Origin of the sequence: Faecalibacterium sp. OM04-11BH, from assembly GCF_003482185.1 — a bacterium.
GTDB lineage: Bacteria > Bacillota > Clostridia > Oscillospirales > Ruminococcaceae > Faecalibacterium > Faecalibacterium tardum.
This window is the reverse complement of record NZ_QULS01000004.1, coordinates 109,854-165,883: the sequence shown is the minus strand read 5'-3', so window position 1 is coordinate 165,883 and position 56,030 is coordinate 109,854. Positions and strand designations below refer to the sequence as shown.

The following is a 56,030-nucleotide window of genomic DNA, read 5'->3' as shown; positions in this document are numbered from 1 at the left end:
GGGTCAGCAGGCTGTACTTTTCCTGAATGACGTCCAGCTGGCCGTAGCGGCAGTAGCCCCGGATGATGTCAGAGGTGACGTTGGAAGCACCGATGGCGCGGATCTTGCCCTGCTCCTTCAGCTTCATCATGGCTTCCATGGTCTCTTCCAGCGGGTACACGCCAAAATCCGGGCTCTGCCAGTGGGTGTACAGCACGTCCAGATGGTCGGTGTGCAGACGGCGCAGGCTGTCCTCCACGTCCTCGATGATGCTCTTGGCGGAAAGGTCGCGGTACACCTGTACCCCGTCCACAACCTTGTGCAGGATGGGAGACTCGTGCCGCCACTCCAGGCCGCATTTGGTGGAAAGCACCACCTTGTCGCGGTCGATGTGCTTCATGGCCTCGCCCACCACTTCCTCGCTGTGGTACAGCCCGTAGATGGGTGCAGTGTCGATCCACTGGATGCCCTGCTCCACGGCAGTCTGGATGGCCTTTACGGACAGTGCATCGTCGTTATCGCCCCACCATGCACCGCCGCCGATGGCCCATGTACCCATGCCCAGAAACGGCACGGCAATGCCGCTTTTGCCAATATTGATATTCTGCATATACTTTACCCTCCATGCCAGCAGTGTTCCCCGCAATGGGAACCCTCATTCCAATGTCTGGCATACTTTGTTGTGTTTTTTATTCTATAAAAAAGAACTGCGGAGCGCAGGTGCACTCCGCAGCGCTCTTTTATCAGATGTTGCCGAACTCGCTCAGCTGCAAGCTCTCGTTGTGGGTCTCGGCCCAGCGCACCGCCCAGTCGGAGGTGAACAGCAGCAGACGGTTGCCCTTCATGTCCTCCACAGCCTTGGTGTCGCTGGTCAGGTCAAGATCCCGCAGGTTGTAGGTGTCGGGGTCGTTCTGCACCCAGCGCAGCTGCTCAAAGGGCAGCTGCTGCATGCGGATCTCCACGTTGTACTCGGTGTTCAGACGGTACTCCAGCACTTCCAGCTGCAGCACGCCGACCACGCCGACCACCACTTCTTCCATGCCGCCGCCCACTTCGCGGAAGATCTGGATGGCGCCTTCCTGCGCGATCTGCTCCATACCCTTCACGAACTGCTTGCGCTTCATGGTGTCCTTCTGCTCAATGCGGGCAAAGTGCTCCGGGGAGAAGGTGGGGATGCCTGCGAACTGGACCTTCTTTTTGCCGGTGCACAGGGTGTCGCCGATGGAGAAGATGCCCGGGTCGAACAGGCCGATGATGTCGCCGGCGTAGGCCTCGTCCACGATGGCGCGGTCCTGCGCCATCAGCTGGGTGCCGGTGGCCAGCTTGATGTTCTTGCCCTCCTGCACATGGTAGGCTTCCATGCCGCGCTCGAACTTGCCGGAGCAGATGCGCATAAAGGCAATGCGGTCGCGGTGGGCCTTGTTCATGTTGGCCTGAATTTTAAAGATGAAAGCGGAGAACTCGTCCCGGCAGGGGTCCACCGGCTCGCCGGTCAGGCTGTCCACGCGTGCCAGCGGGGCAGAGGTGAGCCGCAGGAAGTTTTCAAGGAAGGGCTCCACGCCGAAGTTGGTCAATGCAGAGCCGAAGAACACGGGGCTCAGCTCACCGCGCAGCACCTTGTCCAGATCAAACTCCTCGGCAGCGCCGTCCAGCAGCTCGATCTCGTCCACCAGCTGCTGGTGCAGATAGGGGGTCAGCAGCTCGTCCAGTGCGGGGTCGCCCAGCTCGGCCTCGGTCTCGCTGACCTTCTTCACGCCGTTGGCGCGGCCATCGCTGGAGAAAGCCAGCACCTTGCGCGCGTTGCGGTCGAACACGCCTTTGAACTCCTTGCCGCAGCCGATGGGCCAGTTCATGGGGTAGGTCTTGATGCCCAGAATTTCCTCGATGTTCTCCATCAGCTCAAAGGGGTCGCGGGCTTCGCGGTCCATCTTGTTGATGAAGGTAAAAATGGGGATATGGCGCAGGGTGCACACCTTGAACAGCTTGATGGTCTGCGCCTCAACGCCCTTTGCGGCGTCGATGACCATGACGGCAGAGTCTGCCGCCATCAGGGTGCGGTAGGTATCCTCCGAGAAGTCCTGATGGCCGGGGGTATCCAGAATGTTCACGCACTTACCGGCATAGTTGAACTGCAGCACCGAAGAGGTGACCGAGATACCACGCTGCTTTTCAATGTCCATCCAGTCGGACACGGCGTGCTTGGCGCTCTGCTTGCCCTTGACGGAACCAGCCTGATTGATGGCTCCACCGTACAGCAGCAGCTTTTCGGTAAGGGTGGTCTTACCTGCGTCGGGGTGGCTGATGATGGCGAACGTCCTGCGGCGTTCGATCTCTTCACGATTTGTCATAGATCGTAGTTTCTCCTATAAAAATTGCCTTTGCAAGGCAGAGAATAAATGGCAGACAGGTGGTGTCTTACATGGGAGCCTCCATCCTGCTTTCTGAGAAAACCCTCTCCGGCCTGATGTCAGCCGTGACTGAGAGGGTTCTTGTTTTTACACATACGCACCTTATTCTATACGAAAACGCGTGATAATGCAAGGGTTTTCGTTATTTTTTCAGGATCAGGCAGGGCAGAGGGGCAGTTTCGGCCCAATTGGCAAAATCACACACCAGAACGGTGAAACTTTTCAGTGGAAGTGCCCGCAGAAAACGCAGCACCGCCTGTTTTTCGTCCGAGCCGATGACCGCCCCGCTGTACAGGATGGCGCTCACGATGCCGCCGGGGCGCACCGCCTGCAGCGCCGCCTGCAAGGCGGGGATGCTGCTCTGCGCGGTGGAGAATACCCCGTGGTCCGCCCCCGGCAGCCAGCCAAAGTTGAACATGACTGCATCAGCAGTGCCGGGCTGCACATACTGTAATAAGTCGGCGTGGCTGCCGCAGATAAGGCTGTACCGCTCGGCGGGCACATTTGCCTGTTCCAGCCGGGTGCGGGTGGAGCGGATGGCTTCGGGCTGCACGTCAAAAGCCAGCACCCGCCCGGCGGGGGCGGTCAGTCCGCACAGAAAGGCGGTGTCCCCGCCGTTGCCGCAGGTGGCATCCACGCACAGCTGCGGGTGCACCAGCCGGGCGGCTAAAAAGTCCTGCACAAATTTTACTGCCGTCAGGTCCGGGGTGCGGCGGCGCACCAGCTGCCCGCCCTCGGCGGCAAAGCCGAATTTGCCCCAGAAGGCAAGCTCGGCGGCGTTTTCCGGCAGCGGGGCGGTAAAAACTGTGGCAGCTTCCCGGTCATAGCCGCCAAAGCTGCGCAATACTTCTTTTAACAGGTAGGAGCCGTAGCCCTTGCGTCGCCACCGGGGCAGGATGCACAGGGCGGTAAGCTGTGCGCCCTTGGGGGCGGGGGAGAGGGTGCACTCTCCGATGCAGTCCTTTTCTTTATACAGGGCAAACCCCTGTTCGGTGCGGCGCAGTTCCATAAAAAGCTCCTCCTTGACGGGCCAATGTTCTTCCCTTACAATAGCAAGCGGCGGCGCGGCTGTCAAGGGCAGAAAAACAGGACCGCATTTCACATATTCTTCACGGCGCAAGCGATTGATTTTCACATTTGGCAGTTACAATAGGGACAGTTCAAAGGAACAGATGTCCCTGCGGACCGGCCTTTGAGGGAAGGATGTAGTAACATGGAAAACGAGAACAAGTGGGAATACGATTATTCCGCTTCCAATAACGAGACCGGCTACCCCAACGTGGGCAGCAGCGGCATGAACACGGCAAACCAGTACAACGAGCCGGAAGCGCAGCCTGCGCGCCCGGCCGATACCGCCCCGGCAGACGGCGGCAGCGTGCCGCCCACCCCGCCGGAGCAGCCGCAGTACAGCGCCCCGCAGCAGCCGGAAAAGCCCCGCCGCAAGAAGAAGTTCAATGGCAAAAAGCTGGCACGCAGCGCCGTGGCGCTGGTGCTGGCAGCAGCCATGGGCTTTGCGGGCGGCTTTGTGGGTGCAAAATACGGCGGCGGCAGCAAGGTGGTCATCCAGCAGGTGGAGCGCCCGGCCAGCTCTGACAGCAGCACCGACAGCACCGGCAATTCCATCAGCGCCACCAGCGGCACCGGTCTGAGCACTGCACAGGTAGCTGAGATGGTCAGCCCCAGCGTGGTGGTCATCACCACCGAGCAGGTGGTCTACTCCCAGTGGTCGTGGTACGGCCAGAGTCAGGTGGAGAGCGGCGCCGGCAGCGGCGTCATCATCAGCTCGGACGGCTATATCCTCACCTGCGCCCATGTGGTGAGCGGTGCTTCCAACATCACCGTGAGCATCGGCGACAAGGATTACCCCGCTACGCTGGTGGGCGAGGATACCACCAGTGATATCGCCGTGGTGAAGGTCGATGCTACCGGCCTGACCCCTGCCACCGTGGGTAACAGCGACAACCTGAAGGTGGGCGAAAGCGTCATGGCCGTGGGCAACCCCTTGGGTGAGCTGGGCGGCACCGTGACCAGCGGCATCGTCAGCGCCCTGAACCGCAGCGTCAGCATTCAGGGTTCCAGCTCTGTCAACACCATGTCCCTGATCCAGATGGATGCCTCCGTCAGCCCCGGCAACTCCGGCGGCGGCCTGTTCAACATGAACGGCGAGCTGGTGGGCATCGTCAACGCAAAGTCCTCCGACAGCGATGCCGAGGGTCTGGGCTTTGCCATCCCGGTGAATGACGCCGTCAAGGTGGCGCAGGAGCTGCTGGAAAACGGCTATGTGACCGGGCGTCCCTATCTGGGCATCAGCTACTATGCCGTGACCGACGCCCAGACCGCCGCCCAGCTGGGCGTGAACGCCTACGGTGTCTACATCGTGGAGGTAGTCAAGGGCGGCCCTGCCGACAAGGCGGGCTTGCAGGCCGGTGACCGCATCGTGAGCGTGGACGGCAGCGAGGTTGCCACCCAGAGCGACCTTGGCACCCTGATGCAGGACCACAAGGCCGGTGACACCATCGAGATCACCGTCGCGCGCGGCGGTCAGATGCAGACCGTTAACGTCACCCTTGGCGAAAAGGGCGCAGAGAATAACTGAAAATAGTAAAAAGGCGAGAGTCCTCCGTTTTTTCGGAAGGCTCTCGCTTTTTTGTTTGTACCGCGCTCTGCGGGGGCAGAGGCTGTTGCCGAGGGATGTTCTCTTTTGACACCAAAAGAGAACCGGAAAAGTGCATTGCGCTCCGCGGGGTGACTTTCTGCTTGTTTTCAGCGTGCAAAGACGCTCCGCTGGGCCAGAGGTAGGGAGGGGTGTTCCGATTCCCCCCTCCCTACCTCTGGACTCCACCCACCCCGCAACCCGTCGTCAAGGGCTGCACGCCCTTGACAATCCTAAAGAAGAAGTCGAAGCACAAAAAAGCTAGCGCTGCGCCAGTCGGCGCTATCGCTTTAACGCTTTTTTCGCTTCTCCATTAAAAGCCCCTCAGTCGCTGCGCGACAGCTCCCCCCGGGGGAGCGGCTGCGCTCACAAGCTTTGCGGTTTAGCCGGAAACTGTACCGCCATGCCAAAGGCTCCCTCTCCGAGGGAGCTGGTAAAACCGTCAGGTTTTGGCTGAGGGAGTTCGTTCCAAACCCCTCCCGTGAAAAAGTAAATCGGGAAAATCCGCAGATTTTCCCGATTTACAAATTACAAATAATTTTTCCGCTGAATATGCGCAGAGCAACGCGGCGCGCATTCAAATCGTCTTACACCGCACCAAAAACAGTTGCGCTGTACGGCGCAAGGGGGGCATTGCCGGTAAAAATGCGGCTTGGGCCGCGCCACAGGCTGGAAGAGGTGCCATCGCTCAGCAGTTTCCACCGCCCGGCGGGCAGGGGAACGGTGCAGGCGGTTTCGGTGGGGTTATAAAAGACGCACAAAGCGCTCCATGCTGCGCCGTCTCCCCAGACGGCGGGCAGCGTCCAGCCCACCAGCGGCTGCTCCAGTGCAAAGAACTGCAAAGCCTCCGGGGCGTGACGGTCGGTGCTGCCCAGCCGGGGAAAGGCTGCCCGCAGCGCCAGAAGCCCCCGGTAGTAGTCCACGAGGGCGTGGTACTGCTCGGCGCGGTTCCAGTCCAGACGGTTCAGGGTGGGGGAGGAGCGATAGCTGTTGCTCACGCCCTTTTTGGTGCGGGCGAACTCCTCACCTGCCTGCATGAAGGGCAGGCCGAAGCTGGTCAGGTAGATGCCCGCCGCCAGCCGGTTCTGTGCCAGCGCCACGGTGTCCCGGGCGGTGAACTCCGGCTTTTCGTACCGGACGCAGAGCAGCTTGTCCCACAGGGTAAAGTTGTCGTGGGCGGAAACATAGCTCACGATCTGGCTGGGCGCGTGGGGCGGCAGACGGTCGCTGCGGCACCATGCCGCCACCGCTGCGCCGATATCCCAGAAGCTGCCGGGCTTGCCCTCCACATAGCCCGGCTCCCGGGCATCGAAGCAGCCGCCCTTGATGGCGTCCCGGGTGTCGTCACAGAAGATGCCAACCCGCTCGTTGAGCATGGCGAGGTTGGCTTTGTTGGCTTCGTACCGGTGCAGCTGGCTGGCACCGCCCTGCCACGGCTCGCCGTACAGCAGGATGTCCCGCCCGCCGGGCAGGCTGTCCAGTGCGGCGCGCACCGCGTTGATGCTCTCGGCATCGTACAGGCCCATCAGGTCGAAGCGGAAGCCGTCGATGTGGTACTCCTTTGCCCAATAGAGGATGGAGTCGATGAGGTACCGCCGCGCCATGGGGCGCTCGCTGGCAAACTCGTTGCCGCAGCCGCTGCCGTTGGAGAAGCTGCCGTCCGGGTTTTGCCGGAAAAAGTAGTAGGGCACGGTGCTGTTCAAGGGATTCTCGGTGCGGTAGGTGTGGTTATACACCACGTCCATCACCACCCCGATGCCCGCTGCATGGAGCGCGGCGATCATCTCCCGGCACTCCCGGATGCGCACCTCGCCCCGGGTGGGGTCGGTGGAGTAGCTGCCCTCCGGCACATTGAAGTTGGTGGGGTCGTAGCCCCAGTTATACTGCCGCAGCAAAGGTTTTGCCTCGTCCACGCTGCCAAAGTCGAAAATGGGCATCAGCTGGACGTATTTTACCCCCAACCGCTTGAGGTAGTTCAGGCAAGTGGGGTGGATGCCATCGCCGTGCAGGGTAGTGCCCTGCTGGGTAAAGGCCATATATTTGCCCCGCCACGCCGGGCGTACCCCGCTGGCGGCATCCTGCGAGAAGTCCCGCACGCTCACCTCCCACACGGCGCGCTGCGCCGGGGGGATATTGGGGCGCACATCCCGCTCCCACCCGGAGGGCGCGGTGCGGGCAAGGTCTACGATCATGCTGCGGACGCCGTTCACCCCCGCCGCCCGGGCGTAGGGGTCGCCGGTCTCGCGGGTGACGCCGTCCACGGTGACGGCAAAGGTATAGTAGCGGCCGTGCTGCTCCCCGGGCAGCCAGACGCTCCACACCCCCTGCGCTCCGCGCACAAGGGACTCTGTGCCCAGCACGGCACCGCCGTCTCCCTTGTGGTATAAGGTCACAGTGACCGCCTCGGCGGTGGGTGCCCACAGCCGCAGACAGGTGCCGCCGGGGGTGTAGTCCGGGCCGAGGGGGCCGGTATAATAGTTTTCGCGGTGGAAGGGTACGTTTTCAAACAGTGTTTTCCACTGGGCAGGCGTTTTTGCAGCCATGGTCAGCTTCATTCCTTCTTATAAGATTCGTTATATTCAGTGTATCGGACAACAGGCTTTTTTTCAAGAGGGAATCAACTTTTACCATGGAAATCAATCTTCCTATGAAGCCGTCCCCTTGGGGAAGGTGGCATCGCCGTAGGCGATGACGGAAGGGGTACTTCCCCCGCCGCGCGGCTGTTTCCGCAGGAAACCAGCGCGGCAGCTGCCGTTCCCCGTCACGACCCCTCCCCGTGAAAATGGGATAGCGGAGCGTCCGCAGACGCTCCGCTATCCCGAAATAAAAAATATTCTTTCCGCTATTGATGCGCAGAGCAACGCGGAGCGCATTCAAAATCGTCTCACTCCAGATACATCCGCCGCAGCCGCATCAGGCGGGCGGGGGTCAGGCCGTATTCGGCTTCCAGATAATTCTCGGCGCTGCCGTAGTCCTGCCGGATGGTGCGCAGCACAAAGGGCGCAGTCTCCGGGTCTACCCCGGCGGAAGTCTGCCAGCGAATCCGCTGCGCCGGGTCGGCGGCGATCTCCGCCGCATGGTCAGCCATGGCCTTTTCGATCTCGGCGGCGCGGCAGAGGTTGGTGCGGGCATAATCTGTGCAGATGGTCTCGTCCGAAGCGCCCAGCGCCAGCAGGATCAGCATGGCGGCGACGCCGGTGCGGTCCTTGCCCGCCGTGCAGTGGAACAGGATGGGCGTCTCGCCGGCTTCCAGCGCCCGGAACAGCTCTTTGAACGCCTTGTTGCCGGTGAGCATCTGCCGGTATATCAGCTGGGTGAGGTTCGTCCCGGCGGGGGCGTTCTGCACCAGCCGCTGGATGTCGTTGGGCGAAAAATTGATCTCCTGCCCGGTGGCGTCCCGCAGGCCGCAGATCTGCACCAGCCGTGCGCCGTCCGGCACATAGTCCGGCAGCTTTGCGGCTTCTACGCCGCTGCGCAGGTCAAGGATGAGCCGCAGCCCCAGCCCGTCCAGCCGGGCGCGGTCGGCTTCGGTGGTCAGCCGCCCGGTGGGGAAGCCCCGGTAGATCTGCCCCCACTTTACGGTCTTGCCCTCGTCGGCGCGGTAACCGCCCAGCTCCCGGAAGTTGTTGCCGCCTGCAAAGGGCAGCTGGGTGCCCGGGGCGGGATGCTCCGGGGCGGCCTTGGCGGCGGCGCTGGAAAGCACCGGTGCGGTGTAGAAGGGCTTTGCGGGCCGACCCCGGCGGGGCGGCAGGCTGGCGGTGCTGCCCAGAACCTCCAGCAGGTAGCTGCGCAGCAGGTCGATGTAGGCAGAGCTGGTGTCCCGCCGCTGCACCAGCGACACGCACAGCGGGGGCATATCTTCCAGCAACACGTCCCGCACCCGGTCCAGCTCCCGGCGCGCGCCGGGCTCGTAGCGGGTCAGGCAGGTGCACAGCTGCTCCTGCACCAGATAGTAGGCCTGATAAAAGCTGGGGCCGATCTCGGCGTTGGGGGCAAAGCCTGCCCGGGCGCAGGCCGCCCACAGCGGGCTGAACAGATCCTGCCGCAGGCTGGGCAGCAGCACCCGCTGCCCACGCAGCTCCGCCAGAGGGATGCGTTCCTTTTCCCAGAAGGGGTGTCCCCGTGGCACCAGCAGGCAGGCGGGGTCTGCCCGCAGGGTGGTGCGCGCCAGCACCGGTGCGGCGCAGCCAAGGTCGATGACCAGACCCGCGTCCAACTCGCCCTGCTCTACCCCATCGGCCACGGCGTCGTTGTCCAGCAGGCGGAACCGCATCTCCACATGGGGATACTGCTGCCGGAACTTGTCCAGCTGGGTCTCCAGCCCGGGCAGATAGTCCGGTACCAGCGCCACGCTGATGCCGATGCGCACCGGCTGGGCAGACTGGATCTCTGCCCGCAGTGCGGCCTGCATCTGCTGGAACTGCTCCACCACCGGGGCGGCATGGCGCTGCAGGCTCATGCCCCGGTCGGTGAGCGCCAGCTTGTGGTGGGCACTGATGAACAGCGGCCCGCACATTTCGGCTTCCAGCGCAGAGATGCTCTGGCGCAGCGCCTGCCGCGACAGGAACAGCCGCTGTGCGGCGCGGGTATAATTCATTTCTTCGCACAGGGTCAAAAAGTAGTGCAGCTGGCGGATATCCATGGTCTCCTCCCGGGAAAGTTTGTTCTTGAAAAAAGAATACCGCTTTTTCGGCGGAATGTAAAGAGAAGGGCAGCAAAAAGCCGCTGCACGGCGGCAGCCGTGCAGCGGCTCAGAAGTTTGGAAGATCAGATCAGGCTCAGAGCCTCTTCGTCAGCCACCAGAATGAAGTCCGGGTGCATCTGCAGAATGCTTGCGGGCACCTCCGGGGTGACGGGGCCGAAGAAGGCCTTTTTGACGATCTCGGCCTTGCCGACGCCGTTGACCACCATCAGCACCTTGCGTGCCTGCATGATGGTGCGGATGCCCATGGTGTAAGCCTGCTTGGGCACCAGATCCACGTTGCCGTCAAAGAAGCGCTTGTTGGCTTCGATGGTCTCCTGGGCCAAGTCCACGCAGTGGGTGCCCAGATCAAAGGCATCGTGGGGCTCGTTGAAGCCGATGTGACCGTCATGACCGATGCCCAGCAGCTGCAGATCCACGCCGCCCACGCTGCGGATGACCTCATCATAGCGCTTGCACTCGGCCTCTGCGTCCATGTTGGTGCCGTCCGGCAGGTTGATGTGGGCGGGGTCGATGTTCACATGGTCGAACAGGTTGCGGTGCATAAAGCTCCAGTAGCTTTCCGGGTGCTCCTTGGGCAGGCCGCGGTACTCGTCCAGATTGACGGAGGTGACCTCAGAAAAATCCAGATCTCCCTCGTTGTAGCGCTCCACCAGCTTCTCATAAGTGCCAACGGGGGTGCCGCCGGTAGCCAGACCCAGCACGCAGTCGGGCTTCATGATGACCTGCGCAGAAATGATGTTTGCTGCCTTGCGGGACATATCAGCGTAGTCCTTTGTACGAATGATCTTCACGATAAACGACCTCTCTTCTTCATTTACTCTTTGTGGGCGGTGCACAGCGGCACACGCCCGCATCTGATTCAAGTTTATCACATTTGCCAACAGAAAGCCACAAAACGGCACAATTTTTCCGGTTTTCCGTTTCTTTTGGAAAAAGTGCCTTAAAAACCGGTTGAAGTATCGTTTTTTTGCACAAAGGGTGCGCGCAGGGGGTCAGTCCGCAAAGCCGGCCTTTTGCAGGGCGGTGAGCAGCAGCGGGATGAACACCAGCTGCGCTACGATGCCCGGCATGGCGGTAAACAGTGCCCCGGACAAAAACGCACTGAAGGGGAAGCTGCCGCCGGTCAGCCCGGCCAGCACAAAGCGCACGATGCCCCAGACGATGCGCCCGGACACCATGGCGGTCAGCAGCACGGCGTACAGCGCGGGCAGGCTGTGCTTTGCCCTGCGCCACAGCAGCCCGGACACCAGCCCGTAGGTGGCCAGCTCAAAGGCCATGGAGATGGCAACCGGGAACATGGGCGGCATCCCGAACAGCACCGAGCGCAGCAGCGGGGCGGCAAAGCCCACAGCCAGCCCCCACGGGCCGCCCAGCACAAAGCCGCACAGCAGCACCGGGAAGTGCATCGGGCAGAGCATATTGCCCACCTTGGGCACCTGACCGGTGAGCAGGGGCAGCACAAAGGCCAGCGCTAAAAACAGGGCAGCCGGCACCAGCTGCCGCACGGTCTGAGTGTTTTTGGTTTTCATAAGGGTTCCTCCTTTTGCCGCCACAATATAAAATAAAAAGGAGCCTGCCCCGGCATTCCATGCCAAAGGCAGACCCCTTCGTGGCGTCTGTTTCAAAAAAATATGCTTGCTGGGATAAGCGGCAGGCTGCTGCCCGCCCGTGCCCGGCTTCCTGCCGGAACGATGGTCAAAAGTATAACAAACCAGTTTGCCCCTGTCAAGCGGGGCGGGATGTCTGCAAAATAGACAAAAATCGGTCTATTCGCAAAAAAATTTCCCCGGGGCTGTACATTTTGCTGGAAGAAGCTTGACCTTTTTGCGCAGAATGGATAATATAAAATTGAAAAAAAGCGCGCTGCGGCAATCTTGACGCCGGGGCGCTGACGAGAGGCTTTTTTGAGCGCATGAATTCTGAGGTTCATACGGGAGGACCATCATGACAAATGCTGAAAAACTTACCCTGAAAAAGCACGCCTGCCACATCCGCATGGGCGTGATCGAAGGGACCCACAGTGCAGGCTGTGGTCATCCGGGCGGCAGTCTGAGCATCGCAGACGTGCTGTCTTATCTGTACTTTAAGGAATTGAACATCGACCCTGCCCAGCCCAAGATGGCGAACCGCGACCGTCTGGTGCTGTCCAAGGGTCATGCCGCCCCGGCGCTGTACGCAGCGCTGGCAGAGCGGGGCTTCTTCCCGGTGGAGGAGCTCAAGACCCTGCGCAAGATCGGCAGCCGCCTGCAGGGTCACCCCAACATGAACAGCGTGCCCGGCGTGGATATGTCCACCGGCAGTCTGGGTCAGGGCATCTCTGCCGCCTGCGGCATGGCGCTGGGCGCAAAGCACGCCGGCTCTGCCGTGAACGTTTACGCCATTCTGGGCGACGGCGAAGTGGAAGAGGGCGAATGCTGGGAGGCCTTTATGTTTGCCGCCCACTACGGCCTTTCTAACCTGTGCGTGATGCTGGACCGCAACCATCTGCAGATCGACGGCACCACCGAGACGGTCATGAACAGCGCCCCGCTGGAAGATAAGCTGCGCGCCTTCAACTTCAACGTGGTCACCATCAACGGCCACGACTTCGACCAGATCGAGAGCGCCGTGCAGGCCTTCCACGCCGAGACCGAAAAGCCCACCTGCATCATTCTGGATACGGTCAAGGGCACCGGCGTTTCCTATATGACCAATGCCGTTGCATGGCACGGCAAGGGCCCCAACGATGAAGAGTATCAGGTGGCCATGAACGAGCTGAACGCCGCCTATGCCGCGCTGGAACAGGAGGAGAACTGAGATGGCAGACGTGAAAAAGATCGCGACCCGCGACAGCTACGGCAACACCCTGAAGGAACTGGCCGCGGAAGGCCACGATGATCTGGTGGTGCTGGACGCCGATCTGGCCGCCGCTACCAAGACCGGTATGTTCCAGAAGGCATACCCGGATCGTCACTTTGACTGCGGCATCGCCGAGGAAAACATGGTAGGCGTGGCAGCAGGTCTGGCCGCTATGGGCTATGTGCCCTTTGTTTCCAGCTTTGCCATGTTCGCAGCCGGCCGCGCCTTTGAGCAGGTGCGCAACTCTGTGGGCTACCCTCACCTGAACGTGAAGATCGGCGCTACCCACGGCGGCATCTCCGTGGGCGAGGACGGCGCTTCCCACCAGTGCTGCGAGGACTTTGCTCTGATGCGCAGCATCCCCGGCATGACCGTCATCTGCCCTGCCGACGATATCGAGGCACGCGCCGCTGTGCGCGCCGCTTACGCCATGGAAGGCCCCGTCTACCTGCGCTTTGGCCGTCTGGCTGTGCCGGTGTTCCACGATGAGGCCAACTACCACTTTGAGCTGGGCAAGGGCGAGCAGCTGACCGAGGGCAACGATATTGCCATCATCGCCACCGGCCTGATGGTCAACGAAGCCCGCATGGCTGCCGAGCAGCTGGCTGCCGAGGGCATCCACGCCCGGGTCATCAACATCCACACCATCAAGCCCCTGGACGAGGAGATCGTCCTCAAGGCTGCCAAGGAGTGCGGCAAGGTCATCACTGCCGAGGAGCACAACGTCATCGGCGGTCTGGGCGAAGCCGTCTGCGCTGTCCTCAGCGAGAAGCTGCCCACTCCCGTGCGCCGCGTGGGCGTGCAGGACGTGTTCGGCTGCTCCGGCCCCGCATGGGATCTGCTGAAGAAATTCGGTCTGGACGCAGCCACCATCTGCAAGACCGCCCACGAGATGCTGGGCAAGTAAGCGCTCTTTTATAGCAATACGCGTTCAAATTTTAAGGCCGCCGCACAGTGTTTTGTGCGGCGGCCTTTTTTGAATGGTGTATCGTGGGGGAGGTAAGAAAATTCGCGTTTGCAAGCGCAGCGCAGCAATGAAAGCCCCAGTGGGGCTTTTAAGCGACGGAGCGGTCTTGCGCAGCAAGATGGAGGGGCTTTGCCCCGACAAGTTCCGCCACGATGCACAGAATGCAGACAATGCAAGGAAAAACACGGCTTTCCCGCCGGTGTGCAAAAAGTGTGCACTTACTCTGGGACAAATGAAAAATGATGATTTTTGATCCATGACTTGGTGGCGATTTGAGTGACCACAAAGGTAAATTTGATACACGGAAAGAAGAATGCCCACTCGTCTGAGGAGTTCTCAGGGGAGTGGGCAGTTTTGTATAATGGCATTTTGTATATGTCACTTGCCACTTTTAGCATAGAGGTTGCCATTTAGGGAAAGAAGTTTCTGCTTTTTTATATGGCAAGTTTCCGCACTTTCCGCATTACTTTCCACACTTTCCGTACAACTCCGTGGTGCTGTCTGCGGTCTCTGGCGGCTGCTTTTCTCCACAAAGCATGACCTTGGCAGAGAAAACGCCATTCTGATGGGTAAACGTGCTTGCCCCGCCGGTCTTTTCTGCAATATGGCGGACAGACTGGATGCCGATCCCGTTTTCCTTTCGCTTGGACGAGCGGAACACCCCGCTTTTTTCGTGAACTGCGCCGTCAAATGCGTTTTCCACTTCGACCAAAAGAAGCTGCTCGGCATGGACATACGCGGTGATCTCGATCTTCCGCCGGGCGGGTGCAGTGCGAAGGCTGGCTTCAAATGCATTTTCCAGAAGATTAGACAGCACCAGACACAGATCGATCTCGTCCACAGGAAGCACCTGTGGTAAGTCGAGTTTGGCACAAAAGGGAACACCCTCACGCTTTGCAAGGGCACAATAATAGCCGACAACACTGTCCGCTGCACGGTTTTCGCAGAAATTCATATCCAGATCCGGGATCCGGGAGACCGTTTTTGCAAGGTAAGCCTTCAGGTTATCCAGATCTCCTGCCTCGGCCAGTGCGGAGATCTGATTCAGCTGGTGGCGCATATCGTGCCGCGCCTGCCGGGCTTCTTCAATGGCGGCTTTCAGGCTTTCATAGCGCTGCTGCTGCATGGAAAGAAACTGATTTTCCTGCTGCAACCTTGCATTCCGGTTAAGGCTGTTTGCCATCAGCAGAAAGATTGCATTGAACATGAACATCAGAAACAAAAGCGCGATGCTTATAACGATGTAGACCTGCAAGACCCGCCCTGTCCGGAGCGTTATCTGGTAGCGCGGGGTTATAAAAAGGTTCAGCAGGATGAACACCAGCGGCAGTACCCAGAACACATACCACGTCTGCGCAAAATTGTCATCCTCCACCATCGCGCGTACTGCGTGGGTGGCGGGATAATAGGCTGCGGCAGTGATCAGCCAGCAGACCGCATTATAAAAGATGCAGGCGCCAAAGCAGAACCACGGCTTGTCCGGCGGCAGCTGCATCCGGATCACGATTGCCGTGCCGACGGCCCGGGACAAGCTATTCAGGCACGCAAATACCGCGCAGACCGCCAGCGCGATGGTCCCGGATTTCCAGAGAGAGAGCCGCAGCGTTTTGAGATACAGGAAAATTGTCACAATCGTTATGAGCAGCAAGGGGAACGCGGTCGAGAGACCGAAATGATAGCAAAACAGCCCGCCGCCAAGGCAAAGCCCGAACAGCAGCGGCACCTCCCATACCGCAAGCTTTGCGGGCGGCAGCTTCAGATAGGAACCTACCGGAAAATACGCAAGCAGCAAACCGGGAAACACGACCGTAAGTTCCAGAACCGGGCGCAGAACGTCCTTCAATCCGCACGCCCCCTTTGCAGCAGAAATTCCATAAAGGCCTGACGGGCAGCTTTCAAAAGCTCCTGACTGACATAGACGCGGCTGCCGTCCGTCATACAGAAGGCGGCAGCCTGAAAATCGGCAGCATTTTCCATATTGATGATCGCGCCACGTCCGCAGACAAAAAAGCGCGGATCTTTTTTGAGCGGCTCGGTGAACGCTTTGAAGCTCTGGCGCGTAGCAAGCGTTTTGCCGGCAGTGGTGCGGATGTTGATCATGTGGGCGAAATGCTCGGCGGATATGATATCACGATAGCGCAAACGGATGTCGCTGCCATCCACCTTCACCGTCAAAACCGGCTCCGGGCGGGGGAGTTTTGCGAGCATTTCATCCAACAGACCGGACAACTCGGCCTCTGAAAAGGGCTTGACCAAATAATGAAATGCCCGTACCTGAAACCCCTCGAGTGCATGGTCTGTCGAGGTGGTGGTAAAAACCAGAAGACAGTCTGCGTCTGTTTTCCGAAGTTCCTTTGCCGCGTCCATGCCGCTTAAACCATCCATGTAAATATCCAAAAATGCGGCGGTAAAGCGCTGCGCTTCTTCTGCCGCCAGAAAAGCTTCTCCGCTGTCAAATTCTAAAAGATCTGCTTCTGTACCGCGCTGGCGCAGCTGCCGTGCTAAGCGCTCCTTCAGCAGTGTGCGCTCGGTATCAAGGTCATCGACGATTGCGATCCTCATGCTGTATCAGGAAGCCGTTTTACAGCTTCCAACCTCCTTTATAAACTCTTTCATCCTGATTATAGCACAGTTGCCCGGTTATGTCGCAGCCGAAAATGGGATTTCGTGACGGAAAAGGGGCTTTCGTGCTAAATGGCTTGAAAAGACCATGCCTGTCCGTATACTGAAAGCAGAGAACGCCAACGATGGCGCAAGAGAAAGGAGGCACGCTGTGTACCGAATTGCCGTGCTGACAAGCAGCAGGGCGCAGGAAGCTTTTCTGGCAGAGCAGATCTCGCGGTTCTGCGCCGAACATTGCTTGTTCCCGAAAATGGACTGTTACCACGATCAGGAAAGCTTTTTTGAGGCTGCACGCAACGAGCCGCTGACAAATGCCGTGATTGCCCTGCCGGGGGTCGACGGATTGAATGCAGTAGAGCATCTGCGCGCGCTTTGTCCACAGACACGCATTATCTGGTGCAGCGATCTGGATTTTTCGCTCCATGCCTTCCGGTTGCGTGCAGACTATTTTCTGCTGGAGCCGGTGACCGAAGCCGCCTTGCGGCAGGGATTCCGCATCTGGCTGGATGGAAAAAATCAGGCGGAGCAGCACTGGTCTGACCGCAACGAACACAACAAGGAGAACGGTTTATGAAAAAGAGAAACATCGTCCATTCTGCGTTAAGCCTGTCGCTGACCGCAGCATTGTGCCTTTCCATGGCTGCCTGCGGCGGAACACAGACGCCGGCAGACAGTGCTGACGCTTCGCAGCCCGCTGCCCCGTCCGCTGCGGTACAGCCCTCTTCAGCGGAACAAGCCTCTGCGGCGCTGCCGGTAAAGGCTCTGAACCCCAAGCAGGTGGAGGAAAACCCCTACATGGCCAAGAGTGATGCAAACATTCATCACGACGGCTACAACACCGACTCGACGGATGAGATCCTGCCGCTTGCCATCTATCCGGAGATCAACGTTTCCTATGAGACGACGAACGCGAACGCTTCGCCCGCCATCTACTTTGACAGCTACGGTCATGCCGTTGTGCCGCTGCTGGGCGGCATTGCCATCCGCGACCTGAACGCCGAGGAGACAAAGACGCTCGGCTATTTCTCCCCCAAACAGCATGACGGCGGCGGTTACGTTATCCAGAGCTCCTATACCTTCCTTGACGAATCCAACCGCATCGTCTGCCCCACGAGCAACAACCATGTGCTGATGCTCCGCGCAACGGATGAAAACGGCAATGTTCTGCCGGAATTTGAAAAGGTGCTGGACATTGATATCAAGGCTGCCGCCGAAGCCGCGCTTGGAAAAGAACTGACGCAGAATCTTCTGTCCGTGGTCTTTGACTATGACGGAAACCTCTGGTTTGCAACGGGAGGCTTCCGCATTTATCCGCAGCGCCAGCAGCAGGGCGTCATCGGCTATATTGCCCGCTCGGCCATTGATGCGATCCTGAACGGCGAGCAGACAGACCTTTCAAAGGCTGTTTTTGTCCACGAACTGACCCCCGGCGAGGGCGCTGAAAACGGCATCGCCGCCTCCAAGGACGGTGCGGTGGTCCTGACCAACCAGAACTGCTATCTTCTGCGCGCAGAAGAAGGCGTAGACGTTGTATGGTGCACGCCCTATGAGAGCGCGGGTGCAAAGGTGAGCGGCGAAGGCGATAAGACCACCGGCGGCGGTCTTGCGTGGGGCGGCGGTTGCTCGCCCACGCTGACACCGAACCTTGTGCTGTTCACGGATAATCAGGACACTGTAAACCTTCTTGCACTCGATATGAAGACCGGCGAGGTCGTGGCAAGCACCCCGGTGCTGGATGACCTGCCCGAGGGCTATCAGGTGGCCGTTGAGAACTCTGCCATCGTCTATGACGACGGCGAGGGCACCGTCAGCACCATCGTCTGCAACTGGTTCGGTGCGGGCAATGCAGGTCTGGCTGATCCCAACAACGACTCCTCCATCCAGAGCTACGCCAATATTTACGACCAGAACTGGCTCATGAAGGGCAACATCATGATCGCCCCCGGCATCGAGCGCGTGGACACCGTAAAGACCGCAAACGGCTACGAGATGAAGAGCGTCTGGTGCCGGAACGACCTGAGCGACACCTCCATCCTGAAACTCTCCACCGCAACGGGCTATATCTACGGCTATGTGCAGGATGTGACGACCGGGATGTGGCAGTACATCATTCTGGACTTTGAAACCGGCGAGACGGTTTTCACGATGGATGTTTCCAACAAATACGGCTACAACAACATGGCCATTGGTATGTATGCCGGCAACAGCGGCAACGCGCTCTACTGCCCGACGGGCTATCTGGAACTGCTTCGTCTGCAGGACCGGTTTGTTTATCTGCCCGAAATGCCCTACCGCAAGGTCGAGCTTGATCAGGCGGCAAGAAACGTCCTTTCGCAGGAGCGGTTTGCGCAGGACGGCGGCGAAGGCACCGTTGCAAGCTGGCGCAACACTGTGACCGTCCGCAACGTACATCCCAACACCACGGTAGCTTTCCGTATGAACAACCTGTCCGGCAGCACCTCCGGTCTGACCCTCTACGCCTATGGCGTGGACGGCAAGCTGGCAAAGGTCGATCCTGCACTGTGGTCGATCACAGACGAGGACGGCAAGGCTGTAACGGAACTTACCGCCGGTACGCTCTATGAGCTGCGCGTGACCGTCGCCGATGGCGGCGCTCTTGACCTGAGCGAGACGGAAAAGGAGATCAGGCTCTCCGTTGTACTCGGAAAATAAACATAAAACGCCCGCCCACCGTGTCCAAATCTCCACGGTGAGCGGGCATTTTGCGCTCTTCAGGGTACGCTTTGTTTCTCAGACAGGCTGACCATCCAGCTGCGACTGCGGAACATCACAAGGGACAAGACCAGCCGGAACGCTTCCTCTGCGTTGAGCAGGGCATATACGCCCACGATGCCCCACCGCAGCCCATAGGCAGCCAGCAGACACAAGGGAATGCCAACGCACCATGTTCCCAGACAGTCGATGACCAGAATGATTTTTGTCCTGCCGCCGCTGCGCAGGATGCCGCCGCCAAGGATCATGTTTTCCACCTTGATGGGCGCATAATGTGTGCAATGTAGAAAACTCCGAGCTTCCTCCTTTTGCAGATTGAACCGATCCCGAAGAAACGGTATAATAACAGTATAACAAATTATTGTTTGTCGGGCTTATTTTCTCGACACGCAGGAGGAACATACATGGTAACCGGAGAACTGAAAAGCAAAATTGACAGCCTGTGGGAAATTTTCTGGACAGGCGGCCTGACGAATCCCTTGGATGTGATCGAGCAGATGACCTATCTGATGTTCATTCACGACCTCGATGAAAGCGATAACACCCACGCCAAAGAAGCCGCTATGCTGGGGCTGCCCTACAAGAGCATCTTTGCGGGCGAGGTACAGGTCGGGGAGCGCACTGTGGACGGTACACAGCTCAAATGGAGCGTTTTCCACGATTTTCCGGCAGGCAAAATGTACTCCACCATGCAGGAGATGGTGTTCCCCTTCATCAAGAATCTGCACGGCGACAAGGACAGTGCCTACGCCAAGTATATGGGCGATGCCATTTTCAAAGTGCCCACGCCGCTGATGCTGGATAAAATCGTGACTGCCATGGACGGAATGTATGAGCAGGCGGCGCAGCTTTCCAACACTGACATTCGAGGCGACATCTACGAATACCTGCTTTCCAAGCTGGCAACGGCAGGTGTCAACGGCCAATTCCGCACGCCGCGCCACATTATCCGCATGATGGTTGACCTGATGCAGCCCCGTGCTGACGATGTGATTTGCGACCCGGCCTGCGGCACGGCGGGCTTCCTTGTAGCCGCTGGCGAATATCTGCGCGAAAACCGCAAGCAGGAAGTGTTCTTTGACCGCAAAAACAAAGACCACTACATGAACCACATGTTCCACGGCTTCGATATGGACCGCACCATGCTGCGCATCGGTGCTATGAACATGATGACCCACGGCGTGGACAACCCGTTCATCGAGTACCGCGACAGCCTGAGCGACCAGAACCCCGACAAGGACAAATACAGCCTGATTCTGGCAAATCCCCCATTCAAGGGCAGTCTGGACTACGACATTGTTTCCACCGACCTGCTCAAGCTCTGCAAGACCAAAAAGACCGAGCTGCTGTTCCTCGCTCTGTTCCTGCGGATGCTGAAGGTCGGCGGACGCTGTGCCTGCATCGTCCCGGATGGCGTTCTGTTCGGCTCTTCCACTGCACACAAGGCGATTCGCAGGGAGATCATCGAGAACAACCGTCTGGAAGCCGTAATTTCCATGCCCTCCGGCGTGTTCAAGCCCTATGCGGGCGTTTCTACTGCCATCCTGATTTTCACCAAGACCGGCCACGGCGGCACCGATAACGTCTGGTTCTACGATATGAAAGCCGACGGCTTCTCTCTGGACGATAAGCGCAGCCCGACCACGGAAAACGACATCCCCGATATTATCGCCCGGTTCCACAACCGGGAGGCTGAAGCCACCCGTGAGCGCACGGAACAGAGCTTCTTTGTGCCGAAAGAGGAGATCGCGGGCAATGACTATGATTTGTCCATCAACAAGTATAAAAAGACCGAGTATGTGCCGGTGGAGTATCCTTCCACACAGGAAATTATGGCACAGCTGCGTGATTTGCAGAAGAAGATCGACGCAGAGATGGACGCTTTGGAAGAACTTTTGAAATGAAACAATTCTAATTTGTGGGAGAAGCAGATGGCAAGATTAGGCGATATTTGTACGGTGAACATGGGACAGTCCCCAGATTCAGCTACATACAATGAAGTCGGGAGAGGACTCCCATTTTTTCAGGGAAATGCAGATTTTGGACGGTTGCATCCGGCTGCTAGAGTGTGGTGTAGCGAGCCAACTAAAATAGCACACACGGGCGACATTTTAATTTCTGTTCGTGCACCGATTGGAGCAATGAATGTTGCAGACCAAGACTGCTGCATTGGGAGAGGCTTGGCTGCGATTCAAGTTAACGAAAATATTTGCGACCCCCAATATTTATGGTACGCTATTCAATCAAAAGTTAGTGATTTGAATGCGAAGGGCACGGGAAGCACATTCAAAGCCATTAGCAAAAGTACATTGACTGATACAGAAGTATTGTTAGTACCTCTTGATGCTCAGAAAAACATTGCAAGGGTTCTCTCAAATGTAGAGAATTCAATCCTATTCCGAAAAGAACAGCTTTCCAAGCTGGACGAACTTGTCAAAGCTCGATTTGTCGAGATGTTTGGGGAGCCTGGCGCTAAAAATGAAAATTGGCCTCAGTGCACATTGGGAAAAGCCTGTAAAATTAATCCTAAGAAAAGCGAAGATATACGGCTTCAGCCTAATCTGGAAGTTTCATTTGTTCCAATGCCTGCTGTGACTGAAAATGGAAAAATGGACAGTTCAATTATAAAAATCTATGATGAAGTTAAGACTGGATTTACGTATTTCTCAGAGAGAGATGTTCTATTCGCAAAAATAACGCCCTGCATGGAAAATGGCAAGGGCGCTGTGGCGGTAAATTTGAAGAATGAAATAGGCTTTGGTTCAACGGAGTTTCATGTAATACGCCCCATTGCAGAAAAAACAAATCCATACTGGATTTATGCACTGACTGTCTTTGAAAAATTCAGAAAAGATGCAGCAAAAAATATGACCGGAAGCGCAGGGCAGCGAAGAGTTCCCGCCTCTTTTCTGGAAAATTATCAAATTTCTTTACCGCCGATTGATCTCCAAAACCAGTTTGCCGACTTTGTAGCCGAGGTCGACAAATCAAAAGTTGGAGTGCAGAAAGCCCTTGACCAGACACAATTACTCTTTGACAGCCTGATGCAACAGTATTTTGGCTGATAATAAGCAACAACAGGCACTTTGCCGGAGCAGGATGTTGGTACACCAGAAAAGGAGTGCGCCAATATGGAAGACAAAATCGTGAAGATCATCAACGAGATGGCAGAGTACCTGAATGTTGCGCAGATGAAAAAGCTGCAAGAGGTGCTGTTGCAGACGTTTTCTGAATCCGAAGCGCAGAAAGAGCAGATTTCCAACGAGGAATATCTGAAGCTGTTCCTTGATGCCAAGAAAATCGAGGGCTGCTCTGAGCGCACCATCCAGTATTACCGCGTTACCGTGGAGCGGCTGCTGCAAACCGTGGACACGCCTCTGCGCAAGATGACCACCGAAGAAATCCGGCGGTATCTGGTGGAATATCAGAAGATCAACAACTGCGGCAAAGTGACCATCGACAATGTGCGCCGGAATATTTCCAGCTTTTTCTCGTGGCTGGAAGAAGAGGACTACATCCTCAAAAGCCCCATGCGCCGCATCCATAAAATCAAGACCAAACAGCCCGTGAAGGAAACCATCTCGGACGAAGCTATTGAACGCCTGCGGGATAACTGCAAGTGTGCGCGCGACCTTGCCATGATTGATTTGTTGTATTCCACTGGCATTCGTGTGGGAGAGCTGGTGAATCTGAACATTTCAGAAATCGACTTTGAAGCCCGCGAGTGTGTAGTGTTCGGCAAAGGCGACAAAGAGCGCCGGGTTTATTTTGATGCCAAGGCAAAGCTGCATTTACAGGACTATCTGCGCTCCCGCACCGATGCAAACCCGGCGCTGTTCGTGACGCTGGATGCCCCGTTTGACCGCTTGAAGATCAGCGGCGTGGAGATCCGTCTGCGGGAATTGGGCCGGGAGTTGAATTTGGACAAGATCCACCCGCATAAATTCCGCCGCACCATGGCTACCCGCGCCATCGACAAGGGAATGCCTATTGAGCAGGTACAGAAAATCCTCGGTCATTCGCAGATCGGCACCACCATGCAGTATGCAATCGTGAATCAGAACAACGTCAAGACCTCCCACCAGAAGTTTATTGCCTGAAAAGGCAACTTCTAATTTGTGGGAGAGACAGATGGCAAAATTAGGCGATATTTGTACGGTGGTGTCAGGCTCCACTCCGAAAACAGGAGTTGCAGAATATTGGGACGGCACTGTTAAATGGATTACACCTGCTGAGCTAAACGAAGACTCTTTTTATATCACAGATTCCGTTCGACATATTACAGAATATGGAAAAGAAAAAACGGGATTATCATACCTGCCCAAGGGAACTGTAATTCTGTCTTCTCGTGCGCCGATAGGAAAAACTGCGATTGCAGGTTGCGAAATGTGCTGCAATCAGGGATTCAAAAACCTAATTTGTTCTGACGCGATTTATAATGAATATCTCTATTTTTTCTTGAAGTCGAAAACAGATTATCTCAATTCTTTGGGGCGTGGTGCGACATTTAAAGAAATTTCAAAATCTATTGTTGAAAAGATTGAAATTCCTCTTCCGAATATCGAAAAGCAACACCAAATAGTCAAAGAATTAAAAGCAACACGCAATCTGATTGCACATCGAAAACAGCAACTCACCAAGCTGGACGAGCTTATCAAAGCTCGATTTGTGGAGATGTTTGGGGACTGTCGATTAAACCCAAAGGGGTGGGTCACAAAGAATCTCGACCAAGTGGCAGATGTTGGCTCCAGCAAACGTGTTTTTGTAGAAGAACTTCAATCTGAGGGGATACCATTCTACCGAGGAACGGAAGTCGGTGCATTGGCTGAGGGAAAATCGATACGGCCAGAGCTCTTTATTACAGAGGGACATTATAAACAACTGTGCGAAGCAACGGGAAAACCTCAAAAAGGTGATTTGCTAATGCCGTCAATTTGTCCAGATGGAAGAATTTGGGTTGTTGATACAGATGCACCCTTTTATTTTAAGGATGGCCGAGTACTATGGGTTCATTTGACAAGCCAAAACTATAATCCCGTTTTTCTGCTTTACACACTGAAAGATCGAATTATGACTGACTACGAGAGCATTGCGTCTGGTACAACATTCGCCGAATTAAAAATTTTTGCATTGAAGAAATGCAGAATTTTTGATGTTCCTCTTTCCCTCCAAAACCAGTTTGCCGCCTTTGTAGCCGAGGTAGACAAATCAAAATTGTTCGCAGAACTTTTTGTGCAAAGCACTTGCATTTTGGCTGAAAATCGTTCAAAATAGAAGCCGGGAGGTGTGAGAATTGACCAACTTTGACTTTCTGAAGGATGACCCGCAGTTTTCCGGCTTTGCGGATGCCGCGATCGCTGCGGAGAGGATCCTGCCCATTGATGCGGAAAACTCCGCCATGGCATCCCGCCGAGCAATGGAGTTTGCCATCAAGTGGATGTATTCTGTCGATGGTTCGCTGGTAAAACCATGGGATGATCGTCTGGTCAGTCTGATGAGCACCGAAGAGTTTCACGATATTGTGGACGATGACCTGTGGCGCAGACTGGATTATATCCGCAGAAACGGAAATGGAAGTGCCCACAACAGCCACAAAACCAGCCCTGATGTGGCAGCTCTTTGCCTCGAAAACCTGTTTCTGTTCCTTGATTTCGTGGCGTACTGCTATGGAACAAGCTATCAGGAAAAGAAATTTGACGCTTCCCTGCTTACACAACAGCCTGCTGCACCCGTTGCACAGCCCGCCCTGCCGGATGTGGACTTGGATGCACTCATCAAAGAAAACGCTGAGCTCAAGGCGCAGCTGACTGCCCGCCGCGAAACGCAGCAGCCCACCTATGTACCCAAGCCGCTGGAACTTTCGGAATACAAGACCCGGAAACTGTATATTGACTCCATGCTCACTGATGCCGGGTGGGTCGAGGGCAAAAACTGGGTCAACGAGGTCCCTCTGCCCGGGATGCCCAACAAGAGCGGCACCGGCTATGCAGATTATGTCCTGTACGGCGATGATGGCCGTGCGCTGGCTGTGATCGAAGCAAAGCGCACCTGTAAGGATGTTGCAGTAGGCCGCCAGCAGGCAAAGCTGTATGCAGATATTCTCGAAAAGCAGTTTGGCCGTCGCCCGGTGGTATTCCTGACCAACGGTTTCGATACCCGAATCGTGGACAATATCTATCCCGAGCGCAAGGTCGCTTCCATTTACTCCAAGCGCGACCTTGAAAAATGGTTCAATCTGCAAGCCATGCGCACCAGCCTTGCCAATGTGGATGTAAACAAAAACATTGCCGGACGGTACTATCAGGAAGGTGCCATCAAGGCTGTTTGTGACAGCTTTGGCCGCAAGAACCGCCGCAAGGCTCTGCTTGTTATGGCAACAGGCTCCGGCAAGACCCGTACCGTCATTGCACTGGTGGATGTATTGTTGCAGCATGGCTGGGTCAAGAACGTGCTGTTTCTGGCTGACCGCAACAGTCTTGTGACCCAGGCAAAGCGCAGCTTTGTCAACCTCCTGCCGGAGCTTTCCGTGACGAACCTCTGCGAGGACAAAGACAACTTTACGGCACACTGCGTGTTCTCGACCTATCAGACCATGATGAACTGCATTGATTCCGTTCACGATGCAGAGGGCAAGTTGTTCACCTGTGGTCATTTCGATTTAATTATCTGCGATGAAGCGCACCGCTCCATCTACAATAAATACCGCGACATCTTCCACTATTTTGATGCACCGCTGGTTGGCCTGACTGCCACGCCCAAGGATGAGATCGACAAAAACACCTACGAGATCTTTGACCTCGAAAACGGTGTGCCCACCTATGGTTATGAGCTGGCGCAGGCCGTCAAGGATGGCTTTCTGGTTGATTTCCTCTCGGTGGAGAGCGAAGTCAAGTTCATGAAGAAAGGCATCACCTACGATGAACTTTCGGACGAAGAACGGGAAGCCTACGAAAACACCTTTGAGGATGAAAACGGCAACCTGCCGGCCAGCATTGATGCATCTGCTCTGAACAGCTGGCTGTTCAACAAGGACACCATTCGGCAGGTCTTGAATGTCGTGATGCAGAACGCCTTGAAAATCGACTACGGCAGCAAAATCGGAAAAACGATTATTTTTGCCAAGAGCCACGACCACGCAGAAGAGATCCTCAAAGTGTTCAATCAGGAATATCCGCACATGAACGGCTACGCTAGGGTGATCGACAATCGGCTCAATTATGCGCAGAGTGCCATTGACGAATTCTCAGACCCGAAGAAGTTGCCGCAGATTGCCATCTCGGTGGATATGCTGGACACCGGCATCGATGTGCCGGAGGTTCTGAATCTGGTCTTTTTCAAAAAGGTTCTGAGCAAGGCAAAATTCTGGCAGATGATCGGTCGCGGAACCCGCCTGTGTCCGGGGCTTCTGGATGGTGAGGACAAGAAGAAGTTTTACATTTTTGACTTTTGCGGAAATTTTGAATTTTTCCGCATGAACAAAGGAAATGCTACCCCGAATATGATTGCCGTTCAGGGTGCAATTTTCGGTTTGCAGTTTGAAATCGCGTATAAATTGCAGGATATGCAGTTCCAAACGGAAGAACTGAAAGCGTTCCGGACTTCACTGGTGGAGCACATGGTCAGTCAGGTGCAGAAGCTGAATCGTGACAATTTTGCGGTCAAGCAACATTTGAAATATGTCGAGTTGTATGCGGACAAGAACAGTTACAATGCGCTGACCTATGCAGATACCTTGATTGCCCGGGAAGAACTTGCCCCCTTGATCGAACCGGAGCCGGACGACCCGAAAGCACTGCGTTTTGATGCGCTGCTGTACGGCATCGAGTTGGCATATCTTGCCGGGAAGCCGTATAATCGTGGCCGCAGTGAGTTGCTGAAAAAGGCGAAGGCGGTTGCGAGCGTGTCCAACATTCCGGAGATCGACAAGAAGCGCGCCCTGCTGGAAAAAATCATCCAGACCGACTACATCAAAACCGCCGATGTGAACGAGTTTGAGCACATCCGAAAGGAACTGCGCAACCTCATCAAATACATTCCCATCGAGCGTGTACGGTACACCACAGATTTCTCGGACGAAATTCTTTCGACAGAATGGAAAGAAGCCGAACTGGAAAACGATGATCTGAAAAATTACAAGGCAAAAGCTGAGTACTATGTACGGCAGCATCAGGATAATGCAGCTATCGCCAAACTGAAAGGCAACATCCCGCTCACCGGCGAGGATGTCAGGGAGCTTGAAAAGATTCTTTGGAGCGAGGTCGGCACAAAAGAGGATTATGAAGCCGAATATGGCACAAAGCCTCTGGGCGAATTCGTGCGGGAAATTGTTGGTCTTGATATGGCTGCGGCGAAAGCTGCATTTTCGCAATATCTGGATGGTGCTAACCTCGACAGCCGACAGATTTACTTTGTCAACCAGATTGTCGAGTACATCGTACATAATGGCATGATGAAAGACCTCTCCGTTTTGCAGGAGCCGCCTTTTACAGATCAGGGAAGCATCGTAGAGGTCTTTACAGATTTGAGTGTATGGCTTGGTATTCGCAAGACCATTGAACAGGTCAACGCCAATGCAATCGCAGCATAATAGAATACTTTCTAAAACGGTAAAGTGGATTTTATCTGCTTTGCCGTTTTTTCTTTACATCTGGACTCCAACATGCCTTTGTGCTATTCAGCGATTCCATCGCGCAGCCTGCGCCGGGACGGTGCAGATTTGAAAGGGTTTGGGATTTTCCAACAAGCATTTTGCAACGCAAAAATAGCAGATGTATATACGTCTGCCCTGCTTGCGGGTACAATGTCATCGATGAAACAAAAATAGTTTCATCAAAGACGGTTATATGGTTGTGCCGATTTCCCAAAAATAGTAATATTGAAGTACTAACTGGGGCAAAACGCTTCATATTTTTGACTCCATACTCCCTCGCATCTTTCTGCGAACGCTTTCAAGTCTCCGATCTGATTCATACGATGCCATGGCATCGTAGAATTGGCTCGGATTTTTTATTTTGCATCATTGTATACAACACATGGACTAAGAGGGTGGGTAACTTGGACCACTAGTCCATAAACTTTTGCTGCGGAAACCGGTACACTGTTGTCAAAGGAGGCAAATAATATGCTGAAACTAAGCAGTCTCAAAATAGACCCCGAATTTTCCGCTCAAATTTTGCCGCTGAGTTTTGAGGAGCTCCAGCAGCTTGAAATGAACATGATTCGAGACGGAAAGCTCACAGACCCGATCATTGTGTGGAACAAAACCATTCTGGACGGGCATAACCGCTACAACATCCTGCGGAAGCATTCGTTTATCGAATATGAGATCAAAGAAATGGAGTTTTCCAGCCGTCAGGAAGCTTTAATCTGGATTTGCAATCATCAGCTTGGGCGGCGCAACCTGACACCGGAGCGCAGAAAGTATCTGATTGGAAAGCGGTATGAAGTGGAAAAACAGATCTCGCAAAACCGCGGCAATCAGTACACATCTACTAAGAAAGATGCCACGGATCAAAATGATCCCTGCCAAAATAAATCCGGCAGCCACATTACGCGGCAGCGGATTGCAAACGAGACCGGCACCAGCGAGGGTTATGTGCAGCGGGCCGAAAAGTACATGAACGGCGTGGAGGCTGCCGATGAAGCAGCACCCGGTGCCCGGGAGGAAATTCTAAACGGGAAAATCAAAGCTGCTGACCGTGAGATCTGCGCTATCGCTAAGGCTCCGAAGGAACAGCGGCCGGAAATCGTTGCAGAACTTCGTAAGCCGAAAAGCGAGCGAGATAAGCAGCTTGCTTCCTCTACAAAAAAGCCCTTCCGTGAAGGTCGAATCTTTTGATGATGACGGAAGTCGATTTCTGATCGGCATTTCAAAAAAATGCAAGGGCACAAAAGGGCACTGACCGAAAGTGATCAAAAAGCCCTGAAAAAATCTGTTGAAGCACCTGCGGATCATTCCATCCACATCGCTGCGATTGAAGGTGCTTATGACGCCTTTATCGAGAATTGGGAACTCACGTTTCGTGAGTACCCAGATCTTCTGACAGGGCCGGAAAACTGGAAGCAAATTGAAAAGTATTCTGACAATCTGCAGCGCTATCTGGAATTTATCCGCTCGAAGCACCTGAAAATGCTGGAATCGCAGAGACAGGGAGGGTGATTGGCTTGTTTGATGATTTGACCGTTTGTACTCCGCTACCCCGGTATCTGCCATTTCCAAAGTTTTTGCTGGACGCCCAATTAAGCCCTAGCCGATACCGCAGCCAAAAACCGCTGATCGTCACCACCAACCTGCCGCTGAACGAGATACGGCATCCACAGGATACTGCTCACGCCCGCATTTATGATCGCATTCTGGAAATGTGCGTTCCAATTTCCTGCATCGGGGCAAGTCTTCGCAAAGAGAACGCACAGAAAAAGTTGGAATCCATGAAATCGTTGATCGGCTGATTCACTAAACGAATATGCATCTAACAAAAGGAGGGCAGCAATGACCGAAACTGCGAAATCTTTGGATTATACGAAAAATATCTTGCAGACCATTCCGAATAGCGATAAAATGGAAGTGGTCACTCAAACCAATGCCGTCAAGTCTCCGACTGACAGCCTGAAAGCCACAACACTGGTGTACACGGTGGAGGAAATTGCGCAGATGCTGTCCATCAGCCTGCGTTCTGCCTACAACCTGTGCAACAGCACTACCGAATTCCGTGTCCTGCGGGTCGGCGGAAGCATCCGCATCCCGAAAGACAGTTTCGATGCGTGGCTCCGGGCAGCTTGAAAAAGGAGATAACGTATGGCATATATTACGAAACGCGGCAGCTCCTATGGTGTCCGCTATACTTACCAAGACGAGCAGGGTAAAAACTGCAACAAATGGGAAAGTTTTTCCACGAAAGAGGAGGCAATAAACCGTAAAAAACAAATCGAACACGAACTGGCAAACGGAACGTTTCTGATTCCGTCCACCATCACCGTCAAAGAGTTTTTGATGGAGTGGCTTCCCAAACAGTGCAACAAGCACAAGTGGGCACCGCAGACCTATCAATCCAATCTGGGAACCGTCCAGAACCTCATTATTCCGTACATCGGCGATATGCAGATGCAAAAGCTCAAGCCTTACCATCTGGAAGACCTGTATTCTACCCTCAGCAAAACGCCCTGCGGCCAGTATTATGAGGGCAAAAAGCAGGTGCTTTCGGAAAAACAACAGCAGCGGTTTCTCTCCGGCACGACCATCCACGAGGTACACCGCCTGCTGCGGACAGCGTTCCAGTATGCGGTGGAGTGGGGCATCCTCGTCAAAAGCCCCGTTCCGGTGGACAGCCCCAAGAAATCGATTCAGGAGCGCGCCATCTGGGGCGCGGACGAGATGTGGGCCGCACTTGCCAGCATGGAGGACCCGATTCTGCATCTGGCAGTCCATCTTACGCTGGTGGGTGCATTGCGAGAGGGCGAAGTCGCTGGCCTGACTCCGGAAGATCTTGATTTTGAGGGAGCAGACGGCACAGGCACGTTCCGCATCAACAAGTGTATGCAGCGTGTCCAAAAGGCATCGCTGGCAAAAACGGGCAAGGACTGTATTTTGCAGGAATTTGAGGATAAGCGTGAGGGCAGTACCACAACGCTGGTGCTCAAAAAGACCAAAACAGCATCTTCCAACCGAACCATCTTCATGACGACAGTGTTGAAAGAAGAACTGAAACACTGGCTAAAGCGTTTGGAAATGGACGAAGCCGTTGAGCCGGAACGCTACCGCAACAGCGGGATGCTCCTGCGCTTGCCCAATGGTCTGGCGGTGGAGCCGATCCTCATCCGCAAGAAGTTCATCAAGTGGCAGGACGAGCACCCGGAGTTCACTCGCATTGTGTTTCACGGTCTGCGGCATTCCAGTGCCACCTACCAGCTGATGATCTCCGGCGGCGATGTGAAAGCGGTACAGGGCACAACGGGCCATGCCAGCGCTAATCTTCTGGTCAACACCTATGCACACATCCAGCAGGATTCCCGTAAAAAGCTGGGTAAAAAGTTCGAGGAAGGCTTCTACAAGCCGGGAGCAACACCTGTGCAGGCTGCCCCGGTTGAAGCAGAACCGACCATCTCCGTGTCGGCACTGTTGGAGCTTCTGAAGGACGCAGACCCCGCCGTAAAAGCGCAGCTTCGCCTGGCTCTGCTGACCTGAATTGCAAAAAATAGCACGAATTGCAGAGCAATTCACAGACTTACTCTATCTGACACGAAAAATGCGGACCGTGCAAAAACCGTGCAGAGACCGTGCAAATGGCGTATAAAAGGAAAATCCCACGAGGAATCTTGCGATTCTTCGTTGGATTTTGGTGCGCTCGAGGGAACTCGAATCCCTGGCCCTCTGATTAAAAGAGAGGCTTGATATGTCTTTCCATATCTATTTGTGTGCGATTTTATACAGATAATTCGTTGCTTTTACGTTTTCTTGTTGAGATTCATTTTGTCGAGTCACACCTCGTTGTCGCATTTTTGTCGCACTTTCTTTTGACGGAGCGAGCGGATGTGACGTTGCATATTTTACCCTGCAGTATCGCCCGAACAGCATCATAATTTCGCCGGTTGAAAACATTGTGGAAAGATGTTGAAAACATACTCTTTCGGGCAATTTCCCTGTTCTGGGGAGAACAAACTACTAACTCTCTGCTCTAAAATCAAGGGCGGAGAGCTTTTTATTTGTTTACCAGCAGTTTGCTGCACTGCTTTCTCAATTTCACATTAGAAGCCATGTTGAAGTAAATACTTTGCATATTGTTGCATTCCATAATTCGAAAGATACTGCAATAAATATTCACGCGGCGGCCAATTGGACATATACGGCTTCTGGTCCGGCCCCATATAAAGCCCACCACCAGGACCTCTATAAAGCCCACCGCCTGGACCAGTATAAAGCCCACCGCCTGGACCAGTATAAAGCCCACCGCCTGGACCAGTATAAAGCCCACCGCCAGGACCTCTATAAAGTCCACCACCTGGGCCAGTATAGAGCCCACCTCCGGGGCCGGTATAGAGTCCGCCACCAGGACCTCTATAAGCACCACCACCCGGACCAGTGTAGAGTCCACCACCTGGGCCAGTATAGAGCCCGCCTCCCGGGCCTCTGTATCTATTTCTAGGCCACATATTGTACCTCCAAAACTCAACTATTTATCAGTAATTATGGGAGAAAAATTGGTTACAAGTTCAGACACAAGTATAGGATACTTTAATTCAAAAAGTCGCAGATATTTGCTTATTAATAAAGAAAATTGTGAAGATATTTTGTTTGAAAGGATTTTGCTCCATTCAGGAGGAGAGTATCTCATAATATTACACAATGCACTGATAATCAAAAAATGAAGACATAATTCAGGAAGAACCATTCCCTCAATAGGCGATTCTATATACCAAAGCTGTCCTCTCAAATCATGGTAAACGCACGGCATAATGGTCGAGATTTCTTCCGATGGAACAGAAAATTGATAACTGCCTTGATTTTCAGAAATATTAGTGACATGAAAAGCCTTTTCGAGCTTTTCTTTATCTGGTTTGTTTATACCATCTCCAATATAAAAGTTATAAGTTGCTTTCGAATTGACGATTCCAGCATCTACACTTAATTTGTGTACTAGATGATGACTTGTATCGACTTGTGTATAGTACCCGTTCAACTCAGGTACCATTGATAAAAGAGCCATCAAAGATATACTTATACTATTTCTTTGAATCATATCAATTGATGGAAGAAGCGAATATTTTATGTTTATACTATCATTACGAATTTGAGCTGTAGATAACGCACATAAAAGATCTAAGAATGTGCCGCTTGGAATATCTCCTCCAAATTCAATTGCTCCTGATGAATGATTATAAGTATGTCCATGCGATCCTTTTAATGTTCTTATAGATTTGTGGAGTGGCGAATTGATAACGATTATTGCGTAAGCGTATGCGCAGGCTGCATAAAATTCTATTAGAGGTTTTGCTATCGTATCCGCACATGCGCCAGCATGAAATAAACTCCTACCCTGTTTAATACAATCCATCAGGCAAATCGCTTCAGTTGTATTAAGGCCATCTTTTACTTTATGTTTTTTGGTTTTATATACCTCCTTAATGTAATTCTCGTTTTCCAGAGAAGCCAATAAATCTAGTACTGCATCTTTCTGTATTAATAAGTCTATTGGAAGCCGCTCAGGGAGTCTAGTGCTCATCAGTCTAGAATTAACTTCATTAACTAGTTTTATATAAGAGCGATTTAAATTCGAAAGTTCTGGCCCGTCATGTTGAACAACATAGTCGTCCATTGATTTATATTTGCCTTTATCTTCCGCAGACAGAGATTTATATTTTTCACTGAGATCGTCAAATGTTTTAATATCAAATGGCTCAAACAATTTAGAACTGGTTTTACATGCTGTGGCAGAAGCATTCCATTGAGAAACCATTTTTTACCTCACAAGTTAAATGTTCCGAATAGTAATTGTGTTTTGCAAAAATCTTTAAAATTTTATGTTTGGCAATGGCATAAGGTGTTATTTAATTTTTTTTAGACATGGGGAAATAGAATAACTGGACTACTGGGGGATTACAACGACAGAGAACATATTTTTAACTACCCCCGAGAGCCTGGTCTTGTTCTATGCGACGGCGCACCGCTTCCAGCATATACTCCGTCAAGCTTTGACCTGCTTTTTCCGCAGCCTGCTGAATTGCTTCCTTGTTCACATCACTATCAATCCGAACATCAAGCACAATGCGCTGATATGTTTTATCGTTAAACTTCCGTTTGCTAGCTGTGCTCGTCTTTCCGCCCATAATCGCACCAACTTTCTCTTAACTATTATAGGTATTATATCATGTCTCTGCCATTTGTCCATCTCGTACGAGTATGCATTTTGCATAGAAATGCTGATTTATTCTTGTATACTATTCCGTCTTGCATACTCGTACGAGTAGTGGTACACTTATGCCATCGGGAACACACATTCCCCAACAACACACAGACAGAGAGGTAAAACACATGAGCATCGATACTTTACTCACCCTTGTAGAGCAGTACAAGGAAGCCGCCCAGCTGATTGAGGCAGCACAGACCGAACAAGAAACGCTCAAAGCCCAAATCAAGGAAGCTCTTGCAGAGCGCGCTACAAATTATCTTGAGGTAGGCTGTCACAAAATTCGTCTGTCCGATTTTTCCAGCACACGGCTTGACAGTAAAGCCATCAAGGCCGTTGCACCTGACCTATACGAGAAATACAGTAAGATCGTCACCGGCACCCGCCTGTCCATCAACTAAGAAAAGCCCCATACAGTGCCCACCGACCAAAGTTTGCACTGTACAGAGCTCCAACAAACCCGCCGGGCGGGCTGTACTGCTATTATACCTGTCCCGGCTTTTTTTATCAAGAGAAAGGTTGTTCACCATGAAAAGCACCATCAAGACCAGCCGCACCGCAGGCCAGCTCGAAAAAATGTTCCGGGAACTTAACAAGCACTATTACAATGGCGAATTGCCGGAGCCCATCATCACGCTGAAAAAGACGCCCTCTGCCTATGGTCACATCACCACCGTCAAGACTTGGACAGTCAACACCGAACAGGGCATAGAGCAGCGGTACGAGATCAATATTTCCACCGCGACACTGGACCGCCCCATTGAGAACACCACGGCCACCCTGCTGCACGAGATGGCGCACCTCTACAATCTGGTTCATGGTATCCGCGATACATCCAGCCAGAGCGGAGCCTATCACAACAAGCGCTTTAAGGCCACCGCAGAGGCCCACGGCTTAGTCATTGACCATCACGAGAAGTACGGCTGGACCGTTACAAGTCCGTCCGAAGAGCTGCTGGACTTCATCATCTTCATGGGCTGGCAGGACATCCAGATGACAGAGGGCCTGACGTGGGCAGATATGTGTGGCACTGGTACGGCCAGCAAAGGACCGGGCAGCAGCCAGACAGGAGCCCCAAAACCGCCCAAGGCCAAGAGCAGCACCCGGCGGTGGGTATGCCCGAAGTGTAGGACCATCATCCGCAGCACCAAGGAAGTGCGGGTCATCTGTGCTGACTGTATGGAGTTGTTCGTAAAGGCTGACTAAGCCCCAAGAGAAGAGACAGAGAGGCAAGGGACGAGTGAGAGTAGTCCAGTTTGTGAGTGCACATACAAAGAGGATCGATATCATGGAAACCATCAGCACAAGAATCGTATCACTGCGCAAGGATGCAGGCTTGTCACAGCAGCAGTTGGCGGATGACCTCAACTTATCCCGGCGCGCCATCAGCTTATGGGAAACCGGCAGAAGGACACCGGACATTCAATCGGTTCTGCTGTTGGCTGACTACTTTCAGGTATCGCTGGATTATCTGGTCAAGGGCAGTCATGCTTAAAAAGTAGCGTGTGCCCTATTTTACAGTCCGAACAACCATCAAAAAGTTATAATTTAGGGTCGGTTTTGGAATTGTTTTCAATCATTTCTGGCATCTCTGACCCTATTTTTCATATCAGCCAGTGAGGTACATCTTATGAAAGTCGCATACGTCCGCGTCAGCACTGAAGAACAGAACGAGGCGCGCCAGATCGAGGCACTCCGCGCCCACAGCATCGAAAAGTGGTTCACCGAAAAGATCAGCGGCAAGAGCATGGACAGGCCCCAACTGCAAGCGATGCTCGACTATGTGCGGGAAGGTGATACGGTCTATATCCACGACTTCAGCCGTCTTGCACGCAGCACCAAAGACCTGTTGGAGATCGTGGAGCGGTTACAGGCAAAGGGCGTACATCTGGTCAGTAACAAGGAGAAGCTGGACACCGGAACCCCTACCGGAAAGCTGATGTTGACTATGATCGCCGCCATCAACGAATTTGAACGCCAAAATCTGCTCGACCGCCAGCGGGAAGGGATTGCCATTGCCAAACGGAACGGTGTGTACAAGGGGAGAAAGAAGGTTGCTATACCTGATAATTTTCCCGCTCTGTATGCCCGCTATACCCGCCGGGAACTGAACAAAGGGCAACTGGCTGAAGCACTGCGCATCACGCGCCCGACGTTGGAACGGATGATACAGGAGCATTTATCAGTAAAAAATCCCGAAAATTCTTAAAAGTGCACTTGTAAATCCGATTAGTTGGACATCAAGTGTGATATTCTTCAGTCAGTCCAAAGAAACACACGATAGTACAGGAGGATTTCACTATGAGTCACAAACACGACCCTTTTCTTGACTATGCCATGTACAGCTCTATTCAGAGCGACCGGGAACATGGACGACCGCTTGGCTGTGGATGGATTATGCTGCTGATGTGGGGAGGTATCATTTTGTATGTTATCTGTGCGATTGGCGCCGCTTTCATGAATTAAGCGTATTCCAGCGCAAGAGGTGGATTTATGAATATTCAGTGGCTTTCCCTTAATCTATCGGCCAATTGAGCCAAAAGAGCAACATCTGCTTCGTTCAAGCCGGTCACATTGACAGCGCTGTAATTTTCTACGCCAAGCAGGTAGTCTGTCGATACGGAAAACAGTCGTGCGAGGTCAACCAGACTGGGCGGGGATGGCATAGAAAGCCCTTGTTCCCATGAATTGATACCGTTTCGTGTCATATTCATTTTGCGCGCAAGTTCGGCCTGTGTCCATCCACGGGCTTCTCGCAAGGCTTTGATACGGTCTGCTGTCATGTTACCGCCCCCCTTTTTATGTCAAGTATAGCCACCTATCCGGGCGAGTCTTTATCATTTGGGCTCCACTACTTGACATTTTGATAAAAGCGTGGTAACTTCAGAGCAGAAAATCAGTAAAATTGTTGAGAAACGGCATAATCTTTCAAAATAGTCTCATCAGGAGGAAATTGTTATGAGTGGAGCTGTATCGTTCGTTTTGGGTTTGCTGGGGCTGGGTGCGTCTGGCGCGGTGAGTGCTGGGCAGAACGCAAAAATCAAGAAGGCAGACTATCAGTATGGCGAGGAGCACGGCCTCCATGGCACCTCTGAGGTCCTACAAATGCGGGAGCGAGTACGTAAAGAGTGGTGGAGTATCTGCGGCAAGACCTACAACGCATGTGAGCGGCCTGCATCGAGTTACGGTAATCTCAGCAGAACCCCGTGGTGCTATCTGAAAAAGCGCTGGTTCATTGACCACCTGAACAAAAAGGGCATTCCTTATGATGATCTGGTCGTGGACGATGTTACCGGCGTTACCTTTTACGAGAGCCAGAAAAGAACGTCCGAAGCGTATATGAGAAAGCTACGGTGAGAGGTTTCTTATATCATGGCCAACAAGAAATACCCTCCACCAGAAAGCCGCGCAGCTAGCAAGCATGTTTTGGTCTACCCGAATTGGATGTCTGCGCAGCGATATCACGAATATCAAGAATCACGAGCACGTGCAGCGAGAGTCGAGCATGACAAATTAAAACAGGAAGCCGATCAGCACAATGCCTTTGTCGAAAATGCAAAAAAGCATGGCATTCCCATTGTCAAAAAGAAAAAGTGAGAAAATCGTGAGGCAAAGTTTTGGCGGTGTATCATATCGGAGGTCAAATGGGACGCGAACAACACTATGTGGGGCTCCACTATCGAACTAAATTTCAAATTGGAGCTACCAATGTAACCTATGGTGAAGACGATTATTTTGATGGCTCAGATCAAAAATTTCAATTTAGTCATCCTCGAACGTCAATAAAAGACGAGCTTTCCCCTGTACAACTTCCCTTGAAGATTCAAAAACAGAAAAAACTCACCCGGTATTGCATTGATCATCCAACGTATGCTCTACAATGCTATGCCTTTCATATTGAGGATTCCATTGAATACGGCTGGTATTGTCCACGCTGTAAAAAATATTTTATAGGCAAATCTGAAAATGGTGACAAAGTTTCAACTATTTTAAAACGGCATCATTATAAAGTTGAAAAAATCTGGTGATTCATCGTCGTTGTCTTCAGCCATCTTGATATTGCAAAAGCCCTGTTGCTCGTAGTGAGTAGCAGGGCTTTTCTTTATGCGTGCTTCTGTTCACGAATACGGATAATACCCTCCAATGCGTCCGCTGCTGCTGCATCTGCGCTCTGGATGGCGGAGGCATAGATGTTCAGCGTTGTGGAGGTCTGTGCATGGCCCAAGCGGCCAGAAACCGTTGTAATAGGGGCATGGGCGGCAATCAGCAGGCTGGCATTGGTGTGACGCAAACTGTGGAAATGCACCGCCGGGAGGTCATGAGCGGCTAAGAAGCCCGGAAACCACGATGTTACCGTCTTGGGGTCGATGGGCTCACCGTTCCATTTGGTGAAGAGCAGGTCGTTCTCCACTGTTTTTCCGTCTTCTACTGTAATGCGCCGTGTCCATGCAGAGCCGACTTTCAGACGTTCCGCCTTTTGATGCAAGCTGTATTCTGTCAGCAGGGCAACACAGTCCGCTCCAATCTTGAGACTGCGCTTGGAACGTTTAGTCTTTGGCGGGTTGAAAACGGTTCCAGAGCCCGGTATGTATTGCAGGGTTCGGTTGATGGAGATCGTTCCACGCTCCAAATCCACATCGGACCACCGCAAACCGCAGATTTCGCCCCGCCGGGCACCTGTTAGCAATGCCAACTGAACGATCATGCTAAACTGTGCAGGGGCGTCTGCCAGAGCCGCAAGCAGTTTTGCAATGTCATCCTCATTCAGCATCTGCACGTCAATCTCCGCTGCTTTTGGGTGCTCTGCGCGGGTGCATGGGTTCTCTGCAATCAGCCCCCATTGAACGCCCTTCTTGAACACACTGGACAGCATGGCATGGTAATGCAGGACGCTGTTTCCACTGAGCTTACCATTTTCCTTCCGATGCTCTGTAAAAGCTTTAGAGCACGCCAACCCTGCCGCAGTGGATACCTTTTCTGCCGTCGTCTTACTGACCCCCTTGCCCTGATAGACCAGTCTCATCGTATCTTGACCAATCTGAGCTTTCTGCGCCATGGCTCCACGCTCCCCACGAGGCAACAGCTTGAGAAGCGCCGGGGTTGCCGTGAATGTGCTGTCCTGACGCACGCCCTGCTCTTCAAGGTTGTTGTAGAACGCCATCAGGTGCGCAGGCTTGATATCACAGACTTTCAGGTGCCCCAGCCCGGCGGTGATTCTGGTGCGCATCTTCTTATAATCGTACAGGGTCTTGGCTTTCAACTGCTTCTCGGCATACTCTGTAAACCAACGGTCAATCAGGTCATCCAGCAGCATTTCGGAGTCAAGCACCAGCCCGGTGCGCACCTCTTTCTCAAACTGGTCGGCCTGCTCCTGTACCCAGCGTTCCGTCTTCCGCACCGTCAGCCCGGCGGGAGGGGTCACGGTTCTGCACTTTGTGATGACCTTTCCAGCCTGTGTCCGCCCGCTGTACGCTCGAATCAGGTAGGACGTTGTGCCATCTTTTTTCGTTTTCTTGGTAACCTGCGCCATAACGATCACACCTTTTTATAGTCAGGAATTTTGGAGAGCTCCTGAATGTGGCGGAGAGCAGCTTTACAACCGGTAGAGTTCATGCTCATCAAAAGATGGACAATGCTATCAGCAATTTGATTTTCGCCTACCTCTTGATAGTCATCGGCTAACGAAATTTCTGCTATAGATTCCTCAGGGAGGTCATCCAGTCCGATTTCTTTCAGGATGCTTTCTTCCTTTACATGATAATTTTCTGCCAGCTCCTTCGCTAGCTCAAGAGCCCATGCTCTTCTTCTGGCTGGAGTGGCAATTCCACCATACTCCCTCAGCTCTCTGACCTTGACTTCCATCCGCTCCTTGAGCTTTACCAACGCAAAGCCAACACGCTCTGCGTCAGTTCCGAACAAATCAAAGTAATCTTGTTTTTCAGTCTCGCTCATCAGCTCAACAATATCAATATCCAGGGCTTTGGCGAGTTTCTGTCGGGTTTCAAACCGCGGATTTCTGATTCCATTCTCCCACTGGGCAATGCTTACATCCGAAACCTCTAATCGCTCACCCAGTTCCTTTTGGGTCAAGCCTTTTTTCTTTCGTGCGTCTCGAATCAGTTCTCCAATGGTCATCTGATTCACCCCTTTCCTTTATATATAGTATAGCACGCTGCCTCTCAAAAGTCAAAGCAATTTTAAGCAGTTTCCGAAGCAATGCTTTTGTGAGCTCACAAATAATTTTTGATTTTTGGGCATATACCCCTTGAAATTCTAAAAAAACCGAGTATAATCAAAGCATAAGTTAGGAAACGGCAGCCAATGCTAAGGTTTTTGGAGCCGCTTCCTTCTGGAGGGCTGTGCGTGCTACGGATTCTCTCATCCCCGGGGCAGTAATATCGCTCTGCTGATGATGGCTAAGCGCTTGCGACCTCCATATCTTGTCCCCACACCACCGACATTTTCTGCCGATGGTTCCGTCATCCATCTTTATTAAGTTTTGGTAGGAGGTTTGTTATGACTACCAATGTTATCTATCTGAAAATGGCAACCGTAAAGGATGCCGCCAACCAGTTCAGTGTATCGAGCGCCTTTGTCCGTAAGCTTTGCAGGGAGGGACGTATCCGCTACACTGCTATATCATCCAGAAAATGGCTGGTCAATCTGGACAGCCTCGCCCGCTTCTTTGAACAGGGGGAGCCCACGCCCGAACCGTCCAAAATCACCAACGGCATCCGCGCGGTTGCCGCCAACTACTAAAGGAGGTGCCATCATGGCGTATACTTATATTCATATCGTAGAGAACTATTTTGTAAAGCCCAGCAGAGGCGGTTATGTTCTCGGAACGCTTCAGACCAAAAAGGGTGGCCGTCGTTCTCTTATGAACGGTATTACTTATGGTTCGCTCACCGAGGCCATGGAAGCTGCCGTCCGCAACGTGATTCATGATTGCGTTGTTTCGCGGGAAGTCAAGAACCTACAGGAGATTCTGGCAAAGGCACAGCTCCTCAAAGAGGAAATTTCTGCCAACGTGCAAATTCTCAATGCCCATTTCCCGCCGAAGATTCTCCCCAAGGCTGCGATCTCACCAACGGAGCTACCTGTCACCCCATCAGGAAAGGAGGTCTAAATGGCGAAAAGTCAAAGTTCCAAACCACTGAAGCGATGGCTGACGGCATCCTCTGATTGCAGGGAGAAGCGTTTTGTCCAGATTGGCAACACACTCCTGTTCGATAAGAAATTCACCTCTTTGAGCGTTGGAGCACGATATCTGTACATTCTGGCCGCAAATGAAGCAGCTGGAAGTCGTGATTTTCAGTTTCCCGCGCTCAAGATGAAAGCCCTTGGAATCAAGGAGCGAACCGCCCGCAAATACATCAAGGAGCTTATAGATGCTGGCTTTGTTGAGCTGGTCCGATCTGGACGAAACACACGAACGCCTAACGACTATCGCTTCTCTTTTTATTGGTTAGGGACGCCCTAACCGAACCAATATAGATGGCAATATGTTGTATATAAGTGCGGATTCTGCACAGTATTCCTAATTTTAGAATCGACGTATTATCGTAAAACCGCAGTGCAAAATTTGCCGCATAAGCTCGGTCATGGACGATCTTAACCATGCAAATTCAGCGTGCGTAAGCGATTTACGAGTGCCGATTTTACACCGCCAAAATGTTGTCGCCTACGACTCTTCCGATTGGTCGAGATTTCAGAGCGCTCCATCTTGTAGTTCAGGGTGGTAGCGCTCTTTTTATGTTCGCTTGAAAAATTTTTACCGCCGTTGCCCAGACTCCGCTTGTACCGTTTGTGAGTTCACATCAAAAATGGTTAGCGGACGCTCGCCCCAGCGAACAAGGCGGTTACTCCTGAAAAATTTCAGATTTGTCGCGTTTTTGTCGCATTTTTCGGCCTGATTTTGGCATATAAAAACAGAAAAACCCACGATTCACACCGCATTCTCAACGGTAAATCGTGGGTTTTCTTTGGTGCGCTCGAGGGAACTCGAATCCCTGGCCCTCTGATTAAAAGTCAGATGCTCTACCGGCTGAGCTACGAGCGCATATTCTGCGGCAAAACAATACCGCCGAATAATATTACCACAATTGGCTGCAAAATGCAAGAGCAGTGCTCAAAAAAGCCGAAATTTCAGGCTTATGCCCAAAAGCTTTACTCAAAAAACCTTTGCGCCCGGCGCTGCAGCAGCTCCACCAGCAGGCCGGTATAGATGCTGACCATCGAGGGTGCCTCGCCCAGATCCATCGCTTTGCGCTGGGGCAGGTCGGCTAAGCGCCCCTTGTACAGGCACTTCAGCTGGGGCAGCAGGGCGTAGTCGTTGGGGTGCATCAGGGTGCTGTCCTTGGGCAGCGCCAGTGCACCGCTTTGTTCCAGCACCTCGCTGACGAACTGGGAGCAGAAATAATGGTGGCGGCGCTGCCAGCGGATATGCAGCCCGCACAAGATCAGCCCCAGCGTGTTGAAGCTGTACTCCTCGCTGCGGCGCATGAACTCCTCGGCGCGGTGCAGGGCGCGGAAATAGGCCTCATCGGACACCTCCAGCGCATACAGCGCACAAGGGGCGTCGTCCCGCAGACGGAAAACGCCCTTGTTCAGGTATTCTTTGCTGGGGCCTGCAGGGAACATGGTGTAGCCGTTTTTGCGGGTGGAGCTGTACAGGCAGCTCAGCTCTGCATCAAAGGCCATGGAGGCGTGGGTATAGCTGGAACCGGTGGCGGCATAGACCAGTTTGGACAGCAGCGTGCCGGAGCGGGTGAGCAGAATGTAGATGGTTTTCATGGCAGTTTCCCTTATGTCAGCCCCCGGCAAAGGGGGAAAAGTATCATCTATATACAGAACCAGTATAGCATAAGTAAGGTCCCTTTACCACTAAAACGTTTCTTCTGGCCGAAATATTGCAAAAAAGGGCAAAAACAGCAGCCCAAAGCTGTTTTCAGGGCTCTGGGCTGCTGTTTCTCACAGGTTCTTGAAACGGTCAGCGGCACCCTGCTACAGGGGCCTCTCCATTTAGCCGTACAAAAATCGCTCTCCCCGGAACTCAGTGCTTTGTCGCCGACCACCCGTGGCAGTACCGGAGCGACTCTCCCTCGTCCACAGTCCATGTGCCGGACTTGTATCCGCAGGAACCGCAGACCTCGTAATACGTAGCATTCCGATGATAGACTTCGTCCGTCCCGTGGGGATAATGGATGCATTTTACTTCCTCCGGTCCGGTCTCAAACGTGTCTTTTTTTGGGGTTACGCGAGACATTTTCCCACAAGCGTCGCACTCACTGCTCCTGGCAGGAACCGGCTCTGCCTCCTCCAAGGCCTCCTCGGACGTGGAAGCCGCCGTTTCTTCCAATGGATCATCGTCATAGCTTTCTGCATCCGCAAAACCCACCAGGCAAAGGGTCAGGGCCAAAACCATGGCCAGCAGGATCGGGGCGATCTTTTTCATAGAAAAGCACTTCCTCTCTTTCGGTATGTTGGTTTCTGTTTCTCGGAGAGTCCTCTCTAGCTTTATTGTACCATACCGCTTTATTTTTTCAACTATCATCTTATTTTTTTGTGCTCATTTACATTTTCTCAGTCTTGCACCAAAGAGCTGTCTGCTGTGTTTTTTGCCCCACCGGGGCCGGGGGTCCCACCTTGCATCCCGGTTTGTCAATCTTTTATCAAAATGTCGGTTTTTCCCCGTCCCGCCTTATTTTTCACAGTCTGCATCCCTGCCGGGCTTCGTGAAATTACTTAATGTGGGAAAGCCTGTTTATGAAATTTGTTTCTTTTTTGCAAACAGAAGCTTCCATTTATTGCTTTTGGAAAGCTTTTGTGTATAATGATAGACAGGAGAATTTGCATTGCATCGTTCTGTGCTGTCTCCCCCTTATGCGGTGTCCGTACCATAAATGGCGCTGCATCTCCTACACAGAGTTATGTAAGGATCAAACGAAAGTAGAGGTACGCAAATATGGCAAAGTTGGATCTTACCAAGTATGGCATCACCGGCACGACTGAAGTCGTGCACAACCCCTCCTACGAGCAGCTGTTCGCAGAGGAGACCAATCCAGAGCTGGAAGGCTACGAGAAGGGTCAGGTCAGCGAGCTGGGTGCTGTGAACGTGATGACCGGCATCTACACCGGTCGTTCTCCCAAGGATAAGTTCATCGTGATGGACGAGAACTCCAAGGACACCGTGTGGTGGACCAGCGATGAGTACAAGAACGACAACCACCCCGCTTCTCAGGAGGCTTGGAAGGCTGTCAAGGAGATCGCTCAGAAGGAGCTGTCCAACAAGCGCCTGTACGTCGTGGATGCTTTCTGCGGCGCCAACAAGGATACCCGCATGGCAGTGCGTTTCATCGTGGAAGTGGCCTGGCAGGCACACTTCGTTACCAATATGTTCATCCGTCCCACCGCTGAGGAGCTGGAGAACTTCGAGCCTGATTTCGTTGTTTACAACGCTTCCAAGGCTAAGGTCGAGAACTACAAGGAGCTGGGTCTGAACTCCGAGACTGCTGTGCTGTTCAACATCACCAGCAAGGAGCAGGTCATCGTCAATACCTGGTACGGCGGCGAGATGAAGAAGGGTATGTTCTCCATGATGAACTACTTCCTGCCGCTGAAGGGCATTGCTTCCATGCACTGCTCTGCCAACACCGACAAGAACGGCGAGAACACCGCCATCTTCTTCGGCCTGTCCGGCACCGGCAAGACCACCCTGTCCACCGATCCCAAGCGTCTGCTGATCGGCGATGACGAGCACGGCTGGGACGACAACGGCGTGTTCAACTTCGAGGGCGGCTGCTACGCTAAGGTCATCAATCTGGATAAGGAGTCCGAGCCCGATATCTACAACGCCATCAAGCGCAACGCTCTGCTGGAGAACGTCACTCTGGATGCCGAGGGTCACATCGACTTCGCTGACAAGTCTGTCACCGAGAACACCCGTGTGTCCTACCCCATCAACCACATCCAGAACATCGTGCGTCCCGTTTCTTCTGCTCCCGCAGCAAAGAACGTGATCTTCCTGTCTGCTGACGCCTTCGGCGTTCTGCCCCCGGTCTCCATCCTGACCCCGGAGCAGACCCAGTACTACTTCCTGTCCGGCTTTACCGCAAAGCTGGCAGGCACCGAGCGCGGCATCACCGAGCCCACCCCCACCTTCTCCGCTTGCTTCGGTCAGGCTTTCCTGGAGCTGCACCCCACCAAGTACGCTGAGGAGCTGGTCAAGAAGATGAAGGCCAGCGGCGCAAAGGCTTATCTGGTCAACACCGGCTGGAACGGCACCGGCAAGCGCATCTCCATCAAGGATACCCGCGGCATCATCGACGCTATCCTGAGCGGTGCTATCAACGAGGCTCCCACCAAGAAGATTCCCTACTTCGACTTTGAGGTTCCCACCGCTCTGCCCGGTGTCGACCCCGCCATCCTCGATCCCCGCGACACCTACGCAGATGCCGCTCAGTGGGAAGAGAAGGCAAAGGATCTGGCTGGCCGCTTCGTGAAGAACTTCGCCAAGTACGAGGGCAACGAGCACGGCAAGGCTCTGGTCTCCGCAGGCCCCCAGTTGTAAGCTGAATCCCGCATTTTTCTTCGGAACTCCATATAAAATAAGCGCCCGCCCCGTGGTTCTGCTCGAACCATAGGGCGGGCGCTTTGCTGTTTTTCTCGGGTAAACAGAGCGTCGATTGCGTTTTGTGCGGCCTTATGCTATGCTTTTTCCAAGGGAGTTGATAAAATGGATGCCAGAACCTTCGGAAATTATCTGAGCCGGATGCGCAAAGCGCAGGGGATGACACAGGCTGAGCTGGCTGAACAGCTGCACGTTACCGACAAGGCTGTCAGCCGCTGGGAGAGGGGCATCGGTCTGCCGGATATCAACACACTGGAACCGCTGGCAGATGCTCTGGGGCTGACCCTTGCCGACCTTATGCACTGCCGCGCCCCGGAAGAAGCCGATGCCGCACCGACCGTCCAATTGGAAGATTTCTTTACCATGCTGCGCCGACAGCACGCCGTAGATTGGCATTCCGTGCGCACCGCCCTGCTTGGGCTGAGCATTACGCTTGCCTTGTGGGGTGTTTTGGCTTGCCCCGGCACCATTGCGGTGCACTGGCATGGTCTTGGCGATGGTTCTTTTCGGGCAGACGGCTGGATGCATTCTCTCGTCATTTTCCCGTTGTGTGCAGGCATTGAATTTTTATCGCTGGAGATCTGGAACAGTTTTGAACAGACAGGCTATTATCGCCGCTGGGGTGAGATCAATCTTTTCATCATTCATGCCATGTCCTTCGGCACACGCTCTGCCAGATGGATGAAGGTTGTGCTGGATCTTTTGTTTTTCTTTTGCTTTGGTTTTGTGGTTCCATTTGTAGAAGCGTGGATGATTTTTTTGAATTGATGCCACCCATTTCCGTAAAAAAGAGACAGCGGAACGCCCGTAGGCGCTCCGCTGTACCCTTTTTAAAGCATCATTCAGCCCAGCAGTTCCAGCACACCGGCCTTGGGGCGGGCGCCCACAGCCTGACGCACCAGCTTGCCCTGCTCGAACACCAGCAGGGTGGGAATGCTCATCACCCCGAACTGCGCCGCCAAGTCCGGCTGCTCGTCCACGTTCACTTTGCCCACCTTTACATCGGTGCGCTCCTCGGCTACCTCGTCCACCACGGGGCTCAGCATCCGGCAGGGGCCGCACCAGCTGGCCCAGAAGTCCAGCAGTACGGGCTTTTCGCTGTGGAGCACTTCCTGTGCAAAGTTTTCCTTGGTAATGTTGATGACTGCCATATTTTTTCCCTCCTGAATGGGTGTTGTGTTTTACTGACAATATCAGTATACCCCATACGCCGCCCGCTTTTCCGTGACCGGGTCACGCAGGCGCAAAAACCAGCCGTGCCGCATCGGGCGTTGCAACTGCTGTCATAGAAAATTCCTCCGTTTCGTGATTTTTGATTGCACTTATCCAAGCCGTCCGGCAAAACCCGCCGGGCAGTTTACCTTTTGTTATTTATGCGGAGTGGTTTACTCCATGTATGCGCCCTTCATGGAGCTGACAGCGTGCTGAGAGTAGAGTTTCAGCAGACCCTTGGTGTACTTGGGAGCCTTGGGCTTCCAGTTGGCGCGGCGCTCGGCGAGGATGGCGTCCATCTCCTCGGGGGTCTTGGGCTCGCCCTTCACGCCCACAATGGCCAGCTTGCGGTTATGCACGTCGATCTGGATCAGGTCGTCCGGCTCCACCAGTGCGATGGGGCCGCCCACCGCAGCCTCCGGGCTGACATGGCCGATGACCGGGCCGCGGCTTGCGCCGGAGAAGCGTCCGTCGGTGATGAGCGCTACGCTGGAAGCCAGCTTCGGGTCGGCGCAGATGGCCACTCCCCTGAGAACTTCTCAGACGAGTGGGCATTCTTTTTCCCATATTTCCGACTTACTCTTGCAGTCACGCATCCCGATGAGATGTTTCAAGTTTTTGAAAACCGTCAAACTGCCCAAAATACGCCCCTAAAAGTTTACTTGACGCGATTTTAAAATCAATATATAATTGGGTCAGAAACCAATTATAGAAAAGGATGATTTCCAATGGCGCGCAGATACGACAGCAAGGAAGCAAAACGGCGGATACTGACCGCCTGTGTCCGGCTTTTTCTGGAAAAAGGCTACACGAACACCAAGGTGGCAGAAATTTTAAAGGAAGCAGATGTTTCTGCCGGGTCGTTCCAGAATATTTTCCGCACCAAGGACGGCGTGCTGACCGAGCTGATCGGCATGATGTTCAGCAGGCAGTTCGGCGCGGTAAGGCCGCTGGCGGCAAACGCCCCCTCGCCGGTGTACCTCTACGCGGTGGAAACGGCTTTGCAGCTGGCGCTGAGCGAGTTGAGCGAGAATCTGCGGGATATCTATGTGGAAGCGTACACCTTCCCCGCCACGGCGGAGATCATCCACCGCAGCACCACGGCGGAGCTGCAGGCGGCGTTCAGCGCGTATCTGCCCGGGTGCGCCGAGTGCGATTTCTACGAGATGGAGCTGGGCACGGCTGGCATGATGCGCGGCTACATGGCACGGCGGTGCGACCCCTACTTTACGCTGGAGCGCAAAATACGGCGCTATCTGAGCATGAGCCTGAGTGCGCTGCAGGTCCCCGCGCAGGAGCGCGAGCAGGTCATCGCTTTTGTGGCGGAGATCGATATGCTTGCCCAGGCGCGGAAGGTGGTAGATGCCGTGCTTGCATCGCTGTCCGTGCAGTTTGATCTGAAAGGATAACAAGGTTTGATGACAAGGAGGGAGCAACATGAAAAAATGGCTGATCTGGTGTTTGACGGTGCTGGCAATGGTGTGCCTGATACCGGGGATCGCGTTAAACGCTAAAGCAGCAGATTTTATCTATACGTACTGCTTCGTCTGTACGCAACAAAGAAACTGTGAGATCCTCGGATATATAAAAGCTGATTCAACCAAGCATAGGATCCATATAAAATGCTTAGTCTGCGGCAGGGAGAACAGCATTATTTATGGAAATCTTTCGTACCATACCGGCGGCACCGAAACCCCCACCTGTATCACAGGCAAAACCTGTGCCTTATGCGGCGCGAAATACGGTATTCTCGGTCACGACTGGGGCGCGTGGACGCCTAACGGCAACGGCACGCACACCGGCAGCTGCACGCGCTGCTCCGAAGTTAAGACCGCAAGCTGTACCGGCGGCACAGCAACCTGCAGAGCCAAAGCGGTCTGTGAGGTGTGTGGTGGGGAATACGGCGAAAAAGACCCAAATAATCATGCTCTGGTGCAGCACGCAGCAAAAGCCCCCACCTGTACGGAAAAGGGCTGGAACGCTTACGAAACCTGCTCCCGCTGCGACCATACCACCTATGCGGAGCTGCCCGCACTGAACCATGATTTTGTGCAGCACGCAGCAAAAGCCCCTACCTGTACGGAAAAGGGCTGGAACGCTTACGAAACCTGCTCCCGCTGCGACTATACCACCTACGCGGAGCAGCCCGCACTGAACCATGCTCTGGTGAATCACAACGCAAAAGCCCCTACCTGCACGGAAATCGGCTGGAATGCTTACAAAACCTGCTCTCGTTGTGACTATACCACCTATGCGGAGCTGCCCGCACTGAATCATGATCTGGTGAATCACGACGCGCAAGCTCCCACCTGCACGGAAATCGGCTGGAATGCTTACAAAACCTGTTCCCGTTGTGACTATACCACCTATGCGGAACTGCCCGCGCTGAACCATGATTATCAGGCTGTTACCGTAGAGCCTACCTGTGAAACAGACGGCTATACTGTTTTTACCTGCTCCCGCTGCAAAGACAGCTACACCGCAGACCCGACCGATAAGCTGGGGCATCAGTTCGGTGCATGGTCTCCGAACGGAACCGGCTCTCAGAGCGCCGATTGTCTGCGGCAGGGCTGCGCGCACACTGGCAGCACTGATTGCCGGAAGTTTACTTTCCGCACTGCGGAAGGCGAAACGCTGACCTTCTGCCCCGTGTGCGGGCAGGCAGAAAACGCCGTGCAGCTGGAAATGATCGAAGCCGCAACGGCATGGCCGCTCAGCGGCAGCCTTTCTGCGGAGGATGTGACCGCACGGACGAATGGGGAATACCTGAGTGTGGCATTTGAGACCGCAGGCAGCCTGACGCGGCCCACCGGTCGGGTAAGGCTCGCGCTGCCCGCCGGATTGCTGGAAGGCAAAACGCTTGTGCGCATTGCCCCGGACGGCACACAGACGGAGATGCCTTTTGAAACAAAGCGCGGAAAGATCATCCTTACGCTGGATTTTGTAAACAGCGAGCTGCCCGTGATGCTCTTCCGGCTGGTACCCCAGACCGCCGCCCTCTGAATGCTTTTACAGCGGCACGAACAATAAAACGCAAAATGCCCGCCCACCGTGGGTCTCCACAGGTGGGCGGGCTTTGTTATAGGTGGTCTCCTGCGCGATCAGCAGTATGTACTGCCGTCCGGGGCAAAGAACTGAACGTGCTTTTGCCACTGGGTAGGGCTGATGGTGCGGCGGTAGCAGTCGGTCAGTGCCTCTACCGCAGTCTCCGGGGCAAGGGGTGCGCAGCCCGGGCAGTCCAGCACCAGAATGCGGAACCATGCGTCAAAAAGATGCTCGGTGTAGTGGGTGTCCCATGCGCCGCAGCGGGCGTAGAAGCCCAGACGCCGCACGGCCATAGCGGCGTCCCCGGCCTTTTCCGGCATTTCGGCCTCAATCAGGATGGCTTCGGCGTCGCCCTCCTGGGCGGGCAGCTGCGCCAGCAGCTGCGCCCCGATGCCATGGGCGCGGTAGGCGGGCACTACGGCAAAATAATCCAGCTGGCTCACCCGGCAGCCCTCCGGCCGCACCATCAAAAGATAAGCTGCCAGCGTGTCGCCGTCAAACACGCCCCAAGTGTGGGCGGTGCCCTCCGCTTCGCTGGTCAGGATCATGCTCAGGGGCTTCAGCTCCCCGGCGGGGAAGTCCCGGCGCATCTCGTTCAGATACACCTCGGTCAGCTCGGGGCCGGAGAGCAGCCGCCATGTGAAGGTTTTGGTACACATACGATAAAGATCCCTTTCCGATGCTCCTTTGCGCAGCATCACATTTTTTTGCCTTGTCCAGTATAGCATACCGAATGTTTTACCGAAAGTCAATCTGTGCAAACATTGTACCAGCGCCGCCGGTTTTACCAAGGGACTTGCATCCGGGCGCAGAATCGGGTACTATACAGGTAACAGAATTTTTCCCTCCGGCGCTGCCGGAAGGGCAAGCAGATAAAAAGGAGACTTGTACTATGGAATGGACCGATATCCGCCTGACCGTGGCCAAGGCTGATGCCGAAAACGCCGAAGCCGTTGCCACCCTGATCGCCGAGGGCGGCATCTACATCGAGGATTACAGCGACATTGAGCAGCAGGTGGCCGAGATCGCCCATGTGGACCTGATCGAGCAGGAGCTGCTGGACAAGCCCCGGGATACCGTGATCATCCATCTGTATCTGGAGCCGGGCGCTTCTCAGGTGGAGACGCTGGCGCTTATTGCTGCCCGCATGGAAGCCGCCGGCATCCCCTACACCGTGGAGACCGAGGGCGTGGAGCAGGAGGACTGGCAGAACGGCTGGCGCAAATATTATCACCCCATGGAGATCGGCAGCCGTCTGGCTGTGGTGCCCTCGTGGCAGCAGTACGACACCGACCGGGTAAAGCTGATCCTTGACCCCGGCCTTGCCTTCGGCACCGGCGGTCACGAGACCACCAGCCTTTGCCTTGAAGCGCTGGACGAGCAGGTGCGCGGCGGCGAGCGGGTGCTGGATATCGGCACCGGCAGCGGCATCCTTGCCATTGCCGCCCTCAAGCTGGGCGCTGCCAGCGCCGAAGGCGTGGACATCGACCCCGTGGCGGTGCGCACCGCCGGGGAGAACGCTGCCCTGAACGGTGTGCAGGATAAGCTGACCGTGCTGGTGGGCGATTTGTCCGACAAGGCCAGCGGCACCTATGATATCATCACCGCCAACATCGTGGCCAACGCCATCCTCAGCCTTGCGCCCGCCGTGCCCGGCCTGATGGCCGAGGGTGCCACCTTTATTGCCAGCGGCATCATCGACAGCCGCAAGGACGAGGTGATCGCCGGGCTGGAAAAGGCCGGTCTGTCCGTCGTGGAAGTCAAGGAAAAGCGCGGCTGGGAGTGCATCGTCTGCAAAAAGGCCTGAGATTCAAATATTATAAGAAGGAGCGCACAGTATGCCGCACCGCTACTTTACCACCGAGATCTCCGACGGCACCGCCACCCTGCGGGGTGCGGACGCCCATCACCTTGCCCGGGTGATGCGGGCAAAGCCGGGGGATACCGTCATCCTCTGCGACGGCAACGCCGTAGAGTACACCGCCACCATCACCGGCTTTGGGGAGGACAGGGTAGACTTTGCCGTAGAGCCGGGCTACCCCAGCGCCGCCGAGCCCACCGTGGAGGTGACGTTGCTGGCGGGCTACCCCAAGCAGGACAAACTGGAACAGATCATCAAGCACGGGGTGGAGCTGGGCGCGGCGCATATCGTGCCCTTCTTCAGCCGCTACTGCGTGGCTGCACCCAAAAAAGAGGAGCAGAAGAACGAGCGCTACAACCGCATTGCGCTGGAAGCCGCCAAGCAGTGCGGCCGGGGCGTTCTGCCGGACGTAGCCCTGCCGCTGCCGAACTTTGGGGCGGTGTGCCGCAGCTTTGACCAGTACGACCTTGTGCTGTTCTGCTACGAGTGCGGCGGCGCACCCCTGCGCCAGCTGCTGGCGGAGGCAAAGCCCGCCGACGGGCAGAAGCTGCGCCTTGCCATCGTTACCGGCGCAGAGGGTGGCTTTGCCGCCGAGGAGGCCGAAATGGCTGCCAGGGCCGGGGCGAAAACGGTAGGTCTTGGCCCCCGCATCCTCCGCTGCGAGACCGCCCCGCTGGCGGTGCTCTCCGCCGTCATGACCCTGACCGGGAATCTGGAGTAAGCATAAAAAAGAACGTATCTGCTTGACAAATACGCCCGCAATGATTATACTGAAAACAGAAAAGGTGCTGCCCGGCAACGGTCAGCTTCCATACCCTAGACAATCAGAAAAGATTGGCCGTTTGAGTCGGGAAAACTGTGGCGGTCAATCTTTTTTGTTTTGCTTGCTCTCGATGTACTGTAACAAGCCTTCGCCCTCTCAGGCGCTCCCGCGCCAGCTCTCCCAAGGGGAGAGCCAAGCCGTAAGGTTCATTACTGAAGTGTTAGGTGCAATGAGGAAGTTTCCGGCAGTGCTCTTGCCTCTCCCTTTGGGAGAGGTGGCATCGCGCAGCGATGACGGAGAGGGCGAGCCCGCTAAAGTAAAAAACACAACGTCAAAGAGGCTGTTGCACAGGAGTTTGTGCAACAGCCTCTTATTATTTCGCATTATATTACGTTTCGTAAAGCTTTCTCAGCCGTTTTCCCCTGCATCCGGGTGGGCATCGGTGTCCAGCAGAGCTCGCTTTACCTTGAGCAGGTTCTGCGGGCTTACCGAGAAGCTGCGCAGACCGAGGTGCAGGTACTGCGCCGTGTTGGCGGGGTTGCCCACGGCAAGGCCGCATATAGTCACCGGGACGTGGTGCGCGCTGGCGGCATCCATCACCATGGTGATCAGCTTTTTCATGGCCGGGCTGGCGGGGCGGTAGTAATGCTCTGCGCTGGCAAGCTCCCGGTCGGCGGCGTGGGTATACTGGGTCAGGTCGTTGGTGCCGATGACCAGAAAATCGCAGCCGTGGGCTATAAAGTCCTCCACGGTCAGGCAGGCGGCGGGGATGCTCAGCATCACGCCGAACTGGGTGTTTTCGTTAAAGGGCACGCCCCGCTCCCGCAGGCTCTGGCGGCAGTGCTCCACGATGCTCATGGCGGCGTCCCAGTCCTCTACATCGGTCACCATGGGGAACATCACCCGCAGCGGCCCGCGCGCGGCGGCGCGCAGCAAGGCACAGATCTGGGTCTGGAACTGCTGGGGCTGGCGCAGGCTGTTGCGGATGCCGCGCAGGCCGAGCTTGGAGGACTGTGGCCCCTGATTGGCGTCGGCCACGGTGCGGTCGGAGCCAAAGTCGAAGGTGCGCACGGTCACCGGGCAGCCGTTTGCGGCTGCCAGACAAGAGCAGTAGAAAAAATACTGTTCCTGCTCGTCCAGAATGCGCCCGGGCAGCATCATGTAGCCGCTGCGCAGCAGCCCCACGCCCTTGGCACCGGACTGCATGGCGGTGTCGATATCCTCCGGGCCGAAACAGTTGGCCAGCAGCTCAAAGGGTTCGCCGTCCCGCGTTTCATCCGGCAGGCTGTGCAGCTGCTTCATCTCCGCGTCCTCGCGCTGGAGCTGGCAGATGCTGGCTTCTGCCTGCTGGCGGGCGACGGCGTCCGGGTCAAGGATGCAGTTGCCGTTGGTTGCGTCCAGAATGACGGTGCGGCCGTCGCAGTCGTCCAGAAAATCCTTGCCCACCTGCACGATGCCCGGGATATTCATTGCCCGGGCAATGATGGCGGCATGGCTCTGGCCGCTGCCCTCGGCGGTGATGACGCCCAAGATCATGCCGGAGGGCACGCTGAACAGGTCGGTGGGCATCAGCCGGTCGGCGGCAAGGATCACCGGATGATCCAGCGCCAGCCACACCCGGGGACGGTTGGTCAGGATGTTGATCACCCGGCGGGTGGCGTCCAGAATATCCACGCTGCGCAGCTGCATATAGGGGTTATCCTTCATGTTGGCAAGCTGGTCGGCGTAGCGCTGCCCCACCTGATGCATCGCCGCCGAGGCGCTGATGCCCGCATTGATGCAAAAGCGCACCTCGTTCATCATGCCCTCATCGTCCAGCATCATGCTCTGGAACAAAAAGATGGCCTGCTCGGTGGGCGCGGCGCGCTCTGCCATGGAGTCCAGTTCGTTCTGCGCCGTGTGCACGGCGTTTGCCAGCAGCCGCAGCTCCCGCTCCGGGTTGAAAGGCCCGTGGCTGAAGGTCTCCACATGATGTTCCAGCCGGCTCACCTGTCCCAGCACCAGCCCCGGGGAAGCGGATACGCCTTTATAAACCTTCATCTTCTGTCACCTCCGGCAAAGCCGATGCGGTCAAAGTGCGCCACACCAGCGCCTGTAAGAATGTATTGGGCAGCAAAGCGGCCAGCGCCGCCTGTCCGGCGGTGCTGCTGCCCGTAAACAGCGGGGCAAAGCTTTCCATGCGGTCTTTATCGCACGCCGCCAGAAACGCCTGAGCCAGCGTCCGGGTGGTATAAAAGTGGGTGGGGTCCACCCCGGCATCCTCGGCGGCGGCTTCCAGCGGGGCAAGCTGGGCGTCCTTCATCCGTGCCAGCAGTAAAGCGGCATCGGCGGTCAGGGTGACGGGGTACTTCTCCCGCACCTCCTTCTGCACTGCGTCAAAGGCTGCGCGGAAGGCTTCGGCATCGGCGCTGCTGTCCGCACCGCTGTCCACCGCGTAGGCACAGCCCCGGATGCGTCCAAAGGCGCGCAGGGTGTCGTAATAGCCCAGCTCCATGTTGCGCTTTGCGGTGTCGGGGTCGAAGTGCAGGATATCGCCCAGCTCCCAGTAGCTGCGGATCATGGTGGTGGGCAGGCCGGTCAGGTTCGGGCGGGTGATGCCCACGCCCTCAAGGTCCACACAGACCAGCTCCTCTGCGCCCATGGTCTTGGCAAGGCCGGTGGGCATGTTATCGCTGTACCCGCCGTCCAGAAACTTTACCCCGTCGATCTGCCGCGCCCGCAATGCGGGGAAGCAGGCCGCCGAAGCCATCAGGTAGTCCCGCACCTGCCCGGCGGGGATATCCTCCAGCGTCAGCTCCCGGGGCCGCAGCCCGCGCTGCTCCACCGTCACGATGCCGAACCGGATGGGCGCTGCCCGCAGCGCGTCCTCGTCCAGCACCCGTTCCACGATCTCCTCCAGCGGGGTCACGTCCATGCCGCCTTCCTTTACCACCCGGCGCAGAAACTGATGCAGGGCGGAAAGGTCGGCGTTTTCCTCCGGCAATTCCATCACATCCCGGCTGCGGATGGTCAGCCACATATCCCGGGCGGTCTCGTACAGATCCAGCACGAACATGGCACCGTTCAAGCCGCCCACGCTTGTACCGGTAATGATCTGCGGGTGCCAGTCCAGCTCCATCAAAGCCCGCCAGACGCCTACCTGATAGCTGCCCCGCGCGCCGCCGCCTGCCAGCACCAGCGCCTTTTGCGTGGGTTCTCTGCGTTCCATATCCAGCCCTCCCGTGCACGTTCCCGGTATTTTCTAAAATTGTTATAATTATACCATACTTTTGGATAAAATTCTCCCGAATTTTCAGAGATCATGCCTTTTTCCTGTGAAAGTTTCGTGCTATACTAGCCGGAGATAAGTATAGAGACAGCCCGAAGGGGCGCACAACAGGAGGAACGTATGCACTGCAAACAATGGATCTTTGATATGGACGGTACCCTGACCGACAGCATGGTGGTAGTATGGGAGGGCGCCCCGGAGGCGCTGCTGGCGCGCTTTGGCCGCACCCCGAAGGCAGACCTGCACGAGACCCTGCTGACCATGGGCATGGAGGACGGCGCACAGTACCTCATCCGGGAATATGCGCTGCCGCTGGACAGGAACGGCTATCTGGACGTGATGCGCGAGGTGATCGCCCAATTGTACGAGAAGGTGGAGCTGAAGCCCGGCGTGCGGGACACTCTTGCCCGGCTGCGGGCCGAGGGCGCACGGATGTGCATTTGC

At 54.7% G+C, this 56,030-nt stretch carries 55 protein-coding genes, 1 tRNA gene and 2 pseudogenes (2 of these 58 cut by a window edge); 33 read left to right on the top strand and 25 right to left on the bottom strand.

From position 1 onward, the window contains the following. The 3 genes from DXB44_RS05755 to DXB44_RS05745 form a co-directional block, all read right to left on the bottom strand. Window positions 1-589 carry the 5' portion of an aldo/keto reductase gene (locus DXB44_RS05755; RefSeq protein ID WP_118658050.1) on the bottom strand. The gene continues 395 nt to the left of window position 1, outside the view, so 589 of the gene's 984 nt are visible here — the first part of the coding sequence; the start codon lies at window positions 587-589; its stop codon lies beyond the left edge, outside the window. 133 nt (window positions 590-722) lie between these two features. After that, on the bottom strand, window positions 723-2,327 hold the full coding sequence (locus DXB44_RS05750) for a peptide chain release factor 3 (RefSeq protein ID WP_006735394.1): 1,605 nt from the start codon (window positions 2,325-2,327) through the stop codon (window positions 723-725). Between the two features lie 202 nt (window positions 2,328-2,529). Next, window positions 2,530-3,396, bottom strand: coding sequence for a bifunctional GNAT family N-acetyltransferase/class I SAM-dependent methyltransferase (locus DXB44_RS05745; RefSeq protein ID WP_243111034.1), 867 nt, complete (start codon window positions 3,394-3,396; stop codon window positions 2,530-2,532). A gap of 204 nt (window positions 3,397-3,600) precedes the next feature. Here DXB44_RS05745 and DXB44_RS05740 point away from each other — a divergent pair, with 204 nt between their 5' ends. After that, window positions 3,601-4,983, top strand: coding sequence for a trypsin-like peptidase domain-containing protein (locus DXB44_RS05740; RefSeq protein WP_118658049.1), 1,383 nt, complete (start codon window positions 3,601-3,603; stop codon window positions 4,981-4,983). Window positions 4,984-5,627: 644 nt separating this feature from the next. Here DXB44_RS05740 and pulA read toward each other — a convergent pair. From pulA to DXB44_RS14380, 5 genes are all read right to left on the bottom strand, one after another. Continuing rightward, complete coding sequence (gene pulA / locus DXB44_RS05730; protein WP_118658048.1) at window positions 5,628-7,595, bottom strand: type I pullulanase; 1,968 nt, start codon at window positions 7,593-7,595, stop codon at window positions 5,628-5,630. 329 nt (window positions 7,596-7,924) lie between these two features. After that, window positions 7,925-9,682 (bottom strand): tyrosine-protein phosphatase, encoded by a 1,758-nt coding sequence (locus DXB44_RS05720; protein WP_118658046.1) that lies wholly within the window; start codon window positions 9,680-9,682, stop codon window positions 7,925-7,927. Between the two features lie 125 nt (window positions 9,683-9,807). Continuing rightward, entirely contained in the window at window positions 9,808-10,536 is a 729-nt protein-coding gene (nagB, locus tag DXB44_RS05715) for a glucosamine-6-phosphate deaminase (RefSeq protein ID WP_118658045.1), read from the bottom strand. Window positions 10,537-10,737: 201 nt separating this feature from the next. After that, the gene (locus DXB44_RS05710; RefSeq protein WP_118658044.1) at window positions 10,738-11,274 is read right to left on the bottom strand and encodes an ECF transporter S component; all 537 of its coding nucleotides are present in this window, start codon (window positions 11,272-11,274) and stop codon (window positions 10,738-10,740) included. 92 nt (window positions 11,275-11,366) lie between these two features. Further along, complete coding sequence (locus DXB44_RS14380; RefSeq protein WP_147366388.1) at window positions 11,367-11,675, bottom strand: hypothetical protein; 309 nt, start codon at window positions 11,673-11,675, stop codon at window positions 11,367-11,369. Between the two features lie 14 nt (window positions 11,676-11,689). Between DXB44_RS14380 and DXB44_RS05705 the strand changes: the two genes are divergently transcribed. After that, entirely contained in the window at window positions 11,690-12,541 is an 852-nt protein-coding gene (locus tag DXB44_RS05705; protein ID WP_118658043.1) for a transketolase, read from the top strand. Between the two features lies 1 nt (window position 12,542). Then, the gene (locus DXB44_RS05700; protein WP_118658042.1) at window positions 12,543-13,490 is read left to right on the top strand and encodes a transketolase family protein; all 948 of its coding nucleotides are present in this window, start codon (window positions 12,543-12,545) and stop codon (window positions 13,488-13,490) included. 523 nt (window positions 13,491-14,013) lie between these two features. Here the strand turns inward: DXB44_RS05700 and DXB44_RS05690 are convergent. Further along, window positions 14,014-15,393 carry a sensor histidine kinase gene (locus DXB44_RS05690; protein ID WP_118658041.1) on the bottom strand — a complete coding sequence of 460 codons (1,380 nt, stop codon included), beginning with the start codon at window positions 15,391-15,393 and terminating at the stop codon, window positions 14,014-14,016. Beyond that, a complete protein-coding gene (locus DXB44_RS05685; protein ID WP_055185839.1) occupies window positions 15,390-16,112 on the bottom strand; it encodes a LytTR family DNA-binding domain-containing protein in 723 nt (240 codons plus the stop codon). Before DXB44_RS05685 ends, DXB44_RS05690 begins: the two co-directional genes overlap by 4 nt. Window positions 16,113-16,323: 211 nt before the next feature. Between DXB44_RS05685 and DXB44_RS05680 the strand changes: the two genes are divergently transcribed. Then, window positions 16,324-16,746 (top strand): response regulator, encoded by a 423-nt coding sequence (locus tag DXB44_RS05680; protein ID WP_118658040.1) that lies wholly within the window; start codon window positions 16,324-16,326, stop codon window positions 16,744-16,746. Continuing rightward, a complete protein-coding gene (locus DXB44_RS05675) occupies window positions 16,743-18,845 on the top strand; it encodes a hypothetical protein (RefSeq protein ID WP_118658039.1) in 2,103 nt (700 codons plus the stop codon). Before DXB44_RS05680 ends, DXB44_RS05675 begins: the two co-directional genes overlap by 4 nt. A 59-nt stretch (window positions 18,846-18,904) precedes the next feature. On the opposite strand, the gene DXB44_RS05670 is transcribed toward DXB44_RS05675, so the two are convergent. Continuing rightward, window positions 18,905-19,162: a hypothetical protein gene (locus DXB44_RS05670; protein WP_243111033.1), complete on the bottom strand. Its 258-nt coding sequence runs from the start codon at window positions 19,160-19,162 to the stop codon at window positions 18,905-18,907. A gap of 147 nt (window positions 19,163-19,309) precedes the next feature. Here DXB44_RS05670 and DXB44_RS05665 point away from each other — a divergent pair, with 147 nt between their 5' ends. The 10 genes and pseudogenes from DXB44_RS05665 to DXB44_RS05620 all read left to right on the top strand — a co-directional run bounded on the left by DXB44_RS05665 (window position 19,310) and on the right by DXB44_RS05620 (window position 31,086). After that, window positions 19,310-20,809 carry a class I SAM-dependent DNA methyltransferase gene (locus DXB44_RS05665; protein WP_118658038.1) on the top strand — a complete coding sequence of 500 codons (1,500 nt, stop codon included), beginning with the start codon at window positions 19,310-19,312 and terminating at the stop codon, window positions 20,807-20,809. Window positions 20,810-20,836: 27 nt separating this feature from the next. After that, entirely contained in the window at window positions 20,837-21,970 is a 1,134-nt protein-coding gene (locus DXB44_RS05660; protein WP_118658037.1) for a restriction endonuclease subunit S, read from the top strand. A gap of 66 nt (window positions 21,971-22,036) precedes the next feature. After that, window positions 22,037-23,005 (top strand): site-specific tyrosine recombinase/integron integrase, encoded by a 969-nt coding sequence (xerA, locus tag DXB44_RS05655; protein ID WP_118658036.1) that lies wholly within the window; start codon window positions 22,037-22,039, stop codon window positions 23,003-23,005. A 31-nt stretch (window positions 23,006-23,036) separates the two neighbouring features. After that, window positions 23,037-24,179 (top strand): restriction endonuclease subunit S, encoded by a 1,143-nt coding sequence (locus DXB44_RS05650; RefSeq protein WP_118658035.1) that lies wholly within the window; start codon window positions 23,037-23,039, stop codon window positions 24,177-24,179. A gap of 19 nt (window positions 24,180-24,198) precedes the next feature. Next, window positions 24,199-27,492, top strand: coding sequence for a DEAD/DEAH box helicase family protein (locus DXB44_RS05645; protein ID WP_118658034.1), 3,294 nt, complete (start codon window positions 24,199-24,201; stop codon window positions 27,490-27,492). A 534-nt stretch (window positions 27,493-28,026) separates the two neighbouring features. Continuing rightward, entirely contained in the window at window positions 28,027-28,743 is a 717-nt protein-coding gene (locus DXB44_RS05640) for a hypothetical protein (protein ID WP_118658033.1), read from the top strand. A 39-nt stretch (window positions 28,744-28,782) separates the two neighbouring features. Continuing rightward, window positions 28,783-29,064 (top strand): hypothetical protein, encoded by a 282-nt coding sequence (locus tag DXB44_RS05635; RefSeq protein WP_118658032.1) that lies wholly within the window; start codon window positions 28,783-28,785, stop codon window positions 29,062-29,064. 89 nt (window positions 29,065-29,153) lie between these two features. After that, window positions 29,154-29,354 (top strand): annotated as a pseudogene (locus DXB44_RS05630) (ATP-binding protein); the annotation flags it as partial. 40 nt (window positions 29,355-29,394) lie between these two features. After that, on the top strand, window positions 29,395-29,685 hold the full coding sequence (locus tag DXB44_RS05625) for a helix-turn-helix domain-containing protein (RefSeq protein WP_118658031.1): 291 nt from the start codon (window positions 29,395-29,397) through the stop codon (window positions 29,683-29,685). 15 nt (window positions 29,686-29,700) lie between these two features. Further along, complete coding sequence (locus DXB44_RS05620) at window positions 29,701-31,086, top strand: site-specific integrase (RefSeq protein ID WP_118658030.1); 1,386 nt, start codon at window positions 29,701-29,703, stop codon at window positions 31,084-31,086. A gap of 514 nt (window positions 31,087-31,600) precedes the next feature. Here DXB44_RS05620 and DXB44_RS05615 read toward each other — a convergent pair. The 3 genes from DXB44_RS05615 to DXB44_RS05605 form a co-directional block, all read right to left on the bottom strand. After that, window positions 31,601-32,071: a hypothetical protein gene (locus DXB44_RS05615; RefSeq protein WP_158581878.1), complete on the bottom strand. Its 471-nt coding sequence runs from the start codon at window positions 32,069-32,071 to the stop codon at window positions 31,601-31,603. Beyond that, window positions 32,072-33,355, bottom strand: a complete 1,284-nt coding sequence (locus tag DXB44_RS05610; protein WP_118658028.1) for a YaaC family protein — start codon at window positions 33,353-33,355, stop codon at window positions 32,072-32,074. It lies immediately after the preceding gene. A gap of 163 nt (window positions 33,356-33,518) precedes the next feature. Then, window positions 33,519-33,725, bottom strand: a complete 207-nt coding sequence (locus DXB44_RS05605) for a DUF1778 domain-containing protein (protein WP_118658027.1) — start codon at window positions 33,723-33,725, stop codon at window positions 33,519-33,521. A gap of 205 nt (window positions 33,726-33,930) precedes the next feature. Between DXB44_RS05605 and DXB44_RS05600 the strand changes: the two genes are divergently transcribed. The 5 genes from DXB44_RS05600 to DXB44_RS14505 all read left to right on the top strand — a co-directional run bounded on the left by DXB44_RS05600 (window position 33,931) and on the right by DXB44_RS14505 (window position 36,271). After that, on the top strand, window positions 33,931-34,206 hold the full coding sequence (locus tag DXB44_RS05600) for a hypothetical protein (protein ID WP_118658026.1): 276 nt from the start codon (window positions 33,931-33,933) through the stop codon (window positions 34,204-34,206). A 127-nt stretch (window positions 34,207-34,333) separates the two neighbouring features. Beyond that, window positions 34,334-35,011 (top strand): SprT-like domain-containing protein, encoded by a 678-nt coding sequence (locus DXB44_RS05595; protein WP_118658025.1) that lies wholly within the window; start codon window positions 34,334-34,336, stop codon window positions 35,009-35,011. An 82-nt stretch (window positions 35,012-35,093) separates the two neighbouring features. Continuing rightward, window positions 35,094-35,300: a helix-turn-helix transcriptional regulator gene (locus DXB44_RS05590; protein ID WP_118658024.1), complete on the top strand. Its 207-nt coding sequence runs from the start codon at window positions 35,094-35,096 to the stop codon at window positions 35,298-35,300. 135 nt (window positions 35,301-35,435) lie between these two features. Then, complete coding sequence (locus DXB44_RS05585; RefSeq protein WP_118658023.1) at window positions 35,436-36,014, top strand: recombinase family protein; 579 nt, start codon at window positions 35,436-35,438, stop codon at window positions 36,012-36,014. A gap of 92 nt (window positions 36,015-36,106) precedes the next feature. Further along, window positions 36,107-36,271, top strand: a complete 165-nt coding sequence (locus tag DXB44_RS14505) for a hypothetical protein (RefSeq protein WP_158581877.1) — start codon at window positions 36,107-36,109, stop codon at window positions 36,269-36,271. 35 nt (window positions 36,272-36,306) lie between these two features. Here the strand turns inward: DXB44_RS14505 and DXB44_RS05580 are convergent, their stop codons facing one another. Next, window positions 36,307-36,588 (bottom strand): helix-turn-helix transcriptional regulator, encoded by a 282-nt coding sequence (locus tag DXB44_RS05580; protein ID WP_118658022.1) that lies wholly within the window; start codon window positions 36,586-36,588, stop codon window positions 36,307-36,309. A gap of 175 nt (window positions 36,589-36,763) precedes the next feature. Here DXB44_RS05580 and DXB44_RS05575 point away from each other — a divergent pair, with 175 nt between their 5' ends. From DXB44_RS05575 to DXB44_RS14375, 3 genes are read left to right on the top strand one after another with little or no spacing between them, the layout of a single operon-like run. Further along, the gene (locus DXB44_RS05575; RefSeq protein WP_118658021.1) at window positions 36,764-37,162 is read left to right on the top strand and encodes a hypothetical protein; all 399 of its coding nucleotides are present in this window, start codon (window positions 36,764-36,766) and stop codon (window positions 37,160-37,162) included. Between the two features lie 15 nt (window positions 37,163-37,177). Then, complete coding sequence (locus DXB44_RS05570; RefSeq protein WP_118658020.1) at window positions 37,178-37,402, top strand: hypothetical protein; 225 nt, start codon at window positions 37,178-37,180, stop codon at window positions 37,400-37,402. Between the two features lie 47 nt (window positions 37,403-37,449). Further along, window positions 37,450-37,833: a hypothetical protein gene (locus DXB44_RS14375; protein WP_147366386.1), complete on the top strand. Its 384-nt coding sequence runs from the start codon at window positions 37,450-37,452 to the stop codon at window positions 37,831-37,833. Between the two features lie 74 nt (window positions 37,834-37,907). Here DXB44_RS14375 and DXB44_RS05565 read toward each other — a convergent pair whose 3' ends face one another. Both DXB44_RS05565 and DXB44_RS05560 read right to left on the bottom strand, forming a co-directional pair. After that, entirely contained in the window at window positions 37,908-39,335 is a 1,428-nt protein-coding gene (locus DXB44_RS05565; protein ID WP_118658082.1) for a tyrosine-type recombinase/integrase, read from the bottom strand. Between the two features lie 5 nt (window positions 39,336-39,340). After that, window positions 39,341-39,940: a helix-turn-helix transcriptional regulator gene (locus tag DXB44_RS05560; RefSeq protein WP_118658019.1), complete on the bottom strand. Its 600-nt coding sequence runs from the start codon at window positions 39,938-39,940 to the stop codon at window positions 39,341-39,343. A 381-nt stretch (window positions 39,941-40,321) separates the two neighbouring features. On the opposite strand from DXB44_RS05560, the gene DXB44_RS05555 reads away from it, so the two are divergent. The 3 genes from DXB44_RS05555 to DXB44_RS05545 are packed head-to-tail and all read left to right on the top strand — an operon-like array spanning window position 40,322 to window position 41,288. After that, window positions 40,322-40,564, top strand: a complete 243-nt coding sequence (locus DXB44_RS05555; RefSeq protein WP_118658018.1) for a helix-turn-helix domain-containing protein — start codon at window positions 40,322-40,324, stop codon at window positions 40,562-40,564. Between the two features lie 13 nt (window positions 40,565-40,577). Beyond that, window positions 40,578-40,934, top strand: coding sequence for a hypothetical protein (locus DXB44_RS05550; RefSeq protein ID WP_118658017.1), 357 nt, complete (start codon window positions 40,578-40,580; stop codon window positions 40,932-40,934). Then, on the top strand, window positions 40,935-41,288 hold the full coding sequence (locus tag DXB44_RS05545) for a hypothetical protein (RefSeq protein WP_118658016.1): 354 nt from the start codon (window positions 40,935-40,937) through the stop codon (window positions 41,286-41,288). Between the two features lie 503 nt (window positions 41,289-41,791). Here the strand turns inward: DXB44_RS05545 and DXB44_RS05540 are convergent. From DXB44_RS05540 to DXB44_RS05530, 3 genes are all read right to left on the bottom strand, one after another. Beyond that, window positions 41,792-41,867 (bottom strand) — tRNA-Lys (locus DXB44_RS05540). 107 nt (window positions 41,868-41,974) lie between these two features. Next, complete coding sequence (locus tag DXB44_RS05535; protein ID WP_118658015.1) at window positions 41,975-42,601, bottom strand: hypothetical protein; 627 nt, start codon at window positions 42,599-42,601, stop codon at window positions 41,975-41,977. Between the two features lie 259 nt (window positions 42,602-42,860). Next, window positions 42,861-43,361: a hypothetical protein gene (locus tag DXB44_RS05530; protein ID WP_147366385.1), complete on the bottom strand. Its 501-nt coding sequence runs from the start codon at window positions 43,359-43,361 to the stop codon at window positions 42,861-42,863. Window positions 43,362-43,772: 411 nt separating this feature from the next. Between DXB44_RS05530 and pckA the strand changes: the two genes are divergently transcribed. Continuing rightward, complete coding sequence (gene pckA, locus DXB44_RS05525; RefSeq protein WP_005921605.1) at window positions 43,773-45,377, top strand: phosphoenolpyruvate carboxykinase (ATP); 1,605 nt, start codon at window positions 43,773-43,775, stop codon at window positions 45,375-45,377. A gap of 165 nt (window positions 45,378-45,542) precedes the next feature. Further along, on the top strand, window positions 45,543-46,205 hold the full coding sequence (locus DXB44_RS05520; protein ID WP_118658013.1) for a helix-turn-helix transcriptional regulator: 663 nt from the start codon (window positions 45,543-45,545) through the stop codon (window positions 46,203-46,205). Between the two features lie 74 nt (window positions 46,206-46,279). Here DXB44_RS05520 and trxA read toward each other — a convergent pair whose 3' ends face one another. Further along, the gene (gene trxA, locus DXB44_RS05515; protein ID WP_005921611.1) at window positions 46,280-46,588 is read right to left on the bottom strand and encodes a thioredoxin; all 309 of its coding nucleotides are present in this window, start codon (window positions 46,586-46,588) and stop codon (window positions 46,280-46,282) included. Window positions 46,589-46,822: 234 nt separating this feature from the next. Then, window positions 46,823-47,170, bottom strand: a pseudogene (locus DXB44_RS05510) (dihydroxy-acid dehydratase); the annotation flags it as partial. Window positions 47,171-47,377: 207 nt separating this feature from the next. Here DXB44_RS05510 and DXB44_RS05505 point away from each other — a divergent pair. Next, window positions 47,378-48,058, top strand: a complete 681-nt coding sequence (locus tag DXB44_RS05505) for a TetR/AcrR family transcriptional regulator (protein WP_118658012.1) — start codon at window positions 47,378-47,380, stop codon at window positions 48,056-48,058. Between the two features lie 475 nt (window positions 48,059-48,533). Further along, window positions 48,534-49,652, top strand: coding sequence for a hypothetical protein (locus tag DXB44_RS05500; RefSeq protein WP_147366383.1), 1,119 nt, complete (start codon window positions 48,534-48,536; stop codon window positions 49,650-49,652). A 98-nt stretch (window positions 49,653-49,750) separates the two neighbouring features. Here the strand turns inward: DXB44_RS05500 and DXB44_RS05495 are convergent, their stop codons facing one another. Beyond that, entirely contained in the window at window positions 49,751-50,353 is a 603-nt protein-coding gene (locus DXB44_RS05495; protein ID WP_118658010.1) for a GNAT family N-acetyltransferase, read from the bottom strand. A gap of 233 nt (window positions 50,354-50,586) precedes the next feature. On the opposite strand from DXB44_RS05495, the gene prmA reads away from it, so the two are divergent. Continuing rightward, window positions 50,587-51,501 (top strand): 50S ribosomal protein L11 methyltransferase, encoded by a 915-nt coding sequence (gene prmA / locus DXB44_RS05490; RefSeq protein WP_005921620.1) that lies wholly within the window; start codon window positions 50,587-50,589, stop codon window positions 51,499-51,501. 31 nt (window positions 51,502-51,532) lie between these two features. Then, window positions 51,533-52,276, top strand: coding sequence for an RsmE family RNA methyltransferase (locus tag DXB44_RS05485; protein ID WP_118658009.1), 744 nt, complete (start codon window positions 51,533-51,535; stop codon window positions 52,274-52,276). Window positions 52,277-52,726: 450 nt separating this feature from the next. Here DXB44_RS05485 and DXB44_RS05480 read toward each other — a convergent pair whose 3' ends face one another. Further along, window positions 52,727-54,358 carry a putative PEP-binding protein gene (locus tag DXB44_RS05480; protein ID WP_097779048.1) on the bottom strand — a complete coding sequence of 544 codons (1,632 nt, stop codon included), beginning with the start codon at window positions 54,356-54,358 and terminating at the stop codon, window positions 52,727-52,729. Further along, window positions 54,345-55,526 carry a patatin-like phospholipase family protein gene (locus tag DXB44_RS05475; protein WP_118658008.1) on the bottom strand — a complete coding sequence of 394 codons (1,182 nt, stop codon included), beginning with the start codon at window positions 55,524-55,526 and terminating at the stop codon, window positions 54,345-54,347. The genes DXB44_RS05480 and DXB44_RS05475 overlap by 14 nt, the downstream gene beginning before the upstream one ends. 180 nt (window positions 55,527-55,706) lie before the next feature. Between DXB44_RS05475 and DXB44_RS05470 the strand changes: the two genes are divergently transcribed. After that, window positions 55,707-56,030: the 5' end (the start) of an HAD family phosphatase gene (locus tag DXB44_RS05470; RefSeq protein WP_118658007.1), read on the top strand. 327 nt of this gene lie beyond the right edge of the window; 324 of the gene's 651 nt are visible here — the first part of the coding sequence; it begins with the start codon at window positions 55,707-55,709; its stop codon lies beyond the right edge, outside the window.

What these genes read in the sequence shown, in the direction of transcription:
- DXB44_RS14375 (WP_147366386.1), top strand. Translation starts at nt 37,450, where the DNA reads ATGGGACGCGAACAACACTATGTGGGGCTCCACTATCGAACTAAATTT.
- DXB44_RS05555 (WP_118658018.1), top strand. Translation starts at nt 40,322, where the DNA reads ATGACTACCAATGTTATCTATCTGAAAATGGCAACCGTAAAGGATGCC.
- DXB44_RS05740 (WP_118658049.1), top strand. Translation starts at nt 3,601, where the DNA reads ATGGAAAACGAGAACAAGTGGGAATACGATTATTCCGCTTCCAATAAC.
- DXB44_RS05710 (WP_118658044.1), bottom strand. Translation starts at nt 11,274, where the DNA reads ATGAAAACCAAAAACACTCAGACCGTGCGGCAGCTGGTGCCGGCTGCC.
- DXB44_RS05560 (WP_118658019.1), bottom strand. Translation starts at nt 39,940, where the DNA reads ATGACCATTGGAGAACTGATTCGAGACGCACGAAAGAAAAAAGGCTTG.
- DXB44_RS05580 (WP_118658022.1), bottom strand. Translation starts at nt 36,588, where the DNA reads ATGACAGCAGACCGTATCAAAGCCTTGCGAGAAGCCCGTGGATGGACA.
- DXB44_RS05675 (WP_118658039.1), top strand. Translation starts at nt 16,743, where the DNA reads ATGAAAAAGAGAAACATCGTCCATTCTGCGTTAAGCCTGTCGCTGACC.
- pckA (WP_005921605.1), top strand. Translation starts at nt 43,773, where the DNA reads ATGGCAAAGTTGGATCTTACCAAGTATGGCATCACCGGCACGACTGAA.
- DXB44_RS05620 (WP_118658030.1), top strand. Translation starts at nt 29,701, where the DNA reads ATGGCATATATTACGAAACGCGGCAGCTCCTATGGTGTCCGCTATACT.
- DXB44_RS05530 (WP_147366385.1), bottom strand. Translation starts at nt 43,361, where the DNA reads ATGATAGTTGAAAAAATAAAGCGGTATGGTACAATAAAGCTAGAGAGG.
- DXB44_RS05485 (WP_118658009.1), top strand. Translation starts at nt 51,533, where the DNA reads ATGCCGCACCGCTACTTTACCACCGAGATCTCCGACGGCACCGCCACC.
- DXB44_RS05520 (WP_118658013.1), top strand. Translation starts at nt 45,543, where the DNA reads ATGGATGCCAGAACCTTCGGAAATTATCTGAGCCGGATGCGCAAAGCG.
- DXB44_RS05750 (WP_006735394.1), bottom strand. Translation starts at nt 2,327, where the DNA reads ATGACAAATCGTGAAGAGATCGAACGCCGCAGGACGTTCGCCATCATC.
- DXB44_RS05505 (WP_118658012.1), top strand. Translation starts at nt 47,378, where the DNA reads ATGGCGCGCAGATACGACAGCAAGGAAGCAAAACGGCGGATACTGACC.
- DXB44_RS05495 (WP_118658010.1), bottom strand. Translation starts at nt 50,353, where the DNA reads ATGTGTACCAAAACCTTCACATGGCGGCTGCTCTCCGGCCCCGAGCTG.
- DXB44_RS05535 (WP_118658015.1), bottom strand. Translation starts at nt 42,601, where the DNA reads ATGAAAACCATCTACATTCTGCTCACCCGCTCCGGCACGCTGCTGTCC.
- DXB44_RS05480 (WP_097779048.1), bottom strand. Translation starts at nt 54,358, where the DNA reads ATGAAGGTTTATAAAGGCGTATCCGCTTCCCCGGGGCTGGTGCTGGGA.
- DXB44_RS05585 (WP_118658023.1), top strand. Translation starts at nt 35,436, where the DNA reads ATGAAAGTCGCATACGTCCGCGTCAGCACTGAAGAACAGAACGAGGCG.
- DXB44_RS05595 (WP_118658025.1), top strand. Translation starts at nt 34,334, where the DNA reads ATGAAAAGCACCATCAAGACCAGCCGCACCGCAGGCCAGCTCGAAAAA.
- DXB44_RS05575 (WP_118658021.1), top strand. Translation starts at nt 36,764, where the DNA reads ATGAGTGGAGCTGTATCGTTCGTTTTGGGTTTGCTGGGGCTGGGTGCG.
- DXB44_RS05660 (WP_118658037.1), top strand. Translation starts at nt 20,837, where the DNA reads ATGGCAAGATTAGGCGATATTTGTACGGTGAACATGGGACAGTCCCCA.
- DXB44_RS05640 (WP_118658033.1), top strand. Translation starts at nt 28,027, where the DNA reads ATGCTGAAACTAAGCAGTCTCAAAATAGACCCCGAATTTTCCGCTCAA.
- DXB44_RS05565 (WP_118658082.1), bottom strand. Translation starts at nt 39,335, where the DNA reads ATGGCGCAGGTTACCAAGAAAACGAAAAAAGATGGCACAACGTCCTAC.
- xerA (WP_118658036.1), top strand. Translation starts at nt 22,037, where the DNA reads ATGGAAGACAAAATCGTGAAGATCATCAACGAGATGGCAGAGTACCTG.
- DXB44_RS14380 (WP_147366388.1), bottom strand. Translation starts at nt 11,675, where the DNA reads ATGAACCTCAGAATTCATGCGCTCAAAAAAGCCTCTCGTCAGCGCCCC.
- DXB44_RS05625 (WP_118658031.1), top strand. Translation starts at nt 29,395, where the DNA reads ATGACCGAAACTGCGAAATCTTTGGATTATACGAAAAATATCTTGCAG.
- DXB44_RS05605 (WP_118658027.1), bottom strand. Translation starts at nt 33,725, where the DNA reads ATGGGCGGAAAGACGAGCACAGCTAGCAAACGGAAGTTTAACGATAAA.
- prmA (WP_005921620.1), top strand. Translation starts at nt 50,587, where the DNA reads ATGGAATGGACCGATATCCGCCTGACCGTGGCCAAGGCTGATGCCGAA.
- DXB44_RS05475 (WP_118658008.1), bottom strand. Translation starts at nt 55,526, where the DNA reads ATGGAACGCAGAGAACCCACGCAAAAGGCGCTGGTGCTGGCAGGCGGC.
- DXB44_RS05745 (WP_243111034.1), bottom strand. Translation starts at nt 3,396, where the DNA reads ATGGAACTGCGCCGCACCGAACAGGGGTTTGCCCTGTATAAAGAAAAG.
- DXB44_RS05705 (WP_118658043.1), top strand. Translation starts at nt 11,690, where the DNA reads ATGACAAATGCTGAAAAACTTACCCTGAAAAAGCACGCCTGCCACATC.
- DXB44_RS05590 (WP_118658024.1), top strand. Translation starts at nt 35,094, where the DNA reads ATGGAAACCATCAGCACAAGAATCGTATCACTGCGCAAGGATGCAGGC.
- DXB44_RS14505 (WP_158581877.1), top strand. Translation starts at nt 36,107, where the DNA reads ATGAGTCACAAACACGACCCTTTTCTTGACTATGCCATGTACAGCTCT.
- DXB44_RS05570 (WP_118658020.1), top strand. Translation starts at nt 37,178, where the DNA reads ATGGCCAACAAGAAATACCCTCCACCAGAAAGCCGCGCAGCTAGCAAG.
- DXB44_RS05650 (WP_118658035.1), top strand. Translation starts at nt 23,037, where the DNA reads ATGGCAAAATTAGGCGATATTTGTACGGTGGTGTCAGGCTCCACTCCG.
- DXB44_RS05700 (WP_118658042.1), top strand. Translation starts at nt 12,543, where the DNA reads ATGGCAGACGTGAAAAAGATCGCGACCCGCGACAGCTACGGCAACACC.
- DXB44_RS05600 (WP_118658026.1), top strand. Translation starts at nt 33,931, where the DNA reads ATGAGCATCGATACTTTACTCACCCTTGTAGAGCAGTACAAGGAAGCC.
- pulA (WP_118658048.1), bottom strand. Translation starts at nt 7,595, where the DNA reads ATGAAGCTGACCATGGCTGCAAAAACGCCTGCCCAGTGGAAAACACTG.
- DXB44_RS05550 (WP_118658017.1), top strand. Translation starts at nt 40,578, where the DNA reads ATGGCGTATACTTATATTCATATCGTAGAGAACTATTTTGTAAAGCCC.
- DXB44_RS05545 (WP_118658016.1), top strand. Translation starts at nt 40,935, where the DNA reads ATGGCGAAAAGTCAAAGTTCCAAACCACTGAAGCGATGGCTGACGGCA.
- DXB44_RS05635 (WP_118658032.1), top strand. Translation starts at nt 28,783, where the DNA reads ATGCAAGGGCACAAAAGGGCACTGACCGAAAGTGATCAAAAAGCCCTG.
- DXB44_RS05610 (WP_118658028.1), bottom strand. Translation starts at nt 33,355, where the DNA reads ATGGTTTCTCAATGGAATGCTTCTGCCACAGCATGTAAAACCAGTTCT.
- DXB44_RS05685 (WP_055185839.1), bottom strand. Translation starts at nt 16,112, where the DNA reads ATGAGGATCGCAATCGTCGATGACCTTGATACCGAGCGCACACTGCTG.
- DXB44_RS05720 (WP_118658046.1), bottom strand. Translation starts at nt 9,682, where the DNA reads ATGGATATCCGCCAGCTGCACTACTTTTTGACCCTGTGCGAAGAAATG.
- trxA (WP_005921611.1), bottom strand. Translation starts at nt 46,588, where the DNA reads ATGGCAGTCATCAACATTACCAAGGAAAACTTTGCACAGGAAGTGCTC.
- DXB44_RS05665 (WP_118658038.1), top strand. Translation starts at nt 19,310, where the DNA reads ATGGTAACCGGAGAACTGAAAAGCAAAATTGACAGCCTGTGGGAAATT.